52 protein-coding genes and 1 pseudogene (1 of these 53 only partly in view) are annotated in these 57,671 nt (G+C 47.8%); 27 read left to right on the forward strand and 26 right to left on the reverse strand.

The genetic code is table 11. The annotated features are described in order from the left end of the window. The first annotated feature begins 436 nt into the window (after positions 1-436). The 3 genes from K0C01_RS12070 to K0C01_RS12080 all read left to right on the forward strand — a co-directional run bounded on the left by K0C01_RS12070 (position 437) and on the right by K0C01_RS12080 (position 1,909). Positions 437-982, forward strand: coding sequence for a site-specific integrase (locus tag K0C01_RS12070; protein ID WP_221169942.1), 546 nt, complete (start codon positions 437-439; stop codon positions 980-982). 346 nt (positions 983-1,328) lie between these two features. Then, entirely contained in the window at positions 1,329-1,526 is a 198-nt protein-coding gene (locus K0C01_RS12075) for an AbrB/MazE/SpoVT family DNA-binding domain-containing protein (RefSeq protein ID WP_259372374.1), read from the forward strand. Next, positions 1,523-1,909, forward strand: a complete 387-nt coding sequence (locus tag K0C01_RS12080; RefSeq protein ID WP_221169944.1) for a PIN domain-containing protein — start codon at positions 1,523-1,525, stop codon at positions 1,907-1,909. Before K0C01_RS12075 ends, K0C01_RS12080 begins: the two co-directional genes overlap by 4 nt. A gap of 211 nt (positions 1,910-2,120) precedes the next feature. On the opposite strand, the pseudogene K0C01_RS13105 reads toward K0C01_RS12080, so the two are convergent. Then, positions 2,121-2,368: pseudogene (locus K0C01_RS13105) on the reverse strand (transposase); the annotation flags it as partial. Here K0C01_RS13105 and K0C01_RS12085 point away from each other — a divergent pair. Then, the gene (locus K0C01_RS12085; RefSeq protein ID WP_221169945.1) at positions 2,347-2,814 is read left to right on the forward strand and encodes a hypothetical protein; all 468 of its coding nucleotides are present in this window, start codon (positions 2,347-2,349) and stop codon (positions 2,812-2,814) included. The pseudogene K0C01_RS13105 and the gene K0C01_RS12085 overlap by 22 nt on opposite strands. Positions 2,815-2,972: 158 nt before the next feature. Here K0C01_RS12085 and K0C01_RS12090 read toward each other — a convergent pair whose 3' ends face one another. Beyond that, complete coding sequence (locus tag K0C01_RS12090) at positions 2,973-3,203, reverse strand: hypothetical protein (RefSeq protein WP_221169946.1); 231 nt, start codon at positions 3,201-3,203, stop codon at positions 2,973-2,975. 540 nt (positions 3,204-3,743) lie between these two features. Between K0C01_RS12090 and K0C01_RS12095 the strand changes: the two genes are divergently transcribed. The 5 genes from K0C01_RS12095 to K0C01_RS12115 all read left to right on the forward strand — a co-directional run bounded on the left by K0C01_RS12095 (position 3,744) and on the right by K0C01_RS12115 (position 12,566). Beyond that, positions 3,744-4,151, forward strand: a complete 408-nt coding sequence (locus K0C01_RS12095; protein WP_221169947.1) for a hypothetical protein — start codon at positions 3,744-3,746, stop codon at positions 4,149-4,151. Between the two features lie 983 nt (positions 4,152-5,134). Continuing rightward, the gene (locus K0C01_RS12100; RefSeq protein ID WP_221169948.1) at positions 5,135-5,617 is read left to right on the forward strand and encodes a hypothetical protein; all 483 of its coding nucleotides are present in this window, start codon (positions 5,135-5,137) and stop codon (positions 5,615-5,617) included. A 487-nt stretch (positions 5,618-6,104) separates the two neighbouring features. Continuing rightward, positions 6,105-6,281, forward strand: a complete 177-nt coding sequence (locus K0C01_RS12105; protein WP_221169949.1) for a hypothetical protein — start codon at positions 6,105-6,107, stop codon at positions 6,279-6,281. 1,981 nt (positions 6,282-8,262) lie between these two features. Continuing rightward, the gene (locus K0C01_RS12110; RefSeq protein ID WP_221169950.1) at positions 8,263-9,183 is read left to right on the forward strand and encodes a DUF1102 domain-containing protein; all 921 of its coding nucleotides are present in this window, start codon (positions 8,263-8,265) and stop codon (positions 9,181-9,183) included. After that, entirely contained in the window at positions 9,180-12,566 is a 3,387-nt protein-coding gene (locus tag K0C01_RS12115; RefSeq protein WP_221169951.1) for a choice-of-anchor L domain-containing protein, read from the forward strand. Before K0C01_RS12110 ends, K0C01_RS12115 begins: the two co-directional genes overlap by 4 nt. Before the next feature lie 1,473 nt (positions 12,567-14,039). On the opposite strand, the gene K0C01_RS12120 is transcribed toward K0C01_RS12115, so the two are convergent. Further along, on the reverse strand, positions 14,040-14,834 hold the full coding sequence (locus K0C01_RS12120) for a hypothetical protein (protein ID WP_221169952.1): 795 nt from the start codon (positions 14,832-14,834) through the stop codon (positions 14,040-14,042). A gap of 486 nt (positions 14,835-15,320) precedes the next feature. On the opposite strand from K0C01_RS12120, the gene K0C01_RS12125 reads away from it, so the two are divergent. The 3 genes from K0C01_RS12125 to K0C01_RS12135 all read left to right on the forward strand — a co-directional run bounded on the left by K0C01_RS12125 (position 15,321) and on the right by K0C01_RS12135 (position 17,014). Continuing rightward, the gene (locus K0C01_RS12125) at positions 15,321-15,644 is read left to right on the forward strand and encodes a cupin domain-containing protein (RefSeq protein ID WP_221169953.1); all 324 of its coding nucleotides are present in this window, start codon (positions 15,321-15,323) and stop codon (positions 15,642-15,644) included. Positions 15,645-15,844: 200 nt separating this feature from the next. After that, entirely contained in the window at positions 15,845-16,171 is a 327-nt protein-coding gene (locus tag K0C01_RS12130; protein WP_221169954.1) for a hypothetical protein, read from the forward strand. Between the two features lie 561 nt (positions 16,172-16,732). Next, complete coding sequence (locus tag K0C01_RS12135; RefSeq protein ID WP_221169955.1) at positions 16,733-17,014, forward strand: HalOD1 output domain-containing protein; 282 nt, start codon at positions 16,733-16,735, stop codon at positions 17,012-17,014. A gap of 85 nt (positions 17,015-17,099) precedes the next feature. On the opposite strand, the gene K0C01_RS12875 is transcribed toward K0C01_RS12135, so the two are convergent. Further along, positions 17,100-17,234, reverse strand: coding sequence for a hypothetical protein (locus K0C01_RS12875; protein ID WP_255568309.1), 135 nt, complete (start codon positions 17,232-17,234; stop codon positions 17,100-17,102). Continuing rightward, the gene (locus K0C01_RS12140; protein WP_221169956.1) at positions 17,231-17,821 is read right to left on the reverse strand and encodes a DUF7344 domain-containing protein; all 591 of its coding nucleotides are present in this window, start codon (positions 17,819-17,821) and stop codon (positions 17,231-17,233) included. The genes K0C01_RS12875 and K0C01_RS12140 overlap by 4 nt, the downstream gene beginning before the upstream one ends. 458 nt (positions 17,822-18,279) lie before the next feature. Between K0C01_RS12140 and K0C01_RS12145 the strand changes: the two genes are divergently transcribed. The 4 genes from K0C01_RS12145 (at position 18,280) to K0C01_RS12160 (ending at position 22,852) form a co-directional block, all read left to right on the forward strand. Further along, positions 18,280-19,434: a DUF1102 domain-containing protein gene (locus K0C01_RS12145; RefSeq protein ID WP_221169957.1), complete on the forward strand. Its 1,155-nt coding sequence runs from the start codon at positions 18,280-18,282 to the stop codon at positions 19,432-19,434. A gap of 1,079 nt (positions 19,435-20,513) precedes the next feature. After that, positions 20,514-21,164 carry a DUF1102 domain-containing protein gene (locus K0C01_RS12150; protein WP_221169958.1) on the forward strand — a complete coding sequence of 217 codons (651 nt, stop codon included), beginning with the start codon at positions 20,514-20,516 and terminating at the stop codon, positions 21,162-21,164. 22 nt (positions 21,165-21,186) lie between these two features. Continuing rightward, entirely contained in the window at positions 21,187-22,230 is a 1,044-nt protein-coding gene (locus K0C01_RS12155; protein ID WP_221169959.1) for a DUF1102 domain-containing protein, read from the forward strand. A gap of 49 nt (positions 22,231-22,279) precedes the next feature. Further along, on the forward strand, positions 22,280-22,852 hold the full coding sequence (locus tag K0C01_RS12160; RefSeq protein WP_221169960.1) for a hypothetical protein: 573 nt from the start codon (positions 22,280-22,282) through the stop codon (positions 22,850-22,852). A 111-nt stretch (positions 22,853-22,963) separates the two neighbouring features. Here K0C01_RS12160 and K0C01_RS12165 read toward each other — a convergent pair whose 3' ends face one another. The 3 genes from K0C01_RS12165 to K0C01_RS12175 form a co-directional block, all read right to left on the reverse strand. Continuing rightward, positions 22,964-23,476: a DUF7344 domain-containing protein gene (locus K0C01_RS12165; RefSeq protein WP_221169961.1), complete on the reverse strand. Its 513-nt coding sequence runs from the start codon at positions 23,474-23,476 to the stop codon at positions 22,964-22,966. 123 nt (positions 23,477-23,599) lie between these two features. Next, positions 23,600-24,097 (reverse strand): DUF8054 domain-containing protein, encoded by a 498-nt coding sequence (locus tag K0C01_RS12170; protein WP_221169962.1) that lies wholly within the window; start codon positions 24,095-24,097, stop codon positions 23,600-23,602. A 63-nt stretch (positions 24,098-24,160) separates the two neighbouring features. Then, positions 24,161-24,403 carry a DUF8054 domain-containing protein gene (locus K0C01_RS12175; RefSeq protein WP_221169963.1) on the reverse strand — a complete coding sequence of 81 codons (243 nt, stop codon included), beginning with the start codon at positions 24,401-24,403 and terminating at the stop codon, positions 24,161-24,163. A gap of 315 nt (positions 24,404-24,718) precedes the next feature. Between K0C01_RS12175 and K0C01_RS12180 the strand changes: the two genes are divergently transcribed. Continuing rightward, positions 24,719-25,864, forward strand: coding sequence for a signal peptidase I (locus K0C01_RS12180; RefSeq protein WP_221169964.1), 1,146 nt, complete (start codon positions 24,719-24,721; stop codon positions 25,862-25,864). Positions 25,865-26,033: 169 nt separating this feature from the next. Here K0C01_RS12180 and K0C01_RS12185 read toward each other — a convergent pair whose 3' ends face one another. Beyond that, positions 26,034-26,618 carry a hypothetical protein gene (locus K0C01_RS12185; RefSeq protein WP_221169965.1) on the reverse strand — a complete coding sequence of 195 codons (585 nt, stop codon included), beginning with the start codon at positions 26,616-26,618 and terminating at the stop codon, positions 26,034-26,036. 186 nt (positions 26,619-26,804) lie between these two features. Beyond that, positions 26,805-28,073, reverse strand: coding sequence for a competence protein CoiA family protein (locus K0C01_RS12190; protein ID WP_221169966.1), 1,269 nt, complete (start codon positions 28,071-28,073; stop codon positions 26,805-26,807). Between the two features lie 239 nt (positions 28,074-28,312). Here K0C01_RS12190 and K0C01_RS12195 point away from each other — a divergent pair, with 239 nt between their 5' ends. From K0C01_RS12195 to K0C01_RS12210, 4 genes are all read left to right on the forward strand, one after another. Further along, positions 28,313-29,551, forward strand: a complete 1,239-nt coding sequence (locus K0C01_RS12195; RefSeq protein WP_221169967.1) for a hypothetical protein — start codon at positions 28,313-28,315, stop codon at positions 29,549-29,551. Between the two features lie 47 nt (positions 29,552-29,598). Further along, positions 29,599-30,582 (forward strand): HNH endonuclease, encoded by a 984-nt coding sequence (locus K0C01_RS12200; RefSeq protein ID WP_255568313.1) that lies wholly within the window; start codon positions 29,599-29,601, stop codon positions 30,580-30,582. Between the two features lie 159 nt (positions 30,583-30,741). Beyond that, positions 30,742-31,587: a DUF6997 domain-containing protein gene (locus tag K0C01_RS12205; protein ID WP_221169968.1), complete on the forward strand. Its 846-nt coding sequence runs from the start codon at positions 30,742-30,744 to the stop codon at positions 31,585-31,587. Positions 31,588-31,729: 142 nt separating this feature from the next. Then, complete coding sequence (locus K0C01_RS12210) at positions 31,730-32,326, forward strand: DUF5789 family protein (RefSeq protein WP_221169969.1); 597 nt, start codon at positions 31,730-31,732, stop codon at positions 32,324-32,326. Between the two features lie 444 nt (positions 32,327-32,770). Here the strand turns inward: K0C01_RS12210 and K0C01_RS12215 are convergent, their stop codons facing one another. Continuing rightward, positions 32,771-33,661 (reverse strand): DUF8008 family protein, encoded by an 891-nt coding sequence (locus K0C01_RS12215; RefSeq protein WP_221169970.1) that lies wholly within the window; start codon positions 33,659-33,661, stop codon positions 32,771-32,773. A gap of 650 nt (positions 33,662-34,311) precedes the next feature. Between K0C01_RS12215 and K0C01_RS12220 the strand changes: the two genes are divergently transcribed. Then, a complete protein-coding gene (locus K0C01_RS12220; RefSeq protein ID WP_255568314.1) occupies positions 34,312-37,041 on the forward strand; it encodes an efflux RND transporter permease subunit in 2,730 nt (909 codons plus the stop codon). A 19-nt stretch (positions 37,042-37,060) separates the two neighbouring features. Here K0C01_RS12220 and K0C01_RS12225 read toward each other — a convergent pair whose 3' ends face one another. Both K0C01_RS12225 and K0C01_RS12230 read right to left on the reverse strand, forming a co-directional pair. Next, positions 37,061-39,265 carry a hybrid sensor histidine kinase/response regulator gene (locus K0C01_RS12225; protein WP_221169971.1) on the reverse strand — a complete coding sequence of 735 codons (2,205 nt, stop codon included), beginning with the start codon at positions 39,263-39,265 and terminating at the stop codon, positions 37,061-37,063. Positions 39,266-40,126: 861 nt separating this feature from the next. Then, positions 40,127-40,909 (reverse strand): hypothetical protein, encoded by a 783-nt coding sequence (locus tag K0C01_RS12230; RefSeq protein ID WP_221169972.1) that lies wholly within the window; start codon positions 40,907-40,909, stop codon positions 40,127-40,129. A 311-nt stretch (positions 40,910-41,220) separates the two neighbouring features. On the opposite strand from K0C01_RS12230, the gene K0C01_RS12235 reads away from it, so the two are divergent. Then, positions 41,221-41,685 carry a metal-dependent hydrolase gene (locus tag K0C01_RS12235; protein ID WP_221169973.1) on the forward strand — a complete coding sequence of 155 codons (465 nt, stop codon included), beginning with the start codon at positions 41,221-41,223 and terminating at the stop codon, positions 41,683-41,685. Positions 41,686-41,747: 62 nt separating this feature from the next. On the opposite strand, the gene K0C01_RS12240 is transcribed toward K0C01_RS12235, so the two are convergent. The 3 genes from K0C01_RS12240 to K0C01_RS12250 all read right to left on the reverse strand — a co-directional run bounded on the left by K0C01_RS12240 (position 41,748) and on the right by K0C01_RS12250 (position 44,324). Then, positions 41,748-42,560, reverse strand: coding sequence for an archaellin/type IV pilin N-terminal domain-containing protein (locus K0C01_RS12240; protein ID WP_221169974.1), 813 nt, complete (start codon positions 42,558-42,560; stop codon positions 41,748-41,750). A 74-nt stretch (positions 42,561-42,634) separates the two neighbouring features. After that, positions 42,635-43,387: a hypothetical protein gene (locus K0C01_RS12245; RefSeq protein WP_221169975.1), complete on the reverse strand. Its 753-nt coding sequence runs from the start codon at positions 43,385-43,387 to the stop codon at positions 42,635-42,637. Positions 43,388-43,487: 100 nt separating this feature from the next. Then, positions 43,488-44,324, reverse strand: a complete 837-nt coding sequence (locus tag K0C01_RS12250; protein WP_221169976.1) for a phosphatase PAP2 family protein — start codon at positions 44,322-44,324, stop codon at positions 43,488-43,490. Positions 44,325-44,464: 140 nt separating this feature from the next. On the opposite strand from K0C01_RS12250, the gene K0C01_RS12255 reads away from it, so the two are divergent. Further along, positions 44,465-45,970 carry an oligosaccharide flippase family protein gene (locus K0C01_RS12255; RefSeq protein WP_221169977.1) on the forward strand — a complete coding sequence of 502 codons (1,506 nt, stop codon included), beginning with the start codon at positions 44,465-44,467 and terminating at the stop codon, positions 45,968-45,970. Between the two features lie 48 nt (positions 45,971-46,018). Beyond that, positions 46,019-46,582: a hypothetical protein gene (locus tag K0C01_RS12260; protein WP_221169978.1), complete on the forward strand. Its 564-nt coding sequence runs from the start codon at positions 46,019-46,021 to the stop codon at positions 46,580-46,582. A 210-nt stretch (positions 46,583-46,792) separates the two neighbouring features. Here the strand turns inward: K0C01_RS12260 and K0C01_RS12265 are convergent, their stop codons facing one another. The 3 genes from K0C01_RS12265 to K0C01_RS12275 all read right to left on the reverse strand — a co-directional run bounded on the left by K0C01_RS12265 (position 46,793) and on the right by K0C01_RS12275 (position 48,886). Continuing rightward, positions 46,793-47,185, reverse strand: coding sequence for a DUF7475 family protein (locus K0C01_RS12265; protein WP_221169979.1), 393 nt, complete (start codon positions 47,183-47,185; stop codon positions 46,793-46,795). A 97-nt stretch (positions 47,186-47,282) separates the two neighbouring features. After that, positions 47,283-47,846 carry a hypothetical protein gene (locus tag K0C01_RS12270; protein WP_221169980.1) on the reverse strand — a complete coding sequence of 188 codons (564 nt, stop codon included), beginning with the start codon at positions 47,844-47,846 and terminating at the stop codon, positions 47,283-47,285. Positions 47,847-48,127: 281 nt separating this feature from the next. Next, positions 48,128-48,886, reverse strand: a complete 759-nt coding sequence (locus K0C01_RS12275; protein WP_221169981.1) for a CDP-alcohol phosphatidyltransferase family protein — start codon at positions 48,884-48,886, stop codon at positions 48,128-48,130. Between the two features lie 677 nt (positions 48,887-49,563). Between K0C01_RS12275 and K0C01_RS12280 the strand changes: the two genes are divergently transcribed. Continuing rightward, positions 49,564-50,298 (forward strand): glycerophosphodiester phosphodiesterase family protein, encoded by a 735-nt coding sequence (locus K0C01_RS12280; protein ID WP_221169982.1) that lies wholly within the window; start codon positions 49,564-49,566, stop codon positions 50,296-50,298. Positions 50,299-50,717: 419 nt separating this feature from the next. Continuing rightward, positions 50,718-51,077 (forward strand): hypothetical protein, encoded by a 360-nt coding sequence (locus K0C01_RS12285; RefSeq protein WP_221169983.1) that lies wholly within the window; start codon positions 50,718-50,720, stop codon positions 51,075-51,077. An 88-nt stretch (positions 51,078-51,165) separates the two neighbouring features. Here the strand turns inward: K0C01_RS12285 and hypF are convergent, their stop codons facing one another. The 7 genes from hypF to K0C01_RS12320 all read right to left on the reverse strand — a co-directional run. Further along, complete coding sequence (gene hypF, locus K0C01_RS12290; RefSeq protein WP_221169984.1) at positions 51,166-53,538, reverse strand: carbamoyltransferase HypF; 2,373 nt, start codon at positions 53,536-53,538, stop codon at positions 51,166-51,168. A 14-nt stretch (positions 53,539-53,552) separates the two neighbouring features. Then, positions 53,553-54,263: a hydrogenase nickel incorporation protein HypB gene (hypB, locus tag K0C01_RS12295; RefSeq protein WP_221169985.1), complete on the reverse strand. Its 711-nt coding sequence runs from the start codon at positions 54,261-54,263 to the stop codon at positions 53,553-53,555. Between the two features lie 79 nt (positions 54,264-54,342). Continuing rightward, complete coding sequence (locus K0C01_RS12300) at positions 54,343-54,732, reverse strand: hydrogenase maturation nickel metallochaperone HypA/HybF (protein WP_221169986.1); 390 nt, start codon at positions 54,730-54,732, stop codon at positions 54,343-54,345. Between the two features lie 7 nt (positions 54,733-54,739). Then, positions 54,740-55,771, reverse strand: a complete 1,032-nt coding sequence (hypE, locus tag K0C01_RS12305; RefSeq protein WP_221169987.1) for a hydrogenase expression/formation protein HypE — start codon at positions 55,769-55,771, stop codon at positions 54,740-54,742. Further along, complete coding sequence (hypD, locus tag K0C01_RS12310; protein ID WP_221169988.1) at positions 55,768-56,874, reverse strand: hydrogenase formation protein HypD; 1,107 nt, start codon at positions 56,872-56,874, stop codon at positions 55,768-55,770. Before hypD ends, hypE begins: the two co-directional genes overlap by 4 nt. Positions 56,875-56,876: 2 nt before the next feature. Further along, on the reverse strand, positions 56,877-57,182 hold the full coding sequence (locus tag K0C01_RS12315) for a HypC/HybG/HupF family hydrogenase formation chaperone (protein WP_221169989.1): 306 nt from the start codon (positions 57,180-57,182) through the stop codon (positions 56,877-56,879). A 1-nt stretch (position 57,183) separates the two neighbouring features. Next, a protein-coding gene (locus K0C01_RS12320; RefSeq protein ID WP_221169990.1) for a hydrogenase maturation protease crosses the window boundary here: on the reverse strand, positions 57,184-57,671 show its 3' portion. The gene runs 34 nt beyond the window's last position; only the last 488 of its 522 coding nucleotides appear in the window; its start codon lies off the right edge, out of view; it ends in the stop codon at positions 57,184-57,186.

Here is a 57,671-nt window from a genome sequence, read left to right on the forward strand (position 1 = left end):
GCCCTCCCGAATCGCTCGATACAGGTAGTTCTCCAAGCAGGGTAGCGACCGTCTTCTCCGAACCTTGTCAGAATCACCGTGCAAGATGTAGAGGTTCTATGCAGTATACCGGAGAGATGCCGATTTACTCGTATGTTATTGGTTCCCGATGACGAGATGACTTAAATGCATTTGCCTTATAAATCTTCCATAACCAGAAGATCCTGGGCGATGAACGAAGACAGCAACCAATCATCAAACGAAAACCGCCCCCGAGGAATTCTCTCGGAAGCAGATAGAGAATATTTACAGGGGGAAAAGGACTTGTCAGAAGGTGCAGAGAGAAACGCCCGTCAAAGAATACGAGAGCGGGTGACGGAGGGCTTACGAGATTTCGAACTGCTATGGATGTGCCTCTCCGACCGTGACTTGGAATTGATATTCTATCCTGAGGAAGATGATGAACGTCGCAGACTCAGGTCGTGGTCTCACCACGCAATCGCATTCATTCGTCTCGGTCTTTGGACCAACCGTGATCCCCACGCCGACAGAATTACAGACGCCATTGAACAGGCAGCATTCGCAGCAGGCTGGGCTACTAATCTTGAGATTAATTTATCGAAGGAACGTTTACCAGAAGGGAGGGAAGCCACGCGACGCGTATCTTCCTGCGTCAGTCGAACGAGATCTCCAGCAGTTCCAAAACTCACAGAACATCGCCCCGAAAGACCCATTTGTTGACCTCGAACCCCGGGGTGTGCGTGCTGACATCAAACGCGTTGCTCAGCGGACGGCCGAAGAAACAGGGACCAGCGACTTCAACCACGTGAGCTCTCACGATCTTCGCCGCCGGTTTGCTCAGCGCCTGTTGGTTGATGAAAACATGAATCCACGCGTTGTGATGGCCGTTGGCGGCTGGGATTCCTTCCAAGCGATAGAGCCGTATCTGAATGCTCCCAGTCCTGATGTTGTCGACGATGCGTTCGACGCTGCTGAGCTTTGAACCAGCCAACATCTAACTGCCGCAACAGTGCCTACGCGACAGAGCTACTAACGAAGGCTCTGATAAAGAGTGACGACAGTACCAACTGAGATTCTGTTCAGAAGTCGCGCGCGTTACTGGTCTGCATCGTCCACCTCCGGCGTCGCTTCCATTCATCTGCACGTCGAACGGTGAGCGACGCGACCGGACTGTCTGCCTCGTTCTTTTGTGGGACAGATAATCAATCTTTGGGAAAAGCTCTTTATTTGTGCCACACAAATGGGCGACTATGTCAGTCGAAACGGATTCGCACGGGCGACTGTACCTGTCCTCAGAACTGAGGCAGAAGTACGGTGAGAAGTTCCATGTGGTCGAATACGAGGACCGTCTCGAACTCATCCCCATCGACGATGACCCGCTTCAGGCGATTCGTGAAGCAGCTGGCGACGCATTCGAAGGGGAGTCGATAGAAGAACTCCGTGAAGAAGCGAGAGAGCAGGCACAAAGAGATGCCGAAGAGGGGTTCGAACGCGGGAAACGCGCGGCGGGGGATAACGACGAATGACGGCGTACGTAGAGACAGACTTTCTCCTTGCCCTCGCCAAAGACTCTGACTGGCTCAAAGACCGAGCAGAAGAAAAACTGGAAGAACGCGACGTCGTCACGTCCACGTATTCGTATCTGGAGATTCTGCTCATCAGAGAACGCCACGAGTTCGACTACATCAAACTGTTTTCGAATATGCTCGATGTTGTTCCCGTCGAGACCGAGGAAGAACGCCAGATCGTGCTCAAGGCTGTGAATTACTTCGAGGACGGAATGACCGCATTCGATGCCTTCCACGCTGCTACTGCCGAAACCCGCGGCCATTCTATCCTAAGCTCTGACAAAGCGTACGAGAACGTCGATCCCGAGCGTCTCCCGTTGGAACCGGACACCGACGATTGACATCTTCCCCGCCCTGAACAGTAGTTGCCGAATCAGACTTTCGTCGAGGCAACTACGACGGAGTTGGCTCCGGGATCGCAGCGAGTGTGACTTTTCTCCCAGTGCTGGGTGACCGAAGGATACGAGGGAACGCCGTCGGGCGGCGTTCCCGAGCAATACCTCTCAAGAAACCACTCACTAACCGGGTTTCCGGTCGAAACAAGAGGCTATACTAACCGTAGTCAGTCACAACAAGTCGTCGAAAGATTCGCGTCGAAATCGGCGGTCTCTTCGGCTGGTACTCACCACCGACGAGGACGTTTACCAGAACCCACAGATTGTACAGTCCGACCGCGAACAAAAAGTAAAATAATCGAACCGAGAACGTCTCGCCGACGTTCTCGGCAAAAAGTCACCAATCTGCCGATATGAGGTTTTGATGCCCCAGCGGCGGCGGAATGCAGCCGCGTACGCTTTCGCTGTTGAATTTTATTGTCAATCTTGATGGCCCAACAGAGGAACTTCTAGTTAACGAGATTGGATCGACATCCGGCGTAGCTGCAGTACCAACTGAATTCGGAGATTATGTGTTCGATATTGATGCCGATGGCCCTTGGAGCATCACCGTTGGTCAGCCATTCGCACCCCCCGAAGAAGTCCGCACTGTCCCAAATGAAGCCAGTGGACAGGGGCCGGCTGTTGTTGGTCCACTCGAGATTGAAGACCAAGTGACAGTCAGTGGAGAACATAGTGGTGAGAGTAACTTTATCGTAAACGCATACGATGAAGGCGATAGTGGAACGTTCGACGGAGAGTTGATTTTTAATGATATAGGAGAAGTTGACGATGCAACACTGGTTGACTATCCCGGGATCATCTGGTTCGATATTGAGGCTGATGGTGAATGGTCCCTGTCTATTGAATAAAGTGCTCGGTTGAATAGTGGTGATTGAGTAAGCAGGTGGGATGTGAATCGGGTTGTGAGTTGGTAACTCGCGTAATCACAAAACTCGAACTGCTTCTGTCATATTCAGAGAATACTATTCAACAGAGCACTATAAACGAAAATTGATATTGTCTGTCGTTACTCGTCGAGGAAGTCCCTGATGTCTTCGCCGGGCTTTCCTTCAATCCGGTGGTGCTCCATCCCAAAGTCCTCGTTGTACTCGATGACGTCCATATGGTCATCATCGTTTGAAACGCTTATTACGTCACCACCGGAGCGACCGAGCTGGTCAAGGTCGAACTCCTCGTCGTACCGGAAGCCACCCAGGTCGTCCCCATGCCGTTCGAAGGTGGGGTTATCGTCCATCATAGTGATTCACCGTGGGCAATACCACATTCCTTATTATTAATCTATTTATATTAAACTTTACTCCGAGGGATACACAGGTTTAGTACTGAACCTGTGCAATCAATACTCTGTGGAGTGTTCTACAACACCCTCATACTATGACTGTTGAGTTAATGTCAGGGGGGTGTTTCAAAGCGTTCAGAGGAATGATAAATACACTGTTATGCCAGTCAAAAGCACTGTAACTCTCTTCCATCATATATGTTACGAGTTCACAGTGGTTTGAGTCAGACGGTTCTTGATTACGTAGTTGAGAAAATCCCTGAGAAACAAAAATAACTCCAGTGATTTGAGCAAAATCCAACTTGCTTGTCATCGTTACAGTAAGTGACTCGGCCAACACGACTGCCACCAACCCTTGAAAAATCAGGAGTCCGTCACAATGTGAAAGACACAGAGGTTTAGTCAACTCCTGTTGATTTCACGCAGGTTGTTCTGTTGAGAATTCTCACGGCCGACCAGTTACGATTTAACTGTCATTCTCTTACTCTCAGATGGTCCATGACTGAGTCTCCGTGCGAGCTTTTTGAGCAACGAGGTGGGCTTGAAATTTACATTGAGCGGGTGGAAGGCGATCAGCCCCGGTATCATGTTGAGGGGCAAGTTGATCGGTTGCAGTCTTTTTGGAGTCTTGAGAAGGCTCGGTTATACTGCGATGTCTATGCATATGTTGGGGGGTTTCGCGAAGAGAAGACTGGAGAGCGAGGGGCTCCGCCAACCATTGCGATGGCCAGAGAAGATGTACTCATGGCGTATTATGCCGCCCAGCCGACCATGTCGATCGATTGGGTTGCGGGCTTTTTTGATGAGGATCCGGCCGTGATTCGACGGTATATCAACAACCTCCGACAGGGAACCACGAACCTTCCAGGCTATACTGGTGACTCAACGGACTCAACAGATCGTTAACACCGGTTTAGTTTCTCCCTGTTTGCTGGGCTCACGTTGGACTCATCGTTTGAATTTCTTTTTTGCTAGTTATTGCTGTGCTTGGCCTGTTTTGACAGATCGGCATTGTTGAGTTTTCTCCCCAATGTGTCGCTTAGTTCTGCATAGATCTGAAGATAGTAGCCTTATGTATCATAATGGACGTAAGTAGCCGTCTTGTAACATAAGGGGAGTTCATATTCCTACAGCGTGGGTGCACATGCCTTTGAAAATCTCCGGTGGTAACCTTCGGTAAGGGTGGTATACAGTGGTTCTCTACGTGCTAGTATAACCGCGAACCAGTCAATTGGAATTGATCAGCCGATTAATAGGTACGTGCGTAGTGAACTTACCCCGCCCTACTCCGCTCGGGCTGTACCCTCGCTTCGTTGAGGACGGGGCTTCCTGCCTTTCGGCGTGGATTTTCTGTTTCAGCGACGGAACTTGCATCCATCGTGGACACAGCGATGCCAGTCTCCGCAGGCGTTGCTTTGGATTGTCTCAACCCTACTCGATGATGACGGCGATGGTAGAGCCCGACCGTGGGTATGATCCCACTCGAAGCCAGCCTCACGAGTGAATCCCGTCACAATTCAGTGCTTGGTAGCAATTGACTTGAATGCTTTTGCTGTGGATGAGTGACAGCTGTGTCCCCGACCTACTCGCTTCCCGTTGGTCGCTCCTTAAGGACGGAAACGTAGCCTGTAAGAGTTAAATAGTGGAGGTCTGATTGATTATAACTGGGCTGTCATAGAACGGTTAGTATACCAGCGAGGGCGACAATCTTACTGAAATCTGCCAAGAACGGCGTGCAAGATATAGAGGATAAGTGTGCCTCGGCGCGTTCTGCCACGACATCTATTTTGTAGATGCCTATAGGCGGAGTTGTACCTCGTCAATACCCATGCGTACAGGTGACCTGTCTCCACAACAAATACTTTGTCGATCCGCCACAAATCGTCGCCATGGGAACAACGGCTGGGACAGCCCCGCCTCGGGTCATGCGGGGCATGGCGATGCTCGTTGGCTCGTACGCAATGTATGTTGTTGTCTTTGGTATTCTCTCGGGGTGGTTGACACTGCTTGCTGGTACCCTTGTTGGAACCGTTGAGGTGGCGCCAGGTGCCCACTGGTTCTTCGCACTGCTTGGTGGAGCAATTCTATTTGTCGGGGTTGGCGGAGTTGTAATTGCATACGGGCTCTGGCAGGCACGTTCTTGGGCGTGGGTTGGCGGGTTCGGGCTTGCAGGAATAGAAACTGTTGTTACGATATTCAGGGTCGTGGGTGATGAGTCCCTTCAGGACCTCGGCTACGCCGAAGCAGCAGGCGGTTGGGTTGGACTGATGATTTTTTGGGCGCTTGCTGGGCTCCTCTGGAGGCATCGGCGGTATTATCTCAGTGAACAAACGCTCACCCGGCTGCCGGGGTCAGTTCCTGACGCCGACTAACAACAGTCAGAGTACCACTCAGTTACTCAAATACTATCAGTATCTCCTGTGAGGCAGTATACAACACTTGCGCCCTACATCTTGCAGGCCACTCAGAATATCACTTGGAACTGGTAGGATTCTCGCCGTTCGATAAGCAGACTAACTGGCTAAATGATTCATCACCGGCAGTTCTGAAATCAACCCTCCTGTGAACTCTTCTATGACACCCTCTTGTCATCACGTAGTACTGTCCTACGAGCAGTCATTACTGGGATACTGCACATGAACACACTGTGACGGCAACATAGTAGATGATCCGGCTGGGTGTAATGTATGCTATTAGGTTTTAGATCATAGGTGGGTCGAAAAGAGGTACAGTGAGATAACACTGCATCTCAGCAATTGGTTTATGATTATACGCTAACCGCAGGTCAGTGTAACGTTAATATCCACAGACATTTGCTGGCAGCAAGACACTCAAGTGTGTCACTGAGTATGTAATTGTATGTCAGGAAGTGACGCAAAAGCCGCAGGCATGACTGCAGCAATGATTAGCGTGGCAGTAACAATGGTCGTAACCCTGCTTGTGACGCCACCGTGGAGCCGTCTAACGATTCTACTTGGTGTTGCACTTGCAGCATACTTCAGTGCATCAGCAGCTGTGGCAGAGTACAAGCGCTAAACTGAAATCGAGGAAAAGTTGGCAGCGCGTTATGACGACTTCGCATAATTCCCAGAAATCGAACTCAATCACCGGGAACGTCATTGAACAGGCCATAATTAATCCGGTAACAGATAACTTGACCTCCTCCCACGGTTGACCCCTTGGGATTCCTCTCGCGTGGGCAATCCAGCCCGGTGCTGGTTCTCACCGGAGGCAAAATTCCCCTTCGCGGGTACTCTGGTTTGTGCGTTCCGTTTCAGCCCTCACAAAGAGGGTCTGTTGGGGATCCGATCACGGCACGCCGCTTCGTGTTGTCGCGAAGCGTGCGTCCACCGTCGTGTTCTCTCAGGTGGGCACAGGCCGGGCCATCGGCCTCACCGCCGTTCCAGTCTGGTGTAGCAGTGGCAAATACGGGGCAGGTCGCTTTTTAGTTGTAGCGGAGACACCAATCCAACTCCACGTTTCCCCCAACTTGCCTATTGTATTATATGTTCTCAGGTGAGTAAAGGGGAAGGATTGCAGTCGACTGTACAGCAGTGGGTTGTTTCATCGTGTTGTCGCTCACACCCACCGCCAAAGCGGATGGGCTTCCGCTTGATACGTGTTAAGTGAAAGTCCGTACGTGGTACTACGTGACGAAGTCGTGTTAACATGTGCAATTGTGATCTCAGGAGCTGAACTAGTCGTGGATGATATTATTTGTCGACTTTAGCGCAGCAGAGACCAGCGATATTATTATCATACAGGTTCGGCTAAGTGCAGCACTAATCATGCTGATAAAAGCCGTCTTGGTTAATTGCTGCGAGATCAACAAAGCTATCGGGCATCCAATAACTGAGTAGAACGGTTCAGCATCGGTATGATGTCACTGTACATTCTGGGCTTATGTCATCTTAGTTATCATAGTTGCTTGCTTTCTCAAGATATTATTCTGACTATTAGGAAGCCATCTACATAACACGGGATTATGAAATACATATGACGCTGTGAACCCAAACAGCCACAAGCGGCCAAGTGGCCTATGTATTGATCGGCCAAATAAGAATGCTTGCGCTGGTATGCAGCATACAAACCGCGTATGTTGCACAGTAGATCACGGCTAAAACTATTACTTTCCTGTTCCTTCAGCTAATTCTGTCATTTGACCACCTGCTCCGAAACGCCATTTTGGTAGCATCGATGAATTCATCGGTTTCACCGGTCGAATTCCTGCTGTAAAAGATCTCTATCTCCGGTGAGCACAGATCTCAGAGGGCCCCAGTTATTTTTTGAGGGACGATTCGTCTTCGTACACTGCCTCGATCCAATTGTCCCAGTTACTATTGACCGATGCAGACCTATAAACCAAATTATATTTATTATGCAGCTTAACGTTATCAGAATCAGCTGGTATTGAGGCATGAGGAGCGAAGGTTCTGGTTTCACAAAGCATAGCTTGCCGGTAAGTCCTCTCTTTTATCGATCTCCTTAGGCGTCTTATTTTCAGAGAAAATATCGTAATGTCGCATGTCTTCGTAGGTAGTTGGTGCCTATTTCTCCCATCAGCTGTGTTGTCGAGGCTACCGTGTAATCTCCGTTTTGAGTGAAGAAACAGAGGCAGCGGTGATCTTGATAGAAGCGTGGTTTTAGGATTCTTAAATACCGAACCAGATTTTTCTCTATCAATTTTCATTCCATAGACCGCTATTTCAATCAGATCACGGCTCACAGCTTTCGCTACCCTGCATAATGTCACCCTCTAACTTTGACACTCCCCTGTTCAATCACAAAAACGTATGAGGGCCAAACCAGCAGTATTCACCAGTATAGCAATACCGACACTAGCTTAATATCAAAATATCGTTTGGTAATCGGTATTTGCTCTATCTCAATGTCTGTTATCGCCGCTTCAGGACTTGACTGATCTTTCAGTGTACGATCAGCTTGTTGCTCAGGCAGCACATATTAAAGATAGTTTGCGTAGAATACGACCGTAGCTTTGCACGTGCTGTGAGCACTCATGGACGACAGTACAAGAAAAACAATCGCAACATTAGGAGGACTCTCGGCTATCGCTGGGGCAGCTGCGGGCACAGGCGCATTCTCTCGGACAGAAGCAACCCGTGGTGTTAACGTTCAGGTTGCAGGCGACGCTGATGCGTATTTAGGATTAGAACCAGCTCCGGACAGCCCTAACTCAAGTTACGCTTCCATCGATGACGATGGGCACCTTCAAATCAAAATGTCGGAAGGAAATGATGACACAATCGGAGACGGGGTTAATCCGAACGCAATTACGAATTTTGAGTCGGTATTTCAGATCACTAACCAAGGCACTCAGAGGATTAACGTCTGGATTGAGCATGACTCCGAGTATGTTGATTTTGAGATCAACGGACAGGTGATTGAATCTCCTGAGGAGTCGGTTTCAGTTGATGTCGGGGAGTCAGAGATAGTGGATATCGTGGTAGACACTCGGGAAGAGCCGGTGCCATCCGACGGCGACATGCTGCTCGAGGAGATAGTCATCTACGCGGATACCGATGCTGGAGCTGAGCCACCCGCGGTGGATGCAACACGGATCGTTAGCGATGATGAAGTTTCACAGGGCGACTCAACAACGGTGACGATCACCGTTGATCTGGATACGGTTTCTGATGTGGATGTATTCGAACGGTTTGACCCTGACCTCGGAACAGCCTCGTTCGAGTCCGCCAGCGTTGAAGGATCGATTGTTTCACCATCGTTCGTTGATCTGGACACGGGAGGAGGAGTCGTGCTGTTCGACGGAATCGGTACTGGCGAGTTAATAGTTGAGTATACGCTGCGGGTGGCATCGGACGCCGATACGGGAGAATATCAATTTGATCCGAACTCCATCGGCATCAATACGAGCGAACAACCAGTTGAAGGTGTGGATACAATTGAGGTAGTTACATGAGTAGGAAGGACTCCGACAAGCCAGTACACCAAAGATTGGTAAGTTTGTCTAGGAGAAAAGCCATTCAATTATCAGGAACGCTACCAATCGTCAAACTACCGTCAGTAGCGAGTGCCGACAAAGATGGTGATCTCGAACGCAAAGGCGAGAAGCGCAGCGGGAGTGATGTTGCCCCTTTGGACCTCTCATCAAATGCCGCTAATGTAATTTCAACGGAAAAATTTGAAGAAAAAATTGAGGAGACAGCATTCAGAGGAGTCAACGAGCAATTAAAAATATTCTCGGAAGAACTTCAGGGATTCCCACATGAGGGAGATGAGTTTGTGGTAATAAGTAGCGGGGATGCAGGCGAAGCGTCGAATCATCCAGAATTCTTTGCAAGTACGTGGTGGGAGAATGATCGCCATATATCTGACTATTCGCCAGATGGATACGATGCTTTCTGTGTGGCGGAACTTGACGTCACTTTCCGTGTCCCAGAGGGCGCGGAGGGAATCGCGTTTGACTATAAATTTGGAACCGAGGAGAACCCAACGTTTCTTGGAAGTATATATCAAGATTTCTTCGAAGCGCTTCTGTACGAACCAGACGATGTTACAAATATTGCACAGATTGACGGGAACCCGGTCACAGTCGATAGCGCTGCCGGAGTATCGAATGCGCCGAACGGTAGCTCTGTTGATCCTGAACCGCCGTTTCCAGAGCCGTCAGATGTCGCATACAACGCTGTTACCGAATTACAAACGGTAACACATGACATCTCGAACCACCAAGGTGAGACACTCACGCTCCGGTTTCGGATTGCCGACGCGAGTGATGGTTTGTACGACAGCGCCGTGTTTCTTGATAATCTCCGATTCACAGATGAAGTTGAGAGGGATTTGTTACCGCTTGAGCAGGAGCTTGAATCGTTCGAGTCAGCGTTCAAAGGTCTTCTTAATGGACATATGGAAGCTCAGGCTCACTATACAGCTTTATTGTACGAAGAGTTCAGATCTGACTATGCCGATCTGGTTACTGATTATTGGGGATACAAAGCTGGTGAAATTCCCGGGAATGAGCTTGATGAGGAGCCTCGTGATATCGCCGATGCAAGTCTCAACAGCTACAAAGATGAAAGTGATTACGAAATTACCGATGGACAAGCCATGGATTTCTATCGGTTCTATGATGAACTCTTTGATAATCTTGAAGATAAGGATGAAATAGAGGTCATCAAAGAGATCACATACCAACATTACGTTGGAGAATATCCTGGGCAAGAATATCCGTTCAGTTTTGATGAGGGAGAAAGATTTATTGATATTATGGAGGACGACTGGGAAATTGTGGGTGCAGCGGTCGATCAAATAATGTCTAATCACGATCCGACACAAAGTGAAATTCAATCCTTAGCCACAATTATTCAAGATCTAACTAATCGTCTCTCCGCAAGAAAACAGGAGCTTATTGAGGCAAAAGAACACGAGGCAGAGGCACTAATCTCAGCTGGCGATGAGGATGAACTTGAAGTCAGCGGGCAAGTCTTTGAAGATTCCACGGACCTCGCGGGTGATGAGGTTGGAGTTCAGATTGGGCCTGCGAAGTTCGCGCTTATAATTTTAGGTCTCGGGATTCTGGGAAAGGGAGCTGGATACTTAACAACTCGGTGTAGTGGAACCTTCGTACTGTCTCGTCATGACGCAGTTGAACATTCTACAGTATCAGTTTCACGTCCAGATAGGGCTTTCCTCAGTCAAGTTAATTCGGGCATAAATATGATAACCCACTTAAGCTCCTTTGCTGATGTGATGGAAGAAGACGGACTTGAGACTGAATTCGCTGGATCTGTGTTTGTAGGGGGGTTCAAGAAGGGAAGCGTAACTGCTGGTAAGAGTCTTGTCATCGAAACTTTAGAACTATCTCTTCAATGGGCACTCGCTCAGGATGCTGATGCAGAAATCAGATTTGATAAACTTCCTGACGTGACGGAGAAGGCCGAGCTGGGTCTATGGGATCGATTTATACATTGGGGGAAGAGTTTTTGGGACTGGTTCTGGCCATGGTACAGCTATAGCCGACCCGAGATAGGGGAAGCAGAAGGGAAAATTACGATCGAGAACACCGGCAATACGATATTCACCCCCGTAATTGGTTCGGATTACAGACTTTTTGATGGGGAGAAAATAAGTGGTGCTGGATTTGCTGTGGATTTTGATGGAGATAATAGTCCAATGTATACTGGCGATACTCGGTCATTTGATGTAACATATCAAGCACCCTTAGACGAAGGAATACGCGCAGGAGAAATCGACATTGAAATCGGTATGAAACCTGAAGCTGATGCATGGGACCCACCAACTGATATTGGAGACTTCTTGCCGATTAGCCTTTGTGAGACTGACTATATTGAAACAGGAGATAGAGTGGTTGAATCATTTGGCGTTGGTAACAACACCTCGGTAGAGACTATTAATGAGAACGATCTTGCTGAAGGGGAAACCGACGAGTTTTCGTATATCCCAGAAGAGGACTCAGAATCGGTATTCTTAAGCCTCCACTATACAGATCACTATGCAGATTTCCTTCTAATCGATGAGGACGGCAATCGAACGGGACGTGACGACGGCGAAACCGTGACAGAAATCCCCGATTCCATTTACTCCGGACGTGACACGGGTGAGCGCAATCGCGAGTGGATCTTACTCGAAGACGTACACAATGAGGAATACACTGTTCGTGTGCATGCCCCCGTAGTTGGAACAGTACCCGGAAACAACGAAGGAGACGAGGGATCTGGAGAAGAAATCAAAGCTTCATCCCTTCAGATCGCCAGTAATTTGTCTAGCCTCTCAGTACCATACAAGATTACGTCGACGGCTGTTCCCACGCTGCCGCCATTCCTTGATATCTCCCCATCAAACATCACGTTCGACGAACCGGTGGCCCGCGGGGATTCACCTGAATTTGCTATTGTCCTCAGTGAAACGAACGAAGACACAGCTATCAATCAAGTAGAACTGGTTGCAGGCGATCTTGAACATGTTGATAATGAGCAGTCAATCTCGGGGGATCACATCAAGTTCGAGTCAACATCGGTGTCGCTTGATGCTGGGGAAAGAAAGACCGTCGAGACAACAATTAACATACCAAGGGACGCGTCTAGTGGCATGTATACCGGAAATATCGAGGTGACTGGGAGCGACGAAACGGCAGGAGGAGATTCCATGATAGAGTTAACTATTAACGTTCAATTAGCGGCTGAAGATTATGCCGATCCCGATGGAGTTATTCGGTTCAATGGGCTCCGTGACGCAATCGCTGACTGGCGTAATGGTGTGATCACGAAAGCATTGTTGGAGGATGTCATTGATGCGTGGCGAACACGGCGGGAGATAGACTAAGCATCTGCTTCACATCTTCTATTTCGACAATGCACATCGACGACTTAGGCAGCTACATTCGTGTTCTCGTCTTCGAGAATTACGGAGTCAAGACCTCTTGTGACAAGACGAACCGTGCGAAGCTCGACGGTGTCGAAAAGATTCAAAGCTACCTCTTAGAACGATTTGACGACATTTCCACTGTTGAGCGTGTCGATAATCTGCTATTGATCCCCTCATGCTCTGGAGACGTGAGTTAACGAACCTAGTGATCAATAGTCCCACATCAGGGATCTCAAAGACAGTATCCACAACAAGATTTAGGCCCACGTCTGACGTTCAGATACTTTCTATGATGCGACAGACGAACAGTCGCCGAAGTGAAGTACCACGGGCGCGGTGGTCCGTGGCTTCGCCGTGGTCTCTAGCGTGGAGCCAGCGAAACGACCGGTGGCGAATTTAATTCCGCCCGCGCTCGTCCCTGTGGGGACTCGCGTGGAACCGGTAACACCCAAACACACCGGGAGTGCCACCGCAACAGAGGTCGTCTGTTGCAGCCGTGGCGGGTGTGTCCGTGGGCGTCCGCCCCTTCACGAGGGCGCGACACAGGCCCGGCGTCGTTCGAAAATCTCTGATTTTCATGATCACGAAAGACGGAGTCTTTCGGACGACACCGCGTCTTACCCCGAAGTGGGTGCGCGGGTTTTGCGAGGCCGATAACGTGGGTTCCATACTGTAGTAGGGCGTCCCGATACTTAAAAACAGGGACGCAGCCGAGCGGACGCGCTTCACCCCCGCCCACGGTGGGGCGGGGAACTCGCGCTGCTTTTCGTTTAGACAAGGAGAAGACGCGTGGACTTGACATGGAAATCCTCTCGAAGTTCGCTATATTCGAAGCAAAAAGGCTTGGAAACGACAAAATTACAGACTTCACGTCACGGCATCGATGACCCTCAAACACACCGATTCTAAAGAGAAGACGGTCGCAGTAGAGATTCAGGCTATTGGCGATATAGTAGACAATGTAGAAATCGACACGACCTTGCTGAGGAAGCACTTGAGCGCATGGTGTTCGGTAAGGCGATGGTTAACCTGACGTTGGAGGCTTTGGCCGGCATTACCCTAGTCGACCTTGTAGGGTATAATTGATCACAAAGGCCAGTCATCCTCGACACCGAGGTGCCATTAACTTAAAACCCGTCTGAGATGATGGGTGTTCGAACTATATTAGGATAAACTTAAGCTTATTTATTAGTGAGCACAGCTATCGGCCGGTTGATTTATCCAAAGTAGCGGAAACCAGGCTTATTTGACTAATAAATACAAACTCTGTATCTTTGTACTGTTTACTCTGACAATCTCCATTTCAACACTTCGTAACTCCGGTATACCGAAATAAAATGGCTATGAAAGTTTTATAGCACGCTACATGTGAGAAAAGTTTCTACGACAATTAAGCCGTGACAAGGGCACAGCAGAATCACGTCATCTCAGTCAAGAGCCTGAAGAACTGTTGCTAGACTCCCCACCTTTTTTATCACCAGGCCTACGATTATCTGGCCAATTGTCAGGAAAGTCAATTTCATTTTTATCCATGTTAGGATTGTAATAAACAACGTTCCAGTTGACAAAATAAACAGCAGAGATAGTGCCGGACAAATCAGTGTTTGCCTTCTTAATCTGACTGTTACTATTTGTATCCCATTCAAATTGTTCAGACTCCTTGTCATCATCATAGAGTACACGGACAGAGAGGATGCCAGATCCCTGCCCCCGAAATACATTTCCATTGCCAGAGAATTCGGGGGTAGCTGGCTCTGTTCCGCATTGAACCACAAACCGGCGCTGGTTATTAGCACCAGACAGATCTGCACTTACTCTATCCCCTTCGAGAGTTATGTCAAGCTCAACTGTATCTTCCCCCTTACTGTTATTACAAGTACCATCGATCGTGGCTGTCTCACCGCCGTCAATCGAATCCTTGTCCCGTTCGAGAGTAATGTCAAGATCTGACTTGATTGTTGCATCTGTGATGGTAATTTCTTCGGTAAAACGGTTTGTCACGTTCACTAGCGGTTCGGACTCACCTTCATCAAGAACGATCTTTGGAAGGGTCTCATCAGAGTCATTCTCACCTTGGACATCATAGCCCACGAATGCTTGTTCGTCAGATACTACCTCAATACGCACATCACGCTCAGCAGTTGTGCTACTAAACGCGCCCGAACCAAGGGTAAACGCTCCAGCACTCGTGCCACCGAGAAGTAAGAGGATCCTTCGTCGTTTCACGGCTGAGATTGAATCTATCTCTATGTTACATTCAATCTCTACTCTCTTTGTTATGCGGTGTTCAATATGCTGGAAATACATACCTGAGAAGGCGAAAAGTACCCTTGAGATAGGATGCGGTCAGTCGATTTTGATACCAGATTGTCTGCACCAATCATGGATCGGTGACAGACTGGGCTGAATAGTAGTTTGGTGGTCCGGTACGCAGTGTACAGGCGGTACAAGGCGACTGCCCCGGGGCTTGACCCCGGGGTGAGTTCACATTCATGTATGCCAACAGCCGAGGTGTAGGTCTTTACCTTGCACTATCTATAACAGTTGTTGATAATACGATTTCTTTATTCAGTGGTGATCCGGTAACAAACCGTGACACACCATCGTCATATGACTCGTGTTGAATAATAAAACTGTGTTTTCAACTACTGATAACCAAAAACAGTGGAGTCCGGGGCAGGTTTAACTGGACTGGGAACTACATCTATATGCATGGATAGTTTTAACGTAAGCGACGTAGCCGAAGAGATCCCAGAAGATGAACATTCAACAGAGACCGTTCGCACTGACAATGTAAGCGTTGAAGTAATGGCATTTACACCGGGTGATGACGATCCAATGCATTCACATCATGAAGATGAAGTGTATCAGGTTGTCTCTGGACACGGAAAACTCAATGTTGAGGGAAATAGCGTCGACGTTGGTCCCGGGGATGTAGTCCATCTTGAGCCGGGGACCGAACATCAGTTCCATGATTTCGAAGATGAACTTGTCGTAACTGTGCTTTACGGACCAGCAAAGCACTCAGACGAGTAGGAAACAGCTGCCAGTGGGATGTACTGTTGATTGAGACCATTGAGTATCAGTATATCTGTGCACGTCCTCTATTTGCGACACCGTCGTTGGTCTCATGGGTAGGAGTTTATACGTTGAACAGAAGCCTACACGGATTATCTCTCTTTCATTCCTCCTTGTCGCCGTTCTTGCAATCGGGGGGATACGAACTGTCTCGGACGATGTATACTGGCAACAGCGGTGACGCCGTCAGACAGTTTGTCCGAATTGCTGTTGTAATCGCAATATTGCTCGCTGCTGTGCCGCTTGGCTTTTTCTGTGGAAGAATAACAGTGTCAGCACTGACGGACAGTCTTGCTGCTGGAACTGTGGTGCTTGCAGGATCAGTGATCACGGTAGCAATCGTAGGACTTAGATTGGATGTCGTTGGGGAAGAAGCAGTGCCGAAAACACTCAAAGCATATACAGATGCATATGCGGTAAGAAAGCAGAATTGTATGCTTCTTGTAGCGTTCATCATCGTAGGAATACACAGAATATCCACATAGAGCAACCTACGGACAGAACTACGATCAGCCAGGAAGTACAGAACCGCAATACAATTGCCAGAAACAAATTGTGAAAGAATGACAAACAATCCTTTCCTATCATATGTCCGGGTCCATTCAAGCATGTATTTCGAAGATTAAACGATAGTACCGGCTAATTCTGGGGGTATATTACAATAAATACAGAGTGTTGATGTTAGTGACAACAAGCCAGCGATAACCGGGGCTTGGATGAAAATATCGCGGAACCAACGTGATCAAGAATGCAGACAACTAACCTAAACAGTAACCCGTCAGAGAAATGCAGTGTACACGGATCGATGACAAAGGTGAATAAGGAATATGCGAATATTCGAGCAAAACTTCAGCACGTGTTTGAGCCAAACAATCATTTATCTTATACACAATATTGCAGATTGCTGAAGCAGGCAAAAATAGCTGAAACGCTTCGATTGTTCAAGCTTCGCAGTTTGACTAAACACGTCACCAATTACAAAAGTAATATAAGTGGATGTTGTTAATTTAATCACAACCGAACCTTGTTACTCAGATTATCATAACATGTCCGAAGAAACACAGAAAGACTCGACGACTGTCAATGTTGATGTCGGTGATGGGGAGGATCTAGCCGTTGCAGTCACAACTGCTATTGGAGAGATAAAAGATATTCCGCCAGCAGAAGTTGAGTCAATCGATGGCCTTGACGGTGAGGCGTTGACGGAGTTCTATCAAACAGCTGTTGCGGGTGAACTGAGCGACATTACAATATCGTTTTGTCACAAAGATGTCAAGGTATCAATTTCGGACGCTGGCACAGTTCAAGCAGAAAGGAATAGGCTGTAGGCTTCCTTATTGGTTGAGCCACACTCTTGCATTACTGCCTCAATTGCTTGCTCTCAGATACGATAAAGATAGCATACATATCAATTCATATGATAACAGTTCCGATGACGATCTCGACCGATCTGTGACTTTCGATTGCGGTATGTCCGCTGGTTGCGGTCAATGCGAACAGACCAACAATTACAAGCAGTATCCACATCACTAATCGAGACCAGTTCATGAGGGTTCATCTGGTGGTCCGCTGGACCCAATTCGATGTTGATACGAGTAATATGTGTGCACGACCGATGATGCGGCAAACACACTCACGACTACCCCGGCAAGAGCCTGTCCAGAAACGGCACCAAACACAAAAATGCCAAAGTACGACATTGCCGCCAGTGCGATACAGATTGCTGAGAGTGACAGATAGTATTCGCTCCAGTTGATATCGCGTTCGGGAACATACTCAAGATAGAGTTCAATCTCACGAGCGGCTTGAGTCAATGTGAGTTCACCGCGTTGCTGATCATAATCGACGACACCGACTTTGTCAAGTTTAGGCAAGTGAGATTGGCGAATTGCCGTATATACACGTTTCCGGCTTTGTGACGTAATATTCTGGACAGAGGTGTTATTTTCCCACGCTGCAACCTGATCGACCACTTCTCGAAGCGTTGCTCGATATCCAGCACCCCGTTGTTTCAGATAGTGGAGGATATACCGACGGCGGCGGTTGCTGAGAACATCGAAAATAGCATCCCGATCGAGTTCATTCTGTGTCGTTGCGTCCTGTGGTGTTGGAAATGGAATGAGATTCCTAAGCATCCCGACCACCCGCAGAACAGATGCATGTCATGATACAGGTAATACTATATATCGTGTTGTTACTTAGCTAATCACATACTTCAACGTGCTAATAATATTCAAACAGTTGATTAACGAATACTGATTTTACCGTGTATAACCCGTTAAATTACGGGGCCTGAATGGATAATCATTGATTATACTGCTAACAGATCCATCTACAAGGTGGTTGCAACTAGCAGTATGTCTCGTGTGATCTCCGTCCTGTTCAGACGGGTTGTTCGTTATTGTGGACGAAATGGCTAGTCACCGGTTATTACACCGATTGTGTAGTTCTGGCATAATTAGTCTCCGTATAATGTCTCTTTGTTCGTCATTTGGTTCATGCTACGGCGCGATTACTTCTTGTGTGGCTGTGTATACAAAAGGGGGTATCAGAACATATGCGATAATAGGCGCGAAATCGGCGCTGATCAACAATGGACCGACGAAAATTCCTTCTCGGGGCTGGGAGTGCTGCGATCGGTGGCAGTGCATTGGTTGGCTCCGGGGCGTTTACACGAGTGGAATCGCAACGCCGAGTAAAAATTGAAGTGGCCGAAGATCCAGATGCATATCTTGGACTGGAAGGATGTGAAGGATCGCCAAATAGCAGCTACACAAATATTGATGACAGTGGGCACCTCGAAGTTGATATGTCGCCAGATAATACAACCGATGCTGGCGGGCAGGGGATCAACTCAGATTCACGGTCGTATTTTGACGATGTCTTCCAAATCTGTAATAATGGCAAGCAAGACGTCTGTGTTTGGATCAATGATGATGACGATTGGCCAACGTATGATGACACAGGCGAACGCCGTGTTGAATTCTATGTTGGTAACAGTGTTGGAGCCGGAGACCTGACAGGACTTGAGGAGCAGTCAATCATTGGCCAAGAAAATGCCGTTCAACTGACGACTGGCCAGTGTGTCTGTATTGGAATCGCAACAGTCTCCAAAGAGTTGTCTGAAGAGGATCAACTGCTAGCTGAGCTTGATAACGAGATCACAATCACAGCCGATGCAGATGTCGAATGCGAAGCTACGGCCTGTCCGGAACTCTCCGGTGCCTACGAATGTACCTCATATCTTTTCTCACAAGCTGCTGAAGAGTGGGAGCGTATCGGAACAGGGTTTGCGGTGACAAACTTAGGATCAGCTACAACGGCTGATATTGCGGTCGCAAATGAGCCTGGAAAATGGGAAGACGATCTTGAGATCGGTGCATTTGAGACAACGGGTATTGTGTCCGACGCTTCGTTTCCAACACGAGCATTATTATTCTGGGATCCAGTGGATGAGGAGTGTATTGATGTTGTTGATGCACCGACATGGGGCGAGTACAAAGAAGAGGAGGATATTGATGACCTAGAAGATTGGTTTGATAAGTTTGGGACAGCAGATCCTCCTGATGATATACCAGAAGATCCAGATGATGATCTTGTTGTACGTGTTGAGGATATCCCTGAAGAAGGCGTTGAAGACCAAGTTGGACCCGACGAATCAATTCCAGATGATCAATGGCCAGACATGAGCGATCCTGCAGAAGAGGAGGGATGGATTACCTGCGAAAAGTTTGATGACGAAGAGTAGTGCAAAGCTAGATATCAGACCATTACGGTGAACTTACGCCGGTCTACTCTGCTCGGGCTACGCCCTCGCTTTGTTGAGTGCAGGGCTTTGTGCCTTTCGGGCAGGTGTTTCTGGTTCCACGGTGGCACTTGCAAGCCCTGTCCCGCGCTGGGACAGGCTCACAGCGGTGTCAGTCTCCACAGGTGTTGATTCGGATTGTCTTACCCCCTACTTGCTGGTGACGGGGAAATAGCGTCTGACCGCGGGTATGATCCCACTCGAAGCCAGCCTCATGAGTAAATCCCGTCACAATTCAATGTCTGGTATCAATTTGGTTGCATGGTTTGATGTGGCTGAGTGACCGCTGTATCCCCGCTCTATCTTGCTCCCGTTGGTCGCTCCTTGAGGACGGGAACATAGCCTGTAGATCATATCGAGATTCGGTCCATGATCTGAAGACCCTCCTTCAAGCCGCCGGCTGTTGATTCCAGCTCACGGTACCGCTAAGTGCCATACCGAGATCGGAGACAGAGGCTTAGTCTCGCTAATAATCCGACCATGCTGACCAGACTGCAATCATGAACCACCCAGCCAAGCGGTGCGGTTCCGTGGAAACCACACCCTCGTTCACAGGGAGGTGGGAAGTCAGTAATGTTCTATCGTGTTGTCAACTATTCGTCCATGCGCTCGTACAGCTTGGAGCATGGCCGCTACAGCAATGCCGAGGCAAACACCTACGAATTGGTCGGAGGAGAACAGCAGTATTGTGCAACAACGTAATAACACTGGATTAATCATAACGAATAGCGATATTATCTCAAACGATCGGTCGAGTACATTGAAACTCACCGTGGATACACTGCCAGGCAACAGAATGGATTTCACATACGATTCCAGCACGTTATGCTGTTAGTGTGATATTTCAATTGGTATATCGTCTGGTTATCGATTCATAATCAGTGGTTGTTTTGTTTGGCCGTGCCATTGAGCAGTCAATTAAAATACACATACAGCGGTTGTATGATTTCCTGCGAGTGCATACAAAAGGGGATTCCTATCAGATACATGAATAGGCGCGAAGCCCCGCGCCAGAATAACCCATGGATCGACGAAAGTTTCTGATCGGAGCTGGTGGGGCTGCCATTAGTGGCAGTGCTATCCTTGGCTCCGGTGCGTTTACACGGGTAGAATCGCAACGCCGAGTAATAATCGAAGTCGCAGAAGACCCAGATGCATATCTCGGACTGGATGAGTGTCCTGAATCGCCAAATCAGAGCTACGCAGATATCGATGAGGATGGCCATCTAGAAATTGATATGTCGCCAGACAATCCAACCGAGGTGGGCGGCGAAGGAGTTAACTCAGATTCATTCACCTTTGCTGATGATGTTTTTGAGGTCTGTAATAACGGGAAGCAGGAAGCGGTGCTCTGGATCGAATCCAGCGATGCTGAAGATCTCGATGATCCACCAGAAGAGTATGAAGACGATCTCCCTCGAGTGCAATTCTACATCCTCGACGAGGAGGGAGACATCCAGCGAATTAGTGCCGAAAATCAAGATGAGGCAGTTGACAACGAGTGGTTCACCTCGATTGAAGAAGGGGGCTGTGTCTGTGTCGGAATCCGGACGATGACGAAGGGACTCGAAACTGGCGATCAGCTTATTGATGATGACGAGGTCGTCATCCACGCCAATGCAGATCTGGTAGGTGACGAGAACGGGGGGAATGGGGATGACAACGGGGACTAATAATTTCAGACAGTGATCAAATATGGATCGACGAAAGTTTCTGATCGGAGCAGGTGGGGCCGCCATCGGTGGCAGTGCTCTGCTTGGCTCCGGGGCGTTTACACGAGTGGAATCGCAGCGGCAGGTAACCATCGAAGTCGCTGAAGACCCAGATGCATATCTGGGCTTGGAGGGATGTGAAGGATCGCCAAATAGCAGCTACACAAATATTGATGACAGTGGGCACCTCGAAGTTGATATGTCGCCAGACAATCCAACCGACGCTGACGGGCAGGGGATCAACTCAGATTCACGGTCGTATTTTGACGATGTCTTCCAAATCTGTAATAATGGCAAACAGGCCGTCTGTGTCTGGGTTGAAGATGATGAGGGATGGCCAACATATGAACGTGACGGCCAAGATGACGAGCGTCGTGTTGAATTGTACACTGGATCTAGCATGGGTGCAGAGGATCTGACTGATCTGGAAGAGCAGTCAGTGATTGGTGAAGCCAATGCGTTACTCCTTGGAGCTGGAGATTGTATCTGTGTTGGTGTCGCAACAGTCTCGAAAGGGTTGTCCGAGGAAGATCAGCTACTTGATGAGCTTGATGATGAGATCACGATCGTCGCAGATGCAGATGCAGAATGTAATGCAGAGATTGCGTGCGGTGATCTCGAAGCCGAATATAACTGCACAATTGAAGACGACGGGGAATTCATCGGTACCCGAGTCGATGTTAATAACCTCGGAACCGACGCAACAGACTTTGGCTGGGCCGTAACTGGCGATCCAAACACCGTTAGAGGCCTTGTGCGAAATGTTGCGGCATTAGACTCAGAAACATTCACAACCGATGCAAGTGACCTGCAGGACGGTATCGTCTGGTGGGAAAGTCCCGAAGAGTGTGGTGAAGAGCTTGATCTACAGACGTATGCTGAGTTCGTAGATGAACGCGGTGAAGAGGATGAATTGATCGAAACTATAGAAGAGGATGAGGTTGAGATTCCGGATGACGCATACGTCGCTGTCATCGATGGATTGCCAATCGACGACGATACTCGAGTCATCTGTGACGAGGAGTAGCCGGTAGTAACCGGCCTGTTGCCTCCTGGTCGTATATAACAAATCTACTATGAAACGACGGAACTTCATTGCCGGCGGCAGTAGTTTAGCACTCGGTGGGGCGTTTCTTGTAGCGAGTGGTGCCTTTACGCGCGTCGACGCAGAACGGGAGGCTGTAATCCAGATTAATGACGACCCAGATGCAATCATGGGTCTTGAACCCTGTACAGGCAGTCCAAACGGTGAATTTGCCCAGATCACTGACGACAATACCGTGGCCATATCTCTTTCAGAGACAACGGTCACGGATCCTGGTGGCCGTGGTGTAAATCCCGGGGCAAAATCACAGTTTGATCGTGTATTCGAAATCTGTAATCAGGAAACCCAAGATCACCAAGTCTGGATTCGTGATGAAGAAAACTGGCCAGTCGATGAAGAAACTGGGGAACGGCGCGTTGACTTTTATCTTGCAGATAATCCCGATCGATCAATTGTCGGGGAGGAAAACGCCGTAGAACTACTACTCGGTGAATGTATTTGCGTTGGGGTTGAAACCGTCACATTCGGTCTCAGTGCTGGTGAACAGCTACTCGAAGAACTTGACAATCAGATTTGGATTGAAAAAGACGGGACGACAGAATAGCTGGCACGTGTCGGCCACTTTCCGATGACATCAGCCTTACTTCCTTCCATAGTGAATTACTTCTCTTACTCGATTTCAAGGCGAAAGCCTCGCGCTTCAGCGCGGTATCGATCAGAGTATATGCATGATACCAGCAGCATACAGTGCCACAATTAACAGCAAGATATATACCGGAATGACGGTCGTACACAGATCAATAAGACCAAAAAGAGCCCCACTGACAATAACAACGCCGATGACACCTGCGAATGCTGCTGTCTGTTTCACTCGCTCATAGTGGTTTGGCTGGTGGGTGAGCTGTTCAATAACAGGGTGATCCTCGTCAGTGAGCGCTACAGTTTTTCGATCATCATCATATTCAATGAGATCACAATTATCAAGCTTTGGAAGGTGTGTCTGATGTAAGGATACATAGACACTCTGTTCGTGTTGTCGCTCTGGTTCGCCATTCTCGCACTCACGAGCAGCAATTTTGCCAGCAAGATCTCGAAGTTCGAGTTGGTCCGCATCGGTGTTAAGAAGAATATCAATCGTTTCACGACGACGATCATTGCTTAATAGGTCACAAATCTCCGCGTCTGGTAGTGTGCCATCCTGTTCTCCCGCGTCAATGTATTTGCTCATGTATTTGGATCACCCTCCCCCTGGCATTCATTAATTTGTGCTTTTTGTTACCACTTACAAATAGTCTTTCCTTCATTTCATTTGTGATATATTTGTAATGAACCATGAAAATGGAGCATTGTCTCAGTATGAGCCATTAAATACTGTATTATCACATTCTGTACATTCTGTTGATACAGTCGTGACAGAATCCGAACAACACGACTGAACAACATCTTCGACTTCGGTTAACCGTGCATCACACGCCGGGCAATGTTCCAAGAATACCCGGGTCCGGACAAGTAACTCTGCCCGCTCTTGGCCGCTAAGATCATCCCATTCAGAGATCCATTCTGCGAGCGTGGGCTCAAGCGCAAGATCAGAGATAAATGCTGCCTCCGAGATCCACCGTCCCGCATAATCACCATCGTGTCGAACAACAAATTGGCTGGACTGGTCATCAAAGGTAAGCTGTTCGGGATCGACATCAATTGTTGCTGCCAGTCGTGACCGAGCTGTGTCCGTATCACGCACTGACTGCATCCGCTGTCGCCACGTGTCTCGGAACTGTGATGATAGCTCGAAGTCCTCTGTATCAGCATCGACCTGTACAATGCCGGATTTGATTAGAACCTCACCCAATTCAGAGATATCTCTGTCATCAGGAAGCGTATCCAGTGTTTCCTGTGCTGGCGTTTTGCCAAACTAGCGGAGAACGCGATCAGGAAAATACGTTTGTGTTAACTGTGGGGTGCCAGGGATCAGATATCCACGAGCGTAGATTGCAAGAAAGCTTAATCCAAGAATTATACCACCAAGCGTAAGCGATACTGTGGCAGCAAGACCACCAAGGACGAATGCGATACCTGTATTCACGATCGTACATGGATAACATCGATTCTCACCTGTGTACTCAGGCTGTCGTATCCAGTTGATTACCCGTTCCATACGAGTACTATGACAACCTGTACCGTGTTGAGTATACACTCCCTTCAAGCAACTAGTTGAGGATTAATATCCAATTTACATCACGATAATATACTTGATAGTGCCTTGTTGTGCAATGGTCATTGTGAGAAAAAGCGTCAAAACAGATAGCAGCAATAGGGCTTGAGCGTGGGGTAATGTGGCATATAATCGTATGTTAATGACTGATTTCTCTGGTTTAATCGTGGTTTCAAGACAATACAGCCTGCGATTAGCTAAGTGAATATAGTCGATAATGTTGCGTCGTGGCTGGATAATCACCGCCAAGGACACAGCATGGCTCATAGTATTACACAAATTCTCTCAAAAATTGGCCTGATTTTGCTACTGGTAATTGTTGGAATTCTTCTGGTTGGATACGCGTTCAATCAGCCACTGTTATTTGCACACATTGAGACAGATAGTATGGAACCAACGATTGAACCCGGAGAAGTTGTTGTTGTTGCTCCACCGGAACTTACTGGAGATCCTGATGTTGGTGATGTCATCGTGTTCGATGCCGAATATACTGATGGCGGAGGCCTTGTGACACATCGGGTGGTCGGAGAGGAGTCACAGGGTTATATCACACAAGGTGATGCAAATCTGGTGACCGATCAAGACTCTGGAGAGGCACCAATTACTGACGGACAGGTCGAGGCTGTTCTACTCTCAACTGGGGGATCTGTCATTACAATTCCATATCTTGGAACAGCTGCGGAGGGAATTCAATCGACAGCAACAACAGTACAACAGTGGTTATCCAACGTCTTTGGCACAGACCTGTTCGATGGGATGGAAGGCCAAGCAATCATTATGTTTACAGTCGGTGGAATTGCGTTACTGCTTGGACTTCGAGATAGTGATTCTAAACGCTCCAGAGATCGGTCACGAAGTCGAAATCGGGCAGGGTACATCCCTGCAAGTTCGCTCCTGATTGGCTTTGTTGTACTGCTTATATCCGCAGCATTGCTTGGAATGCTTTTGCCAGCCGGAACAACAACCTATGAGGTGCTGAGCTCTGAATCTGAGTCAGGGCCACCACATACGATTGAAGCGGGCGGCAGTGATACAGTTAATTTCACGGTTGGAAATGAAGGATTGATTCCGACACACGTCTATTTGGAACCAGCAAGTGATGGCATAGCGATTGAGGATGATCAGTTCCGGCTTGGACACAACGAATTAGATAATGCAACCGTTACACGGTCAGCCCCGCCTGAGACGGGACTGTACTATCGGTCCGTCGAAGAATATCGATATTATGCACTGTTACCGGGCCCGGTCATTGACTGGCTGTACCAATATCATCCATGGCTTCCACTGGCTGGCATCAGTGCAGTCATCGGTGGCGTTGCGTATGGAGTCGGTCGGGCATTGCTTGGATCCCGCAACGCCGTGCGTCTTCGATCACGGAGCCGGACAAGAGATCGATACGAATGATTACCAAGATTAGCTCCCAAAAAGAGGGTTTGTAACGTAATGAGAAAACTTGGTATGACAGGTTGATTGCAGTCAAATTCCGTGTCAGTTGAGATGCGTCAATATCTCAGGGGCAATCCATGTGGCATCCGCCTCGATTATTCTGTGAAATACCAGTGTATCAGTATAGTCAGAGGACATCGGATAGATTTTCTCGAGTATCTTCAGTGCCAACGTGGATGCGGAAATTGCCGTCCATTTCGCCGAGAAACTCTGATGCAGGTGGTGTTTCAATGGTAATGTCGACGTTCACAGCACCCAGTTCTCCGACCTGAGGCAGATCATCGACATCATTGTAGTCGTCAACAAGCAATGATGTTCCATCCTCAATCATGTCGGCCTCCTCGCCGTGAGCTGTCATGGTGATTTCTTCGAGTTCGTCAAGTCCATCAATTTCAATTCCAACCCGGAGCTCAGTGCTACTGGTATTCTGAATCTGGAAGATTTCCGTAAAGTAAAATCGTGTTGCAGGGTTCAACCCGTTGCCACCCATTGTAGGTCCGCCGGTAAACGACAGTCCAAGCTGTCCAAAGGTGGTGTCAGTCGCGTATCGGTCATCAAGAGCGGTGAGTTCAATCAGTCCAGCGCCATCACCAGCTGTGGAGACACCAAAGTCACGCTCAGCTTCTGCGGTGCCAAATGCACCACTTCCGATGGCTGCAGTGAGCCCAGCAAAGATCGACCCGGCACTGAAGACAAACGTCCGCCGTCTCATTGTTGGGGCTCCATTATTGTATGTACCTCCTATGTATAGACGGTTGTATAAATTACCATTTAAGCTCGGTTTATATTGTATTGGCTTACCGGAATATGGGATTTGATTAGTTCAATAGACGCCAGAAAAGCATGGCAACGGTGGTATGTGCTGCTTGAAGATGGTCAAGGAGCAGCACAGGGCTCATTAATCCGGTGAGATGGAATTAGCAACACTCTTCGATTGATTATACCACTGGTATATATCCGATGACAACTGAATAAATTTGTGCGCCTCATCTACACAAAAGCTTAATTGCATTGTGTTCGTTTCACTGTAAATCTCGACAACTACCGAATTATTTTTATTCCGAGCAATAGAGTACGTAAGAGATCCAATCTCGGAGGTTTCTTTCTTATCTGTCTGATTGCAAGTTAATGAGGAAACAATAGAATCAGCTAACACACATCCGATACGTAGCACAAACTCAATGAACGAGTCGAGAGTATGCTCACTGATGCGTGTCTCACATTTGTCTTCGGTTTTGAGTTTCTCAACCCGGAGTACATCAACAGATGACGGATTGATCTCAATCTGAATTTCGAAACTTTCTCCAGAACCTCTTAGAAATTTTTCACTGAAGTATGTTTTCCGGCCTGCCGACATAACTGCTTTACGTCGCTCAGCAATTCTCTTCTGTCGTTGCTCGTTACTGTGTCGAATCATATGTTCAATTACTGCGCGGTATATCGTCTGGCCGGCAACTGGCTTTGAAGAAAAGTTAAGATTAAACTCCACTTCATGAGACCAGTCAATCTCTTTTTTCTGATGAATTTCTTCTTTGTTTGACCCGTCTTGAAATTCCGAGAACAGTGTTTGATTATCGTCATACTCTGGAAGCACATGCCTAATATCATGCTTTTTAAGACCTATACATATCTCATCAGATGTTTCACCTTGTTTATGAGGGACAGCGTATGGCCAGACAGAAACTGGGGAAGGGAGGCTAACGTCTTCGTAATCAGGAGAATCACCCGTATAGTTCTTTTCAAAGAGCCAGATTACGCTAGCACCATTAGTAAGATAGTTTTCTGTCGTGTTAATGATGTCTTTCTGATTATTTTGATATTGCACTTCAACGGCAATTCCTTTTCCAAGTGGAAACTGTGGTTCATCAAATTTGACGAATACATCAGCACGACGGGGGACATCTTCCGTCACAAACTCGGTATTTACGGTTGCATCAGGATACTTCGCTTGAAGTTTTTCAGCAGCAATTGATTTCATCTGAAGATGAAGAGCTGATTCGCCACCACAGGCGGTCTCTGGTGGATGATAGAAGTGTCGAGCCCTAGAAGACCCATCCTTAACGCGAAGGATACCCCCACACACGGGACATTTAACTTCCTCATCGTCTCCTACTCCAACAGGAATTCGGGGACGTTCGCTGACGGGATCCAGGGCAATGAATGGCATTATCATAACCTAATAGATATGATAACATATATTTTTAATATGAAAATCTGGAATCAGACCACTCTGATTCGTACTATAAAATCATTTCTATGACATATATAATTCGTCCTATCCTATTAATGTAAACAAAAATGTAGGTCAATACCAGACGAGCAGGGAATCAGCAAGGTTTGCTACCACAGTTGCATTAGAATAGCTATACTTTTTACGCGGGATATTGAATTGCTTACACATTGTCTATGAGCAGTGCCCCACAGCTGTCTGAACCACGTGTTCTTGCATCCACAAAACAGGCTGTGCTTCGGGACGATGCTGAACAGTCCTATGCGGTCACAGATACGCAGTTTGCAACAAGAGAGTGGCTCGCTGGACAGACGATTTCAGACGACATCCGCGATATTCTTTCGCCGTTCAACCGCGTGAAGGTCGGCAGTGGCTATCCAGATATTGTGGCTGTGACGCCACTTGATGAGGAGTTTATTGTTGCAGACGAGCAACCAGCAGAACCGCCGCTGGTTGCAATTGAAGCAAAAGGCTACGATGATCGGGGATCAATCAATGTCGAGCGAGGGATTGTCCAAGCACATGACCGGCTCACAGAAGCAAATGTCACATATGTCGTTGCACCGACAGCAGCGATTGGGCAGTCAGCACAGACACTCGCCAGACAGTTGAATATCGGCATCCTTGGAGTGAGCGATGCAGAGACGATGAACGTAATTGAACGACCACGGTTTGTTGGCAATCAGGGCACAAATGAGGCGAGGGCAATTCGATTTCAGGCGAGTGCGCAGGGCGTTGCCGATCAGTCGTTCAGTTTGAATCATCCAAAGAACTATCTCGGATATCCACTGGCGTTGTATCATCCTGAAGAGACGGCGTCAGTATTATCTGAGTATGTTGTTAGTGACATCAAGGGTGCTCGAACAGGGGCATCATTCCTTGGTATGATCGAGACATCACCACGGGGAGAGCAGTTGACACCGCTTGGAAAAGAGGTAGTTCGATTTGCACATGACAGATATGGATCTGTTGAAGCCGCACTACAGGAGTTTGAAGGCTGGAAACGATCACGAAAGCGGTTTTATGATCTCGCGCCAGAGTGGGGATTAATCACAAGGCGAGTGCTCTGGGAGTATCCTGCAACGAAACTCATTGTCGAAGAATTACAGACACTCCATCAGCGAGGAAACACAGACCCGTCGTTAGTGGAGTTTGTAACACATCTCAACCAGCAGAGTCCGTCATTTACAATTGAACTGTTTATCAAAGGAGATGAACTGGTTCGACGGAGAGTGTTAACCAACGATGGTGAGTTACGAACGATGGTACTTGCTGATGGCAAGGTATATCACTCACCGACAGTGTTCCAGCTCAAGGCAATGTTATATCATGCTGGGATTCTCACAGAGCGAGGGAGAGAGCCGAATCGGCTTGATCCTGAATCAGATATCTGGAAGTTGGAACAACATGTCTGAGAAAGACTGGCAAAAGAATCATCAGTAATCTGTGTTTTTGTCCATATATGTCAACAAAGCGGTTGAAGAGTATTGTCCCAATGTACGGAGGGGCAACCCAGTACGTGGAGACACTCGATGATATCCTTGATTTTGTGAGAGCACATAATCCGACAACAGACGAAATCATCGGGTGGCATCGTGGAAGCTTTCCGCAGGTGTCTAGTCAAGATTCGATTATGCGACGAGTACAGTATCTTCAGCAGGTTGGCTTTATCGATCAAAAGGATAACCAGTGGACAATTGACGAGTTGGGAAATGAATATCTCAACAATAGAGAACTCAAACGACTGTTAGAGATTATGTGTGACCGGAATGTTGGATTACGAAGTCTTCTGTATGAGTTATCATCCGGTCCAATGACACTTGAAGAAATCAATGCACAGCAGTTGAACACGCATCCGGAGCTGGGATGGAATCCGGAAAAGACTGATATGGCCAAACAGCGAACCAACTGGCTCAGAAGCATGGATGCGGTCGAACGGACAAATGGTAACTATCAGTTAACTGAACAAGGAAGATCATTCATCAGTCAAGCAATTGGGGAGTGGGCTAGCGCAGAACAGTTGACGTCTGCGGAGAATGAGTTTGACGCAGGAACGTATGAGACAACAGTGCAGGCTCGGGCAGTGGACCCAGAGTTTCGGGCTTCGGCATTATCACGATATGAGCATGAATGTCCGATTTCTGGAGTTGATCACCCGAGACTTTTGGACGTCGCACATGTGCTACCGTGGAGCGAATATCCCGATCACAGAGCGGATTTATCCAACGTAGTTGTCCTAAGCAAAACACATCATGCTGCATTCGATCAGGGATTCTTTACAATTGATCAGAATTACACATTGCAAGTAAATCCTGATTTTACCACGCAAAGTGACTTACTACGCCAGACAATTTGCAGTCAAGATGGCGAGCGGGTTCCAACGCTGGAAGAGCAACTAAATGATGACTATGTCGCACAACATAATGCTGAGTTCAACTGGGTATAAGAAACCGGTTACTATTAATCCAAAAACAAACGATCGATATCATAGATTGTCTTATTCTTGTTTTCACCAGGTGATACGTCAGATAACGGAAAGTATGCTTAACACGTAGAGATTGGTTTCGCTAATGTTGATAAACATCCTCCAAGAAGTACGTAGCAGATGATATTTGCTCCTGCAGTAGAAGACTTGAACACTCTGGACGGTCCGCTCTATGGTCCCAAGTCATTTCGTGACTACGTTCGGGAGCACGATCTCAGTGCAACAAGGACAGCACGGTATATTTCAGTCAACAATATTGACGAACTTGATTCATTACTTCGTGAGCATGATATCATGGTGCTGCGTGTTGGATCAGCACCGAACGGGACAGGAACAGCATTTCTACTTGTTGAGGCCCCGAACGGAATATCAGAGTATTTTCTCAAGGATACAAGATTATTCAAAGACCAAGCACCAGAACAAATCAATAGTCCATTAGAGGAGGATCGATTACTGAGCTTCTCGATTTTGCCGACGCTGTCGGAGACGTCGCTGGTCAATTTTGGACTGGCTTCAGGGGCGCTAGCTGAAGCGCTCAGACTTGACACATCAGGATCGTTGCCACCACCAGCCACAGGACAGTCAACATTCACATTTGAGCTACGACCTCACAGTGAGATCGACAAAACAGTAACCCACCGTGCCGGTCAGATCGAAATTGACACGCTATTTGCCGAACGCAGAAACGGAGACATGGCACTGTTCGTTATTGAAGCAAAGACAGGAAGTTACGCGACATTGGCGGCGCACAAACTTGTATACCCAATTTTGGCGATAGCTGATGCTGTGCCAGTCCACATTGACATTATTCCCGTGTATCTACGGTGTCGACAGGTAAATGATCGGATTATATTCGACACCACAGAGTGTCGTTTTCCAGATCCTCGGAACCGGCTTGGAGGGCTTGACGAACTAGCCGTGCAGACCGTACGATCTATCGAGATAGAGAGGGACTTGTACAAATAAGTTGAGAAGTCAATTTGTAGTTGGCGTGTAGTGTCGACCTGCTAGCCGTTGCAAATTGGTTTTGTGGATCCTGTCGTGATTAGAGATTGGCATGGAATAACTTGCCAATACAGTTATCTGGATTGACACAGAAAAAGTACACATGGCAGATGATAAGCGTGGACGAGAGCGAAAAGCACGGAAGGCAGAGCGACGTCAGATTCGTCGAGAGATTGAAGAGGAGTTAGAACGGATGGATGAGTCCGAGCCACCGATCCCGCCAGAGGAACTTGCTGACGTCGAGGTGGAGCTTCAAGAACTATCATATCCAGTAACTGGGTCCGAAGTTGTTGATACAGCCGGTGATACAACACTTGAAGGGACAGAGAAAACATACCAAGTGATGGAGCTTATACCCGATACTAATGCAACGTTTGAGTCACCAGCAGCTGTTCGAGAAGAGATAAAGCGCCCGACCGTAGCGGCCGCGATGAAACGGATTGGTGAAGCAAGTGATGATCTGTCAAATGGAGAATTATCCTCATCCCAGTATAATACATACAGAAAGACATTGGTTGCACTCAAGGAGATTAAGCCGGATGACAACGACGAAGGAGTTGCCGTCATCACGGATTGGATACTCACACACATCGAAGAAAAAGAAAACCTACCAAAGTCCCGGGCTGTACGCCGTCGAGCTGCCAAATTCTGCAGAAATAATGGATATGAAATTCCCAGAGACGAGTGGATGGGGGTGTAATTCTGTATAATTAAGTCGTATCTTTGGTCTCCTCCACACGGCTAAAGCCGGTGGGCGTTCGCCTCGATACTGCTGTAATATTGATCTAAAATTTGTCCTACTACTAAATTAAGCACGTGCTGAGAGATCGGTACAGTTAGTTAACGCCTTCCAGAGGAGAAATCACGCTTTTTGCCATCAGGGACGTCTCGGAAGAGACGAGAGAAACTGTCGCGAAAGTGAACTCGAAAGTCAAAGAACTCGTCAGGACACGGGACTCCGGTGACAGGTGTCGTCACCGGAACAAGGCTCTAGCCCCGTCCCCCTCTTTCGTCGTTTGTCGTCGTTTGCTAGAACATACATACAACTAACCGTACGACACTAACATAACCGCACTAACATAATTTGGTTAATTCCGTGAGAGATTAACCCTTCTCAGGGGTGGAATTTGCCCCGGGGACATGTTCATCCGGTGACGACACTTGTCCCCGGACTGGATTGATCACTATCCATCGAGTGTGACTCTCCGGGAATCTCTGCATCATCCGGGATAATGATGCGTCGCTCTTTGTAGGTCAACCCGTCTGTTCGACGCGTCTTTTTCTTTACCTGAATCCGATTCCGCGTCAGCATATGCATCACGTCGATAATACGAGACACCAGTTTCTTCGCGTATTCTTGACTCACGTCTGAACGTTCTCGAATAATCCACATCTTCAAATCCGACGCGGAAACATATTCACGGACGTTTTTACACCCACGTTTCCACGGACTATGCCGATTACCCCGAGAAGCCCACAGCTCAGCCGCCAATTCTTCAGCATCTGAATTTGTCGTTCGGTTAAACGTGTCCTCATCCATCCGGTTTAATTTCTGAATTGGTAGTAGATCCTCGTATGGAAGGGCATCAGGGCCATTCGCTTCGATATCATCCGGGAGGTCTTTCGCCTTGTAGAAGACCTCACCGTCTCGCTTGACTGTCTTTAATTGGTCAGGCCCGTCTGGTAGCAGATCTGGCATGACGTGGTCTTTCCGGAGTTTACTGCCCTTTTGCAGTTCTTTACTGTGCAGTTCACAGAGCATGTCTCGGTACTGGTCGATCCACTCTGTGACCCAACCTTCTTGCTTAGATTCAAGATCAATGATTGTCGAATTGAGCTCGTCAACTTCTTCATTCGTTTCTTCGAGCTCTTCACGTAGTTCGTCGTTTTCCTCGCGTAATTCCTCGTTAGCCTCTTTGAGTTCTGCAATCTCGTCTTTCAGCGAGTCAATTTGAGCGTCTTTGGCTTCAAGTTGATCAGATAGCTTGATTACCTGCGATTCAAGGGAATCAACTCGTGAAACAAGATCACTCATCACAACCACCTCCAGTAGTGCTAAAAGCAGGCTGCTGTGCTGGGTTGGTGGCGATGGTATGTGCTAGCGATACACCTGTTCGTGCGAGACTTTGATAGTCTCGTAGTGTGTTTCTCTGCATGGCTTCCGTACTTGCCTACGGGAGCCGTCGCAGGTCGGTGTCCTCGCACCGGCCTGCAACTTCTCACTAATTCTGATCCGCTATCAGAAACAAGTGTCTCCCGTTGCGTTAATTTCTATTTTCCGACAGTATAAAATTACCTGAATCTGTCTTGCAAGTAACTTTCCAATAATCAGCATGTCATATCAACATCAACATAGTCCTGATCGTACGGAACGTGTATCGCTTCTGTTTACCGAGATTGACGAAGCATGGGAAACTGAATGGACTCCGGGTAAACTGGAGTCCATGTCTGAACGCACTCAATCTGAGTTATTGACCCGAATAGGCTGAAGTTCGTTCCTTGGCCAGCCAAAAGTAACTAATCTTGCTCGTCTGGACATACAGCCTGTGCGCTCTTGTCCTTCATCGGCATGTACAACTATACATTATCAGATTAATATCTTAGTTATGTGCCGTGGTATCGGAGTAGATCTCATCTTGGGAATACACACTATGACGAGAACGGTATCCATCATGAATCAAATATATGCCAGGTAAGATTGCACGTAAATACGCTGATCTTATCTCATCTCGAAGCAAGCTTGTCGTAGCGATTATTCTCTTGTTAACCGTTATTGTCGGAGGCGGCGTTGCCGTTGGCGAAATGGACGAAGCTGGGCTTGGTGAGTTTGAAATTGATTCACCAGAGACTGAAGCAAGTGACTTTATTGCGGAGAATTACGGCCAACAGGAGGGTGTTGTTTCGCAGATTGTCGTCAGAGATGAGGGTGGAAATGTACTAACACAGGACTCGCTGGTGGCTGGGCTTGAATTCCAACAGACAGTGCAGGATGATGACGACCTCAATGCGACACTTGACGGGGACGGGTTTATTGGAGTGGAAAATGTGCTTGGTTCTGCTGCATATTTCCAAGCAGGTGAACCACCGCAGAGCACTCCGAACGTTACTGAACAGCGAAATGCATTAGCTAATCTTTCCGATGATGAATTTGATGGGCTGCTTGAATCAACGCTTGATCCTGACGCTGATATCCCGGGTGACCAGGATCCATATCAATTCCTTCCAACCGCATATGAACCGGGTGACACAACATCCGAAGCTCGGCTCACGCTCTTACTACAGATCGATGACAGTGGGGAAGATGAAGACCCACAGGCAGCATACGACGCACAGGTCCAGATACAACAGCTGCTTGCAGACCAGTTCGACGATGCATTTATTTTTGGACAAGGAATTAGTAACGAAGCATCCAGTCAGGCAACCGGCGATAGTTTTGCGATCATCACACCGTTTGCTCTGATTATCATCATCGTGGTGTTGGGCGTTGCATACCGGGATGTACTTGATTTCTTGCTTGCAATCGGCGGAATTGCACTCGTGTTGATATGGATGGCTGGAATCATGGGATGGCTCGAAATCCCGATGAACGTCATTCTTATCGCCGTCCCATTCTTGCTTGTTGGGTTGAGTATTGACTATGCATTACATGTCGTGATGCGGTATCGTGAGGCAGGATATGGTCGCCTCGATGTGCAACAAAATGGCGAGGAACAGGCAGATGGCAAAAAAGGTGAAACCAACGCCGAACCAGAAAAGAGAGAATCTAATCCACCAGATGACGGTCTTTCTCGGGCAATGTACCTTCTTATCGAAGGAATCCGAGATGACAAAGCGGCACGTACTGTGTCAGATGAAGCTCGTGACGATTCTGATGAGGTGGCCCCAGCAGTTCGAATCCGAGCAGCGATGGCTGCCGGGCTGGCAAGTGTCATTCTCGCCATTGGTGCAGCAACGTTCTCAACCAGTGTCGGGTTTTTTTCAAATATCGTCAGTCCACTGCCAGCAATTCGAGACTTTGCAGTGCTCAGTGGAGCTGGGATTCTTGCAACGTTCGTTATCTTCGGTGCGTTCATCCCGGCACTGAAAACTGAAATTGATACCGTTGCTGAAGAGCGATTCGGATGGAATCGGCTGAAGCCTGCGTTTGGCGTTGGAGAAAGCATCGCAAATCGGCTGCTGTCTGGTATCGCTGCGTCTGTATCTCGTGTTCCGGTTGGTGTCATTATCATAGCCTTCTTGTTAGCGACAGGGGGCGCGTACGGAGCAACCACAATTGATACTGAGTTTAATCAAGCGGATTTCCTGCCGGAGGACCCACCAGACTGGACAAGCAATCTTCCGGGACCACTACAACCCGGGTCATACACAATTAGCGATGATTTCGAGTATCTAAGCACGAACTTTCAGCTCCAAGGCGATGATTCACAGTCACAGATACTAATACGTCCGAATGGAGGGGAAGTAACAGATGAGGACGTGCTCCCCGCAATTGACAATGCAACTGCTGATGTTGATCCGGATAGTTCCATAGTAATGCGTTCTGATGGGACTGCGGCTATTGAGGGCCCGCACACAGTACTGCGTGATGTTGCTTCTGATCATGATGAGCTCAATGCAAAAATCAATGATCGTGATCAGACGGGGAATGGCCTACCAGATGAAGACGTACAGGAGGTGTATGATCTGCTGTTCGAGCTTGAGGAACAATCGGCAGCGAATGTTCTTAGTCGTGACAATGGCGAGATCACTTCTGCTCGACTTATCATTAGCGTTCAACGTGCAGAGTCGGTACAGACAATTGCCGATGATACGGCAGTAATCGCTGATCGAATTGAAGCAGACACTACAGGTATCACGGCTGTTGCTACGGGGATTCCCGTTACAGAAGCCGTGCTGCAAGATGCACTGTTAGAGAATCTGGTTCAAGCATTTGCGATCACACTTGTGATTATTTTGGCATTCCTAACATTGCTTTTCTGGTTCAAATACCGTGCACCATCGTTCGGGCCAGTTGTGCTTGCACCAGTTGTTGCGTCGCTTGCCTGGTTGCTTGGCGTGATGTCTGTGCTCGATATTTCATTCAACAGCGAAACAGCTGTTGTAACAAGTCTCGCAATCGGTCTCGGTGTTGATTACAGTATCCATGCCGGTGAACGGTTTATCGACGAACGGGAACGACATGATTCATTAGAGGATGCACTCCAAGCAACGATCACAGGGACAGGAGGTGCGCTGCTAGCAAGTGCTGGTACGACTGCCGCTGCGTTTGGTGTGCTAGCACTGTCTCTTGCTCCACCGCTCCAGCGCTTTGGCATTGTTACTGGAACGGCTGTTGCATTCGCGTTCTTTGCCTGCATCACGGTCTTGCCGTGCCTGCTGGTCGTTCGAGAACGGTTGAAAGACCGAGGCTCATAGAGCTGGTCTAGCTCACGCACTACACAGAACGGTTTTTTTGGCAATTAATTACGTCAGCTCCGGTAATCGCAAATCGTGCTCCACCCTGATCGCTTTCGGTTACCGTGATGTTCCAGTCGTGGGCCTCGACGATGTCCTTTACAATAGCTAAACCAAAGCCAGAGCCCGTCTCTTCAGGGGAGTATCCCGGCTCAAAGATTTTATCCCGCCTTTCCTCAGGGATTCCAGGACCACCATCTGCAATGTAGAAACCATTTTCTGTATCACCCACTGTGATATGGACTGGCTCACGACTGTGTTCGACGGCGTTGCGCAGCAAATTTTCTACGGCCTGTTGAAGTCGACTCTGATCAGCACAGATTGTTGTTTCTGTGTTTATGTCAAGTGTTGCTTCTGCTGCTTCGATGTTCTGCCAACTTAGGCGAGCAAGGCTATCTACCTGAACTAGCTCAGTGTCTCCAATCTCGTCGCCTTGCCGAGCAAGTGTAAGCAAATCGTCAATCAATTCTTCGATACGACTCAGTGCATCAATAGCATCATCTAAGTGCTCACTGTCACATTCCTCGGTTGCAAGGTTGAGCCGACCACTGGCAACATTGAGAGGGCATCTAATGTCGTGGCTTAGTGTGCTGGCAAATTTATCAAGACGCTCGTTTTGTTGCTTTAGTTTCTGTTCACGTCGTTTTTGCTCGGTGATATCAGTGACATATCCTAACTGATGCGTTATTTCACCATTGTCATTGGAAATATTCTTCGTATAATCTAACACCCAGACACATTCCCCCCCTTTACTTATCACCCGATATGGTTGATGTTTAAAGTAGTCTACTTCCGGATCACGGTTAGCTTCAACTTGGGCCGTTACTCGATCAAGATCATCCTCATGGATAATATCAGCAAACCGAAAGTCATCAGCCATAATTTCTTCAGGAGAATATCCAAAAACCTCAGTCACATTTTCAGAAACGTACTCAACAGGCCAGTCCTCGGTATCCTGCCACTTCAAAACAACAACTGGACCCTGAGCGAACATGTCGCGTTCTTCTCTAAGATGTATTTCCGCCTGTTTTCGATCGTCAATGTCGATATGAATCCCAACTGCGCGCATTGGCGTTCCATCCTCATCACGCTCAAATATTTTCCCCACATCGCGGATCCATTTCCAGTCTCCATCAGCAGTTCGCATTCGATGTTCGGTGTCGTAGTACTCGGTATGATTGGCGATGTGGTCATCTAAGGCTGCTTGCACAGCATCAAGATCATCAGGGTGAACGCGCCGTTCCCATTCATTAAGATGTGACCCAATGTCATCAGGATCATACCCCAGCATGGTAGCCCAGTTATCGTTGAAGGTCACTGAATCAGTCTGTATGTTCCAGTCCCAAATCCCAAGGTTTGCCCCATCAATCGCAAGTTCCAATCGTTCTTGAAGCTCTTTGAGTGTCTGTTCGCGTTGCTTTTGATCGGTGATATCCCGGATAATTCCAGCAATACGGACAACATCCCCATCGTCATCTAAAACTGGCTCGGCTTTTGCCTGTACCCATCGGTTCTCGCCGTCAGGTCGGGCAAGCTGACACTCAATTGTTTGTGGATGGCCATCGGCGGCCCGATCCATTGCTTGACTAACTGCTTCTCGGTCTTCTGGAACAATGGATTCCAGCACTTGCGTTGGATCGTTCTGTATGTTTGTGACGGACTCCCCCCACAGGTCTGTATACGCTGAGTTGATAAATTCAAACTCGCTAAAGTCATTCGAGACAATGAACAGGACGTCATCGGTCTGTTCGGCGAGTTGTATGAGCTTTTCCTCTGCCTCTCGGGCAGCTTGTTGTGACCGATACTGTTCGACAACATTCTGGATCCGATTCGCCAATACGGTATACTGACCTGTACCAGTCTCTTTTTGCAGGTATTCAGTTACGCCAGCAGAGATCGCTTTACTGGCGATTTCTTCGCTTCCTTTCCCTGTAAATAGGATAAACGGAAGTTCTGGATGATCCTCACGAACTTGTGTAAGGAGTTCGATGCCACTCTGCCTGGGCATCTCATAATCTGAGACGATACAGTCGACATCCTGATCGCCAAGTCGGTTAATCCCCCCGCGTGCTGATGTTGCGGTTATGACATTGAACTCATCGTGTTCTTTTTCCAGAAAGGCAGCAACCATATCCACGAATTTAGGGTCATCATCAACGTGGAGGACAGTTATTGGTTCTGCCATAACCATGTCAATTCCAAATTAATTGTAATCATACATTATATTAACTATATATTTTATTATTTGAGAAACATTATTTATGAAATTAGCTCCCCTAAAACAGAGAAACTAAACGATTTATAGCAGTTATGAAGCGGTTTATGAGCGAATCAGAGATATCATTATCACTGTCATCATCAACATCATATGTCCGGATGCGCTTCAGTTATTATTGATAGATGTCATCTTAGCAACTACAGCAGAAATTTTAAAGTTCTTAGCAATGTGATTGAAATGCGTTCGCTGCAGTACAGATAGTCGTCTATCGACTTACAGCGGTAGCAAGGCGAAAGCCCATCGGCTTTAGCCGTGGGATGAAGCCGACATGATATGCCACAAGCTACGCGACACAGACCGGTTGTAATCTCAACGTTTATTTTATCAGAGGGGTTATGATTCTGCGGACATGTGACATGCTGCTGCGGGGAACGTGCTCATGCTCAAGCTGGCCACGAGTGCGTCTTAACTCCTACACTCACACACCTTCGCAGCCCAACCAGCAGCAGTTGGCATGTCATCACAGGACTCCCGATCCGTGGCTGCAACCGGGAGTCAGGCCGATGGCCCGGCCTGCTGCTCACGGTGCTGGACGCCCGTGAGTGTCACTCCGTCGTTGGAGGGCAACACTGAGCGGATACTCAAGACGCCACACCCACACCGTGTGGGCCGAAGGTGCATCAGCGAACCCGCAAGTTCACAGCCGGGGTAATCGATCTGGGTGGATTACCCACGGAGGAATCCCACGGCTTTAGCCGTGTGGAGGAGGTCAAAGGAACGTGCTTTGAACCGTGACAACAACGGGATACGAGAAAATAGCCGTCAAAATCACGAAAACGACTCCACGTCCAAATAGTCTGAGCAGTACAGAAGACTCCGAGCCATCTGACACGATTGCTGGTGGCTCGCCGACTCGCCGCAGAGCTGAAGGGAGATCGCTTCATCAGGTGCGGTGATTATGTATTGATGATCGCTGGCTCCCCAGTCATTATCTTTGTCTGTATGTTCATCTGCAATGCCAGTCACATATACACCGTCACCGGGATCAAGACGGTTTTCTCTAACACGGGTGTTACCAGTTCTATTTCGATGATCTTGGCTGAGCATCCGCTTCATTCCCTCAGGATCAACCAGTATCTCACGCCCATTGCTTTCGAGGATAAACTGAGTTGATTTGACACCGTCACTGACTGTGTTCCAAGTATATTCGACGTCCCCATCTTCGTCTTTCTGTCGCTGGCGTTTCTCTTTCTCGTACTCGCAGAGGATTGACTCTGTGCTTGTATACGGAGCAACAACTGTTTGTTCGGCTGAACGGGCAATACCCTCAAATTCGACGGGGCCTGATGAGATCGTCAACAGCGAGTCAGGATCGGACGATCGTAACTTCCACCACGCCCTGAAGTATCCGGTTGATATCATTCCAAATACGAGTACCATGCCGACGAATAGACCAACCCCAGCGAAAGCACCTGTTAGCGGGGCAAGAATGAAGTATACAATTGGTGCTGAAATAAACCCGACAATAATTCCGGCAATCGGGCCTCCATCTTTACCAACTCCTGGTATCCAGTTGAACAACTTTGCGACACCATTGTAATTGTTCCACACTCCATAGCCTAACAGGAGAGGCCATATCAAGAGCAGACACAGATACACACCGCCTACGAAGATGTTCTTTAGCGTGTGTCCTTGACGCAAACCTGGGACTGCCTCAATGAGTTGCATCTGTTGTTTCGTGTTCCCACCCCCGTTGCTATGGTCAACATGCTTGGTTTAGCTAATTAGCCTGTTTCATGGACTGACAAAGAATAAAAATGCCGCCCACAACAAAAGTGAAATAATCGGATTTCTTTAGCGATGTTTATACTGAGCAGTCAGATTAATCATAATCCTATCACTAACGAATAACAGGTACTGAGATGTATCAATTAGGACATTACGGGGCAGCACTAGCAATGTTTGCACCTGTTGGAGCCCTCCTTATTGGAACCGGACAAACTACTCCAGCCATTGTCGGCTGGATGAGTGCCGTTGCTGTCTCAACATTACCTGATCTGGACAGTCGGGTTCCACTTTTTGAGCACCGCGGGATCACTCATACGGTATGGTTTGTGATACTCTGCTCTGGAATCATTGGGATTGGAGCAGCAGTTGTGTTTCCAGCAATGTATCTATATGTCACACTGGGTGTCTTCGTTGGACTAACATCACACTTACTAGCAGATGTACTGACGCCGATGGGGATTCGGCCGTTTGGGCCGATCTACGCTCAAAAATATACCCTCCGACTGACAAAAGCTCGAAACACAATCGCGAATTATGTTATCCTTGCCTTTGGAATTATTGTGAGTATAGCCGCGATCTATATTGGTAGTGTGGTCTGAGCCTGACAGAACCTCACGCTCACAGGAGGTGATGGAAAGGGCGGACAGAAAACCAATCATCACTATTCTGTTTCAACTGCCATCTGTTCTGTTGCTTCTGGGACTTCGATAGTGTTAATCAGCGATGCATCGTCACCGACAGATCCAACTGCTATCTCTGTAGTCACATCTGCATCGGTACCTGCACTTCCAATTGTAACCTCGGCAATCCCGTTTTCATCAAATGAGAGGGGTGTAGACGGGCCAGCCAATCGATCGTTTGGTGCTTCATCAAACTCATCGTAGTAGGCCGTCACCGCGTAGTTAGTCATTTCTTCACCAGCGAGTTCAGGGGCCTCAACAGCAAGAGTAAATGGATCTGATAGATTCACTGCCTCAAGCTCATCGTACTGTGCTTCACTTGGGTCTCCGTCGAAATTAGTTATCGGTGTGGTTGTGGTAGCATTCGTGTCCGTAACAACAGCGAGTTCGTCATCAGGGTCTGTATCTTCTGTTTGATCATCCACTGGAGCCGAGAATTCAGATAGTGACGTGGTACGTTCATCCTGCTCCCAGATAATTCTGAGTTGTTCACTGTTGTTATTTGGTGTTATCTCAATGGTATCTCCGGCTGCAATCGTTTCGGGGGCGTTGTCGATTGTTCCACCACTGATATTTAGATTTGATCGAGCAATTGGATCGCCTCCTTCATGAGCAACTGAGACAGTCTCTTCACTAACTTCATCGGTGTCAAATGCAGCTGTCGGAGCAGGTTCACCGAGCGATCCTTCAACATTCAGAATAAATACGGCACTAACAGCCGCAAGCACAACGACAAGTGCAACTAATAAGATTGATCCAAGGACTGGAATAACCCCCCGATTGTCCCCATTCATTTGAGAGATACTTATCGGAAGATAGTAATTTCTATACTATCAACAGTGTTTCGGATACCTGAGCAAAATCAGGATTAGGAATTAGCTGACGTGATGTCTCGAAGGTCTGGGTGTGCCGCTACGCCAGATTCATTAGGCCGACATTTAATAGATTCACGTTTATTTTGCCATTCCCGGTGTCGGCGGTGTACGAATATCGGGATTTCCGGGACATCAAGCATTTGCGCAATAGCAAGTCGGTGTTGACCGTATGACCGCCACAGTAGTTCACCATCCCGACCAAGATCGACGTTCACCTCATCCAGCACTGGTGTTGCTTGCAGACCCAATTGCCGGAGTTCCGTCTGTGATCGGTACCCATCACACTTTATTTGCTCATACAACTGCTCGATCTCCTGGCAGCGTCGTTCAAAATCACTAACGGAAGTATATCCCCATGCATTTCCGAACCGGTCAAGTTGCTCACAAAACGCTTGGTAGAGCTGCGTTTCTTTCCACGGTTGTCCATATTCGAAATGTTCCAAGAGGCCTTGAACAACCGGCTGGTCGGAAAACGGTCGGGATTGCTGATCCCACTCACCATCAATGACTTGGCCCCATTGCGGATATTTGGGACTGTGTTCGACAATACTCTCGGTTATCTTGTTTGGATCGACTGTGACAACTTTGAACGGATTTGCATCTGTGAATCGACACGGGTTGATCGACCGCAACATAGCATGAATACGTTGATAGACAGAAAATGGAAACCGTCGTCTACATGGCTGTGTGACCCGAGACTGCATTGCACGGACAATCCATCCGCGTAACCAGCGTAAGTTGACCACCGTTTGATCATTAGTAGTATTAAGAAATAATAAATTGTAGCGGTACAAGAGAAAACATCACAATAGCAAGAAGACCACAGGACTTGGTGTCGGAGTCATTCTAAATTGACGGTAAAAGTATAGTCACCCCAGTGGCAAAGACAGCGATAATTGCTTGTGTAAGGATAACGAGCGATAGAACTACTCTGATCGAAGGCCGAGACATTTGTCGCTGTGTATATGGGATACTGATCATCCAGTCAGCCTGCTTTGCCTGCCACCACCCGGCTACAGTAAGTGTGACGGTAAATAGGATCAAATCTTCTACGTTAAACGGACCCACAAAGAGTACGACAAACAGATTAAATGCTGTTAAAGCAATGGCGATGACCAATGCTCGTTTTACTCGCCGCGAAGGCTGACTGCCAATCACGCCCCCTGCGATAGACAGAACCATCTGTCCTAGCAAGGCTCCAGCGACAACATCGACTGCATGATGTACTCCAAGTATGATGCGAGTCATTCCAACCAGTGCAATGACACTGATTGCGGCACTGTATCGCTTTACAGACGTACTAACGGGGAGGATACGAGCCAGCGAAAGATACACGATTGCTGTCGTTACTGCGTGTCCACTCGGGAATCCAGCTCCTGTGTCAATTACAAAGAACTCATACAAACGCGAAAGAATGATAGGGAAATCCGCAGCAGTGGCAAACGGTTGTTCTGGTCGAGGGATCGGATAAGCGGTTTTGATAGCCCGCCAGCAAGCAGTTCCAGCCATCAAAATCCCCCATGTGACCAATGCCTCACTGCGGTTATACCGCTTGTACACGACATACAGAACGAGCGTCACAAACCACAATGATCCCAGCTGGGTAAGGGCGGCCACAGGAAACGCTAGTGCATCAGGTATAATCTGCTGTAGCCAAGTCACTTCGCCTATCCCACGGACCATTCAATACCTGTGCCTAAGGATTTGCATTCTTTTGATCTTGCGGTGATAACAGAATCTGCAGCGTCTTCATATCAATGTGGATAAATAGGTGTTTGTGCTGTGCATAACACCGATTACCGACTAGTTCTAAGTGTCGGTAGATGGATAAGGAGGATGAGAAGGACACGACGATTTCGTCGCTACGGTCAATCACTCGCGGGGCATCTCTGTATACCGTTGGAAAGGTCGTGTCGGACGCTGGTGAGTTCCTGTTACACTTACTTGTATCACGTATCCTCGGTGCAGGACCGTACGGACTGTTTGCATATGGAAAAACACTCGCTTTTATGGGGTTGCTGCTCACTAATCTGGGGGCAGATAAGTCTATTCTTCGGTATATTCCAAAACACGATGATGAACCAGAGACACAACGATTCTATCTCGCTTTAGCGTGGCTGACATCATTCGTTGGGGCCGCTGTGGTGTCTGGCATCATTATTATTACGGCACCGTATATTGCTTCAGTTACACTTGATGAGCCAGAATTTGCAAGATTACTGCAATTGTTTGCAGTTGTTCTCTTCGTCGATACCTTGGCGAATTTACTGTACGCAACGTTTCGGGCAGTCGAAGTCATCGAGTATGAGGTAGCAACAAAACGACTGTTGTTGCCAGTACTGCGGGTGCTGTTGGTCGGTAGTGCACTGCTGGTAGGTGCATCTGTATTTGGGGTGGTCGTTGCACTTGTCCTCGCTAGTATTCTTACACTGGTTGTTGCTGTTGTGCTTCTCGTGACGCGACTTGATATTCATCCACAGATACGATCTTCTGCAGCAGACAAGCAGCGGGTAAAACAGTATTATAATTATTCCCTGCCGCTGACTGCAAAGGAGGCAGGTACAGCCATGCAGGGGCGTATTGATGTGCTAATTGTAGGGTTATTCTTTTCGTCTGCTGCTGTTGGGATATATAATGTCTCTGTGCTTATTGCTGGCATTTTGTATATCCCACTACTGGCGTTTAACCAATTATTTCCACCAGTTGCGTCGCGATTATATTCGAATAACGATCGTAAGGAACTGGCAACAATATACAGTGCAATTACTCGATGGATATTCACAATTAGTCTCCCGATAGCGTTGATCATAACTGTCTATCGGACGGAACTACTCAGCCTGTTTGGCCCCGAGTTTACTGCGGGGACAGCGATTCTTGCCGTGTTTGTATTTGCGCAACTCTGTAACTGTCTTACTGGACCGAGTGGATACCTGCTGATGATGACTGATCACCAGTATGTTGTGATGATCAATGAGTGGGTGTTCGGGATTGCTAACATTATCCTTAACATACTATTTCTCTATGTATTCGGATTGATCGGGGCGGCACTTGCCTCCGCGGCTGTTCTTGCAGTTCGAAATATAACAAAGGTCAGTGAGGTATATTATTTCGAGCAACTACAGCCATACTCCAGAAGTTTTATCCGACCAATATTAGCTGGAATTCCTGCAGCGGTTGTAATGATGTTATTGCAGGCGTTTTTACCAACTGTATGGAGCCTCATTATCGGAATACCTCTCGGGGTTGGATTGTTTGTTCTGGGGTTATACACAGCTGGGATCAGTTCTGTTGACCGACAGTTATACCGGCAACTCCGCAATAGTGGATAAAACCGTAGCATATAGTATTTTCAATATCGTGTTAGATATACGGTATTGATGTTCTTGACCGACCGGCTGCCCTCGTTCAAGCAAGCACTTACAGCTATGCCAGTCATCATTGCTGTTCTAGTGTTCCTTTATCGAGGAATTGGACCACATATGTGGCGGGTTCGTCTTCACGCTGCACAGTTCTTCTCGCGGTTCCCACAACAATATGTTCCGATTCCGGCAAAGGTTCTCCCACCTCCAGAATCTGAGTTCGTTGGAGTCTGGGACGAGCCCCCGGAAATAGTTCGTCAACAGTTGACTGAGGACTATGCGTTCAAGCAGCTATTTCGAGCATATCTACATGCATACAATCGACAAGAAAATATGACATACGAGGTCGCAAGTTGTGCATATCGACCGAATGGCATAACTGGACAATGGCAGCTGCATGTCCGGTTATTTCCAACTGGGGATGGTCGAACTGATGTCTGGGCGCACTGGGAACTAAACCCAAACGTAGCACCGCTCTCACATCTCAGGCGCGAGGGGTATGATCCAGACAGAGGTGAGCAAAAGCTCCGTGAACTACTTGATGACCACGTCTGGGATAGAGATACGTGGGAGCCAGCATAGTACTGTTACGTACTCGCTGAGAACCTGCATAAATATCTGGCCATGCGGCGTGATGATGATCTCTTGACCTCCTCTCCGCGCTGAAGCGCAAGGCTTTCGCTTCGAATCTTCCGTAAGTCACTGGGTCTATTATCGTGTGCGCAAAGACACTCTGTGAGCACTGGCCGTCTGTGAGAGATCATTAGCAGCCTTTCTATACCATCATAGAGGTTACGTTTCTTGTGTATATAGGACAAGTAGTACAACGATCAACAGAACTTGTGCGACTTTATCGATAACTTCGATCGGTCCAAGCACAGTGAAATCAAAGTCTTGGATCAGCTCCGGCCGGGTCAGAGCAACCCAAGCAATAATCTGGCCTAGCGTAAATGGAATACCGAGTAAATAGACAAACCGGCGTTTGACATCTGCAATGACAAGCCAGCTACCCACAACAAATCCAATTGCTGCCACAAGGAACGAGAACCCCATCCAGTGTGGTAGGAACTGGATTCCGAGAATCAAATGAATAGCTCCACTGATTAGCGCTAACCCGACACCTATCCAATGAAGCCCTTGCATTGAATCAAGCTTTGCGGACAAATCAACATTACTAGTCGACATCTGAACGTTCTATGTCCGATATCGGTTTAACACTTGTCGTGATCACAATTCTAATAGAGACCACAGCGAAGCAACGGGCCACCGCGCCCGTGGTACTTCACGCTGATCGGAATGTGTCGTTTTTTGAGCTACGGGAGGAACGGATTAGTTGGTTTCTGTCGATACAAGCACGAAGGTGCTGCTCCCCCTTGACTGGGCTTATGTGTTTACCTTGGCTATGGTCGTTGGGGTGTCTGAAAATATTCAGTTCCTGATGAGCCCAGATCTCTGTATGTCCTTCAGATGTTGGAAATAGTCGCACATGGTATTGCCATTGTCCAGTTTTACCGTTCGGCCAATACACTAAGTTTCCTCGTTCAAAAATCGTTGTTTCATTGCGACTGTATGCCTGAAGCTGTGATAGGAAGAATCTTTCAAAGCCGTGCTCTGTTTGTAGTTGTTGACGTGCGGTTGCTGGATCAACCTTCCATGTTGCTACATACTCTTCTTCGGGGGCATCGTGCAATCTGAAAGGTCCAAATCGAACACTAATTGGCAGTCGATATGATAACAAAGAAGCATAATATCGTAAACGCCACACATCAGTGACAAGAGTGAATAACGTAGCAGCTATCAAATAAGTTTTAACTCGAAGCCAAGTGCGGTAATCCTCTTGAGACATTGCTTGCTATATGTACTAAGGGGTACTAACCGTGTTGTCGGGGATTTATTCTTACAGCGGTAGCGAGGCAAACGCCCGCCAGCTTTAGCCGAAGTAGGATTCAAACACAGATAATTCTATACTTGTTAAGGACTTCAAAATCAATCTCTGAGGCACCCTGCTTGTTATCTATGTAGACTATACGCTATATGACAACGCTTCCGATTAACATCCTTCTGCCTATGAATTGGGTTTTTGCCTCGGGCTACTATGTCTTGGAGCATCACACGTCAGTACGGGTATTATGTATGACTCATCCAGCCAATAGCATATAGCCAGTCGACCGCAAAACTGTATGTAATTGGGATCATTGCAATGACGGCGAGGAACCAAGTAACGCCTGATGGGACCCCAGGTAGCAATACAACAAATACTGCAATCATACTGGTTGCTCCGACATATGTCCGACGTTTTCTGGGTGGCAAGTCATGGACAGCATATCCTTTATGTTGGCGAAGTTTCTTCCCCAAGAAGAATACGTATTGGTATAATCCGATCGCAACGAACACTGCCGGTGCAGCCCCGAGTCGAACAGCAACGATGGTACCAATCAAAATAGCAAATGCATCGACCTGAGTGTCAAACTCACCACCGAATGTTGAAGTTTCATCCATCCGTCTTGCGACATATCCGTCTATTCCATCAAGTGCTGCTACTGCAGCAAACAGCACAGCGGGAAGCCAGTTGGCTGTTTCCGCTCCGGTACCAGCAACGATGAACCCACCAAGAAGTACAGCGCCGGTTGCGCGGATAGCAGTAATCCGACTTGCTAACGTAAGAACAGGATTATCGACCTGTACAGCGGCACGCTGCAAAACCAGCCAAAGCACGAGTAGATAGCCCCCAAATGTAATGCCGACTCCTAGTAAGAATAATACACTCTGACCATTAGGACCGAACAAGACGCTGACAGCGAGAGCTGTGATAACTGCACTGAGAAGTGTTGCTTGTCCAAACGGAGATCCAGCCCTGAACCAACCCTGACGAATGGTGACGTCCACAAGGCATTATATGGCTCCACTTAACAAAGCGTCTCGCCTCCGGCAAAAGTTTGTATTAATAAAATAATATTTTCCGAACAGCGAACGTTATTTTAGCAAATAGTTAGACATTGTTACAGCGGTAGCGAGGCGAAAGCCCACCCCTTCAGGGGTGTGGATGAAGCCGACATGATATGTCACAAACAACGTGACATAGACCGGTTGTAATCCCAACGTTTATTCTATGCGAAATACTATAAGTTGGTAGGCAGGCGACATGCTGCTGCGGGGAACGTGCTCACGCTCAAGCTGGCCACGAGTGCGTCTCAACTCTTACATTCACACACCTTCGCAGCCCAACCAGCAGCGGTTGGCATGTCACCCAAGCGCTCCCCACGTGTGGCTGTAACGGGGAGTGGGGCCGATGGCCCGGCCCGCTGCTCACGGTGCTGGACGCCCGTGAGTGTCACTCCCTTCTTGGGAGGGCAACACCGAGTGGATACCCAACACGCCACACCCACACCGTGTGGGCAAAGGGTGTGTCAGCAAACCCGCACGTTCACAGCCGGGATAATCAATCTGGTTGGATTACCTACGGAGGAATCTTCGCCCTTTAAGGCGGAGAGGAGGTCAAGTTGAGAAGATAGGAAATCGAGTTGGAAGAAAACCTAACCGATCGCAGCCAATACAGTGGAACTGTGGATCAACACGGCGACATTGACTGGATTCAGAGTCAACCAATTGCACACCGAGGATTGCACTCAACATCTGTTCCTGAAAACTCAATTGCGGCGTGCCAACGTGCAATCACCGAAGGCCATGCCATTGAGTTAGATGTTCGACTATCCGCAGATAATACTCCAGTTGTATTCCATGACGAAACGCTATCACGCTTAACCGAAACAACGGGAACGGTTGCTAATCATACGTGGGATGAACTTCAAGATCTTCGGCTTGCTGGCACAGACGAACGAATTCCGCGCCTGCAAGATGTGTTAGAGCTCATTGATGGAGCAGAGCCACTGTGTATTGAGATCAAAAACGATGATCGTCCCGGGGAGCTTGAGGCAGCGGTCATCGGTGTCTTGGATAATTATGACGGACCATTTGCAGTTCAGTCATTCAATCCACTATCACTGGGATACATTCGTGCACATAGGCCCAGATGGCCCCGTGGACAGTTATCTGGATCGTTTAGTCAAGTTGATGGGCTCGCATATTATGAGAAGTTTACACTAGAACGGTTGGCAGCAAACATACATAGCCGACCACAGTTTATTGGATACCGTTGTACTGACCTCCCTTACTGGCCTGTCACCGCACATCAGAAGCTAGGACTGCCTATACTCGCTTGGACAGTGCAAACACCTGCTGAATTGCAGCATGCAAGAAACCATGCAGATAATGTGATTTTTGAGGAAATTCGTCTGTGAAGGATGTATCTTACTCAGACTGTGTATTGATCGTTCCGACCGCTGTCCCCTCTTCAATAAACAGTAAAAGTGGTTAAGAGTTGAGTGGTTGCGGTCAACTGCCTTGGGGGCAAGCCCCGTGGCATCCGCCTCGTACCGCCTGTGAAATTTCCGGGTGGCCGAGCAAATTCAGTAGACGAGTATCTCGGGCTCGTTCTATCCACTAACGAAGCCACAATGTAACATTACGCGCAGAGATTTGCTGAAGAACCGAACCGTAGTACGAACAGACACCGTCATTTTTCAGGCGTTGAAATTTGCCCACATGTGGATGAAATGTACAATAAAGCTATTATTGAAATTCTTTGGGAAGTTGCTTTCAAGTTGGTATTTCCAGTTGGATTTATTAATATAAAATTTAATATTAATAACTAAGAACTGTGTACAGACACATTCAGAAGTTTGCTGAGGCACACGATATTCCGTACCGCGGCCTTCCGGACGTTAACACCGATCGGCAGTATACGGGGGATGATATTCCCGAGCTAATCGAGTACTTACAGTCAGATTATTTTCTGAACCGGGAAATAGCGGCAAGACAGATTGGGTATGTTGCACAGCGATACCACACCCAGGCGACAGTGAAAGACAAAGAAACAATCCAGCAGTTAGAGCCGGCAATCAATGCACTTGAGCCACTGTTGGATGATGTCTCTCCATCTGTTCGGAAAGCAGCTGGTGCTGCACTAGATTCCCTCCGTCCATTATTTCCGGACAAGGTTCCTGAACACGGTCATTGACGTAAGGAGCTGGATAGATTTTGGTGTTTGCTTTGTTGGCCACTGGCGGTGAAACATTAATGTTGGATTGACTGGATGCATTGCAGTGCTACTTACTGTTCTGCTGTTTCGCTGCAGCAACTGTTGCCTGCCCGTATGCTATTCCTCCGTCTCCAGGTGGAATATCTTCGTTGATGATGAAATCGAAGTTTTCCGTACTGACAACCCGTTCAATTACATTCGTGATCTGCTCGTTGTATGCTACTCCTCCAGCTACTCCAACGGCTGAACAATTACGTTCTTCTGCCGCCTTAACAGCCAGTGTTGCAAACATTTCTGCCAGATGATACTGGGCCGTTGCTGCAATATCTGCGATTGAAACACCTTCTGAGAGTAAGCTAAGTAGTTCATCGATCAGTGCTGGTGTATCAATCACTGTTCGACCATTGTATTGTCGTGTTGATTGATCTATTGCGTGTACGGCTCCGGTCTGTGCAACCGCCTCTAATCGCATCGCCGGTTCTGCTTGGTATTGGCGTTGGTGACAACATCCAAGCAATGCACTCACTGCGTCTAGAACTCGTCCAGCACTGCTTGTGATTGGTGTATTAACATTAGCGACAAGCTGTCGGTATGCAACAGATAGTTCATCATCAGTAGGAAAAGAAACTGGAGATTGATCGATTACAGATTTGATTCGTGCTTTGTCATACGCTGGATGTTCGGATAGAATACCGATAAGCATCCGACCCGGAACCTCTGTTGCTCGGTCACCGCCAGGCATCGGGACCGGATAGCAGCCACCAACGCGATCAAACGCTGTAAGTGATGTCTCCAAGATTTCCCCTCCCCAAATCGTCTCGTCTGGTCCGTATCCCATTCCGTCAACCGCAATTATGATAGCTCGGTCTTTGTCATGTTCTGCTAGAACTCCCGCTGCATGTGCATGGTGATGTTGTACAGGGACATGTACATAGTCATGTTCGTCATACTGTTGTTTCGCATAACGAGTTGTGTTAAAGTCAGGATGAAGATCATATGCGACAGCATCCACCTGCTCTACGTCAAGAAGCGATTGTAGATGCTGAACGGCTGTATTGTATGCCTGCCGTGACGAGAGATTGTTAGCGCTTCCAATGTGCTGTGTAAGATAACATGCTGACCCATCGAGAATAGCTGGAACAGTATTTCGATCTGCCCCTGCTGCAAACACACTTCCACTAGCTGGAGTAGCTAAACCTTGTGGTGCAAACCCCCTAGATCGTCGTATCTGTATTGATCGGTCACCGTGCATACGGATCACAGAGTCATCACATCGAGCACCAATAGAACGGTTGTGTAACAGAATCCCATCAATGTCATCGCCAAGATCTGAGACCACGGTACTGTTTTCGGTTATTGTTGGCTGTCCAGAGATATTTGCAGAGGTAAAGACAATCGGAAAATCAAGATGTTCGAATAGTAGGTGGTGAAGTCCAGAATACGGTAGCATAACCCCGATTGTATGCAAGCCTGGAGCGATATTCTGAGCTGTGCTAGTGCTATCGTTATCTTTGTCCAGCAGGACAATCGGCTGTTGAAACGACTGTAGTGTTTCGCGTTCAGGTGTTGAAACTACAGCGATGTCACGTGCTGCCGCAGTGTCAGGCACCATAACTGCAAATGGCTTTGTTGGCCGATTGGTGATCTCGCGAAGATCGGCTACTGTCTTACTGCAGCGTGCATCACAGACAAGGTGAAATCCGCCTACACCTTTGATCGCCAGTAGACTACCGGACCGGATCGATTGGGCAACGTCGCGTATTGCTTTCGTTCCACTGCTTTTTGGGTCTGGCGTACCGGGGAATCGGTCACGTTTGTCTTCTGAAGTAGCGAATGTATACTCGGATGCAGTATTGTGTTCGTAGTAATGCAGACTTGGTCCGCATTCTGGGCATGCAATTGTTTGTGCATGATATCGGCGGTTAGATGGTTCTGTATATCGTTGATGACAGGAATCACACAGAGGAAATGGTTTCATCGAGGTTCGTTCACGATCATACGGCATTTTCTCGATAACAGTAAATCGAGGACCACAGTTGACACACGATGTAGCCCAGTAGTTGTAATATGGTGACTCTTTGTTTTGAATATCTGCAAGACAGTCTTCGCATATTGCGGTATCCGGTGGAATAGGAACTTGGTTCAGAGAGAACTGTTGATCCGAGTTACGTATTGTAAACTTGTCTGATCCGGTTGGATAGCACTGCTCAGTCTGAATACTATCAACTGACGCAAGCGGCGGATATTCTGTTTGAATTGTTTCTATTACATGATCAACTGCCGATGGTGACCCTTCTAATTCGATTTCAACCACGCCTCCAGCATTACGTACGTATCCGCTGACTTCGTATTGTACTGCTGTCCTGTAGACAAACGGGCGAAATCCAACTCCTTGCACCGTACCGTTAACCGTGACCCGCCTGCGAATCTCTTCAGTCATATACAATGCTGTGATCAATGATGTGCGTGGTCGTGTGTCCGAAGCTCGTCGATTTGAGTAAGCAACGACTGCATTGTCTCGGGGTGCTGAGCGTTTGTTTTGAAAACTGGCATATCTGGGTTAATATCTTTGATGTCCGCATGCATTTGATCAACGCTTACACCGACAGCAGCAGCGATATCAACTTTATTTATAACACCAATATCACAGGACTGAAACAAGACAGGATGCTTTCGAACAACATCGTCGCCTTCAGTTGTACTGACTACAAGAACCCGTGCCTGTGCTCCAAGTGGAAAGTCTGCTGGACATACCATATTCCCGACATTCTCAATAAATAGCACATCAATTTCAGACAAATCAAAGTCAGAGAGTGCGTTCTCAACCAGCCCTGGATCAAGATGGCACTCTTTCCCAGTACTAACATCACTTACAGCGACATCGTGCTGTTTGAATCGCTGTGCATCGTCATCCCCAGCAACATCACCAACAATGACGCCGATAGAGGCGTCAGTTCCAATGTGATCGATGACTTGCTCGATAAGTGTCGTTTTTCCACTTCCTGTCGCTCCGAGGAATTCAATACTTAAAATATCATGCTCATGTGCAATCCGTTCGTGTAGCCGTTCTGCCTCTTTTTGATACTGCGACAGTATGTCATCTGTTTCTATGGAATGATCGTGTTCGTGGGAATCGTGATTCCCAACTCGGTGAGCACGGGTCACTAGTGAGTTCACGAGTTGGACTACCGGTTTTGTGTCGATACCGTTGGATTTCGGAATGTTATGCATGCAATACATGGTGTCACGTGGGTTTGCTTGTGGAGCTGCTCGTTTCCTGTAATCGTATATTCGATAGGTAGCATCCATCACCTTGTGTGAACGTGATTTGACTGTTACACTCTGGACATCGATCTGTTGGGATGGTCATTACGGAATCATCAATCGACGGGGGAGTGCCTGACCAACCACAGCTGCATTTTCCGAGAGTCTCGATACGCTCAACGGCAATGGATGCGTCCTCGAGAAGCGTACTGACGGCAATTGTCTCAATGCAGAATTCCAATTGTGTTGGATTAATATGAGTCCGTTCTCCAACACTGATAGTGACTGACTGAACCCTGCGATATTCAGACTCATCAACGACTGAGGAAACTTCATCAATCAGGTCCTGCGCGATTGTCATTTCATGCATAGGTTGATCAGCAAATGCGTGGCAGTTGTTGTCCCTGAGGTTCGGTCATGTACCGCTTTCCGAATCCAGTATCAAGGATAACACTACCCTGTCTTTGATCAGTTATCTCTCCAATAATAGCGGCATTGCGCCCAGCCTCAGTATCTCGTATTGCGGATAAAACACGATCGGCATCTGGCTCGTCAACACAGAAGACAACTTTGCCCTCATTAGCGACATACAGCGGGTCAATTCCTAATAACTCACCCGCAGATGCGACGGCATCGTCAACCGGGATTGCCTCCTTGTCTATGGAAGCACCGACGTCAGCTTTCTGAGCCATTTCATTGAGTGCTGTTCCGAGGCCACCTCGTGTTGGATCCGTCATTGCTGTTATTTTACCGGCCTGTAGTGCAGCGTCAACAACCTCGTTAACCGGCGCGATATCGCTAGTTAAGTTACCTGAGATATCAATACCCTCACGTTCAGCCAAAAGTGCAATACCATGATCACCAACTGTACCAGAGACAATTATCTTATCCCCAGGTGACTGACTGGCATCAGATATGTGACCTCCTTTGTCAATATCGCCGATTGCTGTCGTATTAATCGCGAGCGTGTCTATTTCACCGCTGCCCATTACTTTCGTGTCCCCGGTTGTGACTGTACATCCCACCTCATCGCAGGTTTGTTTCATTGAATCGAGTACAGCATCGATTGTTTCGACCGCTGTCCCCTCTTCAATAATCAACGAACAAGTAATTGAGAGTGGAGTAGTTGCTCCCATCACTGCCAGATCATTGACAGTTCCAGCAATAGCGAGCTGTCCAATATCACCACCAGGGAAAAAGAGCGGGGAAATAACGTGACTGTCTGTAGTTATCACGACAGATTTGGTGCCGATTTCATGAACAGCTCCATCATCCATTGCCTGTAAGCCAACGGTTGTACTAGATGTCTGTCGTCCATTAAATCGAGAGACAACGTAGTCCTCAAGATATGATCGCATCTTCTTGCTGCCAGCTCCATGGGCGATAGTGATAGTATCTTCGTCGGTCATAGTTCCGGTAACCCTCCATATTCGAGTTTAATTTTACAAGCCCCCTCATCAGAGACCATGCAGGCTCCAACCGGATTATCTGGTGTGCATTCCTCGCCAAAGAGATCACAATCATCCGGAGACGAGATGCCAGCCATAATATCCCCACAGATACACTGATCGGTCAACATATCCGTGTTATCTGACACCGACTCAGTTTCAAATTGCTGTCTAGCACTGTGCTGGTGATACTCATCTCGGATAGTAAAGTTTGCATCTGGGATGTTGGCGATCCCTCGCCATTCTCCTGAGGTGCGTTCAAACACTTGCTCAATAGCCTGCATAGCTGCTTTGTTGCCCTCTTTTGAGACACATCGAGGATATGCATTTTTTACTGCCACTTGGTCGCATTCAACTAATTCTAAGATTTCTTGAACACCATATAGAACGTCAATCGGTTCGAACCCTCCCACGACCACCGGTATGTCGTGCCGTTTAGCAACCGATCCGAACAACTCATATCCGGTAATCGTTGCGGCGTGTCCAGCAGCTAAAAATGCATCAACATCTGTCGATGGCATTTCGGCGACTACTTCCATTGCAGGGGGAACGTACTTGTGTGCAGAAAGAACGTAGAAATTATCTGGTGGATTGCTTTGAAGCACAGCAGCCGTCGAAGCTGCTGTTGTTTCAAATCCCGTCGCAAAGAATATAACATCTTGGTCCGGATTCTCTTCTGCGAGAGTTACTGCATCGCTTGCACTGTAGACAACCTCAACAGACGCGCCATTTGCTTTGGCGTCAGCTAAGCTTTTGGAAGATCCAGGAACACGGAACATATCGCCGTATGTTGCAACCAGTTTACCTGATTCGGCAAGGGCTACCGCTTCGTCTACTTCAGGCATATTCGTGACACATACCGGACACCCTGGGCCCATTGTTACGGAGAGTGAAGAAGGTAGCAGTTCACGCAGGCCGAACTTAGCGATCACCTGTTCATGACTTCCACATACGTGCATGACTTCGATATCACGGTCGATGGAATCCATCTGCTCGTCGATTGTATCAGCTAATTCCTCTGCTTTCTGTGTGTCACGGTATTTCAGGTCTCCTAAACTCGTCATAGTTATTCTGATGGAACATGCCGCTTGCTATCCTCAAGATCAAGTTCTGCTTCTGCCGATACACCAATCTCCTCAAGTGCCGTCTCTTGGTCGTCCTCAAATAGCGTCTCGTAAATTGCCATCGTCTTTTCGACCTCCTGTTTTGGGATTTTCCGAATCGCAAAGCCAGCGTGATTAAGGATGTAGTCACCTTCTTGTACATCGGCATCAACAACATCCAGCCGAACTTCACGCTCAACACCCCAGAAATCAACCGTCGCTTGGTGGTCGTTAATTTCTTGAATTTCACCGGGAACACCAAGACACATTCTATTCACCCCCGTCAGATATTGTTGTGTCGTATGTTTCTGCGTCTAAACCATTTGAGACGAGGATGTCAACAATCACGTCCACAGCGGTCTGAACGGCATTGGATACGTCCTCTGAAATTTCTTCTCCAAAGCTTGCAGAAGAAATACCAATGCCGACAAGGTATATGTCGGATGGGAATTCGTCCTCATAAATTGTGTTTCCCATTCTGAGAACATGCTCAACAGATAGATCATGGAGTGAATGCCCGAGGTTTTCTTCTCGAAGTTTATCTGGGGTTAGAACATAGACCTCGCCAGTTTCTAGTCCACTAATTGCATCGACAAGGATTGCTTGGTCATGATTACGCAACCGTGCAAGGACTCGAAACCCATCAACACCCACGCGCTCTGTATGAGCTATGTCACTGACGTCTTCGCTTTCAAGTTCCTCAACAACACGTAAGCCAACGCCGTCATCACCCATCACCGCATTCCCAATACCCAATA

This window comes from Salinarchaeum sp. IM2453, assembly GCF_019693215.1.
In the GTDB taxonomy this organism is placed as follows: Archaea; Halobacteriota; Halobacteria; order Halobacteriales; family Salinarchaeaceae; genus IM2453.

Excerpts from the sequence above, each read along its gene's own strand:
- K0C01_RS12255 (WP_221169977.1), top strand. The coding sequence starts at position 44,465 with ATGGATAAGGAGGATGAGAAGGACACGACGATTTCGTCGCTACGGTCA.
- K0C01_RS12235 (WP_221169973.1), top strand. The coding sequence starts at position 41,221 with ATGTATCAATTAGGACATTACGGGGCAGCACTAGCAATGTTTGCACCT.
- K0C01_RS12260 (WP_221169978.1), top strand. The coding sequence starts at position 46,019 with ATGTTCTTGACCGACCGGCTGCCCTCGTTCAAGCAAGCACTTACAGCT.
- hypD (WP_221169988.1), bottom strand. The coding sequence starts at position 56,874 with ATGACGAGTTTAGGAGACCTGAAATACCGTGACACACAGAAAGCAGAG.
- K0C01_RS12200 (WP_255568313.1), top strand. The coding sequence starts at position 29,599 with ATGTCAACAAAGCGGTTGAAGAGTATTGTCCCAATGTACGGAGGGGCA.
- K0C01_RS12140 (WP_221169956.1), bottom strand. The coding sequence starts at position 17,821 with ATGCTTAGGAATCTCATTCCATTTCCAACACCACAGGACGCAACGACA.
- K0C01_RS12095 (WP_221169947.1), top strand. The coding sequence starts at position 3,744 with ATGACTGAGTCTCCGTGCGAGCTTTTTGAGCAACGAGGTGGGCTTGAA.
- K0C01_RS12145 (WP_221169957.1), top strand. The coding sequence starts at position 18,280 with ATGGACCGACGAAAATTCCTTCTCGGGGCTGGGAGTGCTGCGATCGGT.
- K0C01_RS12090 (WP_221169946.1), bottom strand. The coding sequence starts at position 3,203 with ATGATGGACGATAACCCCACCTTCGAACGGCATGGGGACGACCTGGGT.
- K0C01_RS12315 (WP_221169989.1), bottom strand. The coding sequence starts at position 57,182 with ATGTGTCTTGGTGTTCCCGGTGAAATTCAAGAAATTAACGACCACCAA.
- K0C01_RS12070 (WP_221169942.1), top strand. The coding sequence starts at position 437 with ATGATGAACGTCGCAGACTCAGGTCGTGGTCTCACCACGCAATCGCAT.
- K0C01_RS12250 (WP_221169976.1), bottom strand. The coding sequence starts at position 44,324 with ATGGTCCGTGGGATAGGCGAAGTGACTTGGCTACAGCAGATTATACCT.
- K0C01_RS12125 (WP_221169953.1), top strand. The coding sequence starts at position 15,321 with ATGGATAGTTTTAACGTAAGCGACGTAGCCGAAGAGATCCCAGAAGAT.
- K0C01_RS12265 (WP_221169979.1), bottom strand. The coding sequence starts at position 47,185 with ATGTCGACTAGTAATGTTGATTTGTCCGCAAAGCTTGATTCAATGCAA.
- K0C01_RS12150 (WP_221169958.1), top strand. The coding sequence starts at position 20,514 with ATGGATCGACGAAAGTTTCTGATCGGAGCTGGTGGGGCTGCCATTAGT.
- K0C01_RS12080 (WP_221169944.1), top strand. The coding sequence starts at position 1,523 with ATGACGGCGTACGTAGAGACAGACTTTCTCCTTGCCCTCGCCAAAGAC.
- K0C01_RS12240 (WP_221169974.1), bottom strand. The coding sequence starts at position 42,560 with ATGAATGGGGACAATCGGGGGGTTATTCCAGTCCTTGGATCAATCTTA.
- K0C01_RS12175 (WP_221169963.1), bottom strand. The coding sequence starts at position 24,403 with ATGGAACGGGTAATCAACTGGATACGACAGCCTGAGTACACAGGTGAG.
- hypF (WP_221169984.1), bottom strand. The coding sequence starts at position 53,538 with ATGACTGAAGAGATTCGCAGGCGGGTCACGGTTAACGGTACGGTGCAA.
- K0C01_RS12185 (WP_221169965.1), bottom strand. The coding sequence starts at position 26,618 with ATGAGACGGCGGACGTTTGTCTTCAGTGCCGGGTCGATCTTTGCTGGG.
- K0C01_RS12180 (WP_221169964.1), top strand. The coding sequence starts at position 24,719 with ATGGCTCATAGTATTACACAAATTCTCTCAAAAATTGGCCTGATTTTG.
- K0C01_RS12190 (WP_221169966.1), bottom strand. The coding sequence starts at position 28,073 with ATGCCATTCATTGCCCTGGATCCCGTCAGCGAACGTCCCCGAATTCCT.
- K0C01_RS12220 (WP_255568314.1), top strand. The coding sequence starts at position 34,312 with ATGCCAGGTAAGATTGCACGTAAATACGCTGATCTTATCTCATCTCGA.
- K0C01_RS12165 (WP_221169961.1), bottom strand. The coding sequence starts at position 23,476 with ATGAGCAAATACATTGACGCGGGAGAACAGGATGGCACACTACCAGAC.
- K0C01_RS12085 (WP_221169945.1), top strand. The coding sequence starts at position 2,347 with ATGCAGCCGCGTACGCTTTCGCTGTTGAATTTTATTGTCAATCTTGAT.
- K0C01_RS12160 (WP_221169960.1), top strand. The coding sequence starts at position 22,280 with ATGAAACGACGGAACTTCATTGCCGGCGGCAGTAGTTTAGCACTCGGT.
- K0C01_RS12205 (WP_221169968.1), top strand. The coding sequence starts at position 30,742 with ATGATATTTGCTCCTGCAGTAGAAGACTTGAACACTCTGGACGGTCCG.
- K0C01_RS12100 (WP_221169948.1), top strand. The coding sequence starts at position 5,135 with ATGGGAACAACGGCTGGGACAGCCCCGCCTCGGGTCATGCGGGGCATG.
- K0C01_RS12225 (WP_221169971.1), bottom strand. The coding sequence starts at position 39,265 with ATGGCAGAACCAATAACTGTCCTCCACGTTGATGATGACCCTAAATTC.
- K0C01_RS12270 (WP_221169980.1), bottom strand. The coding sequence starts at position 47,846 with ATGTCTCAAGAGGATTACCGCACTTGGCTTCGAGTTAAAACTTATTTG.
- hypE (WP_221169987.1), bottom strand. The coding sequence starts at position 55,771 with ATGACCGACGAAGATACTATCACTATCGCCCATGGAGCTGGCAGCAAG.
- K0C01_RS12875 (WP_255568309.1), bottom strand. The coding sequence starts at position 17,234 with ATGAACTGGTCTCGATTAGTGATGTGGATACTGCTTGTAATTGTTGGT.
- K0C01_RS12105 (WP_221169949.1), top strand. The coding sequence starts at position 6,105 with ATGTCAGGAAGTGACGCAAAAGCCGCAGGCATGACTGCAGCAATGATT.
- K0C01_RS12135 (WP_221169955.1), top strand. The coding sequence starts at position 16,733 with ATGTCCGAAGAAACACAGAAAGACTCGACGACTGTCAATGTTGATGTC.
- K0C01_RS12195 (WP_221169967.1), top strand. The coding sequence starts at position 28,313 with ATGAGCAGTGCCCCACAGCTGTCTGAACCACGTGTTCTTGCATCCACA.
- K0C01_RS12115 (WP_221169951.1), top strand. The coding sequence starts at position 9,180 with ATGAGTAGGAAGGACTCCGACAAGCCAGTACACCAAAGATTGGTAAGT.
- K0C01_RS12110 (WP_221169950.1), top strand. The coding sequence starts at position 8,263 with ATGGACGACAGTACAAGAAAAACAATCGCAACATTAGGAGGACTCTCG.
- K0C01_RS12155 (WP_221169959.1), top strand. The coding sequence starts at position 21,187 with ATGGATCGACGAAAGTTTCTGATCGGAGCAGGTGGGGCCGCCATCGGT.
- K0C01_RS12130 (WP_221169954.1), top strand. The coding sequence starts at position 15,845 with ATGTATACTGGCAACAGCGGTGACGCCGTCAGACAGTTTGTCCGAATT.
- K0C01_RS12300 (WP_221169986.1), bottom strand. The coding sequence starts at position 54,732 with ATGCATGAAATGACAATCGCGCAGGACCTGATTGATGAAGTTTCCTCA.
- K0C01_RS12210 (WP_221169969.1), top strand. The coding sequence starts at position 31,730 with ATGGCAGATGATAAGCGTGGACGAGAGCGAAAAGCACGGAAGGCAGAG.
- K0C01_RS12215 (WP_221169970.1), bottom strand. The coding sequence starts at position 33,661 with ATGAGTGATCTTGTTTCACGAGTTGATTCCCTTGAATCGCAGGTAATC.